Consider the following 56828-nt stretch of genomic DNA (forward strand, 5'->3'; position numbering starts at 1 on the left):
TAAACGGCTTGGCTCCATTAGAATACAGAGCTCAAGCCGTTTAAAAGATTTTTATTATTTATCCTGTCTACTTGACGGGGAGCAGTTCAATGCTATCCGGATTCCTCTTTTTCTTGTTGCCGTTTAATCTTCCACCATCTTTAGAAACAGCAATAGCTTTTCAGCAAACCGCGTATTCAAACGTTCAAAACTGAAGTGCGGGAAACCGTGCAGACGTTGCAGATAAATCTGGTCTCCGCCCATCTTCCGGCACACTTCAAGCGTCAACTTGACGTCGGCGAACTGATCATCCGGTGCATAAAAACAAGCGAGATGGACCCGCGGCAGTTTCTTACGTTCTTCGTCATGGATGACGATTTCTTCTTCAATCTCGCGATATTCCGCATACGTCAATTCACCGAGACGTGCAGCATCCTCATTGTTCTGTCCGAACGGCAATGTGCCGAGCGGAGCATCCGGACGGAACCGGTCGAAAGCACTTGCAAACACTTGTTTGACGCCGCCTAGTTGCTTCGAGTTGTGCCAATCAAATAACGGCGAGATGAATGTCAGGCTCGCCATCGGCAACTCATATTCTTGAAGCAGCCGATTGACGACAAGTGCCCCCATACTGCAGGCAATGATGTGAATCGGTAATTTTCGTTTACCGGCTTCGCGTAATGCTTCTTTTAACAGCTGTTGATGTTCTTCAAACGATACACGACGGGGTGCGTCAACCAGGAGAACTTCGTATTCGCGTTCTAATACGCGAATCAGCGCCTCACTCGGCCGAGCACGTAATTGGAGTGGATATACAAGAACGATCACTCCGGTTGGTTGTTCTACCACAAACTCACCTCTTCATTCGATATCTGTTTAGTATGCAACAAATCCGACTCCAGCCAAACCGCCTTAAGTCGGATTCCATTTCTTTAATATATACGTTGCAGACGCGTCACAGGTTCCACTTGTCCGAAGACTTCCTCTGTCGTCTCGCTGATTTCCTTGAATCCGTACGACGTTAAAAAGTGGCGGGCTTTATAGTTCCGGGATTCGACATACACTTCGATCGGAGAGGCTCCCTGCAATTCCAGTTCTCGGATCAACCGGCGTCCGATCCCGTTTTGTTGGTATTTCGGCAAGACATACAATCGGACGATTTCCCACGTTCCATCAACATCAATCGCGTGAATGAAGCCGACGATTTCCCCGTCAATCAGTCCGACGTTGAAATATTCTCCACGTGCTTCCTCCGCTGTCCGAATCGCCCGGACCACTTCTTCCTGCGGGTACGCTTCTTGAACGAAATGGGCTTTCGAGCGTTCTGAATAGATTTCCTCATATGTGTCCATCCAAGACGTGAGCGCAATATCATGAATGCGTGCTGCATCAGCCGGAACCGCTTCGCGTATCTCCATACCGAAATCCCCCTTTTCCTTTTACAGAATACAGACTCATGTTCTTTTACCCTTTTCTAGAAATTTCAGTCGTATCCCTGCAAAGTTCAGGAGAAACAAAAAAAGTTCAGAAACACCCTTTAGAAGGATGTTTCTGAACAATGAATTATGCGAAACGTTTTGCCTGCTCTTCAAGAGTAGCGGCTTTATCTGTCTGCTCCCATGGTAACTCGATGTCTGTACGACCGAAGTGACCATAAGCTGCTGTCTGACGATAGATCGGACGACGGAGATCAAGCATGTTGATGATTCCAGCCGGACGAAGATCGAAGTTTTCAGCAACCAGTTCAACCAGTTGTGCTTCAGGAAGTTTTCCTGTACCGAATGTATCCACCGCGATTGATACCGGATGTGCGACACCGATTGCGTACGCGAGTTGAACTTCCGCTTTGTCTGCAAGACCTGCAGCTACGAGGTTCTTCGCGACGTAACGCGCTGCGTAAGCAGCTGAACGGTCGACTTTCGTTGGATCTTTACCAGAGAAAGCTCCACCGCCGTGACGTGCATATCCGCCATACGTATCAACGATGATTTTACGGCCTGTTAATCCAGCATCACCTTGTGGTCCGCCGATGACGAAACGACCAGTTGGGTTGATGAAGAATTTTGTATCGGCATCGATGTACTCAGTCGGAATGACCGGTGCGATGACATGTTCTTTCAGATCAGCTTGGATTTGCTCAAGCGTCACTTCTTCTGCATGTTGTGTTGAGATGACGATTGTATCAACGCGAACAGGTTCATTGTTCTCATTGTATTCAACCGTGACTTGCGTCTTACCATCCGGACGGAGGTAATCGAGTTGTCCGTTTTTACGAACTTCTGCAAGACGACGAGCCAGTTTGTGTGAAAGTGAGATCGGAAGTGGCATGAGTTCAGGTGTTTCTTTCGTTGCATAACCGAACATCAGACCTTGGTCTCCTGCTCCGATTGCATCGATTTCTTCATCTGACATGTTTCCTTCGCGTGCTTCAAGCGCTTGGTCAACACCGAGAGCGATGTCTGCTGACTGCTCATCGATTGATGTCAATACAGCACAAGTGTCTGCATCGAAACCGTATTTAGCGCGTGTATAGCCAATTTCGCGAATCGTTTCACGAACGACTTTCGGGATATCCACGTAAGTTGATGTCGTGATTTCTCCTGCTACTAATACGAGTCCTGTCGTGACAGAAGTTTCTGCCGCAACACGTGCGTTTGGATCGGCTGCAAGAATTGCATCCAAAATTGAATCCGAAATCTGGTCACAGATTTTATCCGGGTGACCTTCTGTTACTGATTCCGACGTAAACAGTCGGCGATTAAGGTTTGTCATGTTTGACCCTCCCAAAAAAGAATTTGACGGTGTACTCATTTCCCCTAGTTGAGTGGGACGGTAAAATGAAAAAAACCTTTCCATGTCCAAAAATGGTCAGGGAAAGGTTGTGCGTTCTTCCTTTACCCTCTTATCGTTCGAAGTGTTTACTTCGCTTCAGGAGAGCACCTTTTCCTACATTAATGATGAAATTAATATAAGACGGTTGCCGGGTTTCTTCGGGCCTTGTTCCCTCCACCTGCTCAGAATAAGAGTATCCGTTACGAATTACATGATATAAACTTGTGCTCACTCTGTCAAGCAACGTTTTAATTTCTAGTCGAAAAATTTCGGGAGAGATGTTAAACTGTTAATGCTGAAAGCGTTTCCAGATAAATAGAAATCAGCGCATGAAAATGATTGCTCTATCATTAGTATGTCATATATAATAAATGTGTCATACTAATAGTAGAGCCAAAACCAACGTAGGGGAAAGGTGGGGTCAGGATGCCGATGACGGTCCTGAATATCGAAGAACTACTCAAGAAGGAGCATGTGTTCAAACAACTGTCTGTTGCTGAACTAGTCGAACATGCAATTCGCAACAAAGAAGGAGTTCTTGCAGAAAATGGTGCTTTGTCTGTAGAAACGGGGAAATTTACAGGTCGTTCACCGAAAGACAAGTTCATCGTCCGTGATGACTCATGTGAGATGCATATCGATTGGGGTCATGTCAATCAACCGATGGAGTCGGACAAATTCGAGCAACTGTTACAAAAAGTTCTTCGTTATATGAACGAAGCAGATCAACTCTACTACACAGAAGCTGCTGCTGGTGCCGATACGCATTTCACCCTTCCAGTGCGCGTCGTAACCGAATATGCTTGGCATAATTTGTTTGCGAAACAGCTGTTTTTACGTGAATATCCTACGGTTGCAGCCTTTGAACCGTTTACGGTCGTCTACGCACCACATTTTAAAGCGGATCCGGCGGTTGACGGCACAAACTCCGAGACCTTCATCGCGATGTCATTCGAACACCGGATCGTCTTGATTGGCGGAACGGAGTATGCCGGAGAAATCAAAAAATCAATTTTCTCTGTCATGAACTATCTTTTACCCCAACAAGAAGTCTTGTCGATGCACTGTTCAGCAAACGTCGGACACGACGGCGATGTCGCCTTATTCTTCGGACTCTCAGGAACTGGTAAGACCACGCTGTCTGCTGATGACAGTCGCCAATTAATCGGTGACGATGAACACGGTTGGTCTCATGACGGTGTCTTCAACATCGAAGGTGGCTGCTATGCGAAAACAGTTAATCTGTCACGCGAAAAAGAACCACAAATCTTTGATGCGATCCGCTTCGGAACCGTTCTTGAAAATGTCGTCCTCGATGATGCGCGGATTCCGGATTATGATGATACTTCATTGACTGAAAATACACGTGCCGCTTACCCGATTACAGCAATCGACAACATCGCCATTCCGTCACGCGCCGGTCACCCGAAAACGATTGTCTTTCTGACGGCGGATGCCTATGGTGTCTTGCCTCCAATCAGTAAACTGACGAAAGAACAAGCGATGTATCACTTCTTATCCGGCTACACATCAAAACTGGCTGGAACGGAGCGCGGCGTTACAGAACCGGAAGCCACATTCTCGACGTGCTTCGGTTCACCATTCCTGCCGTTGATTCCGGAAAAATATGCGACGATGCTCGGGGAACTGATTGATCGTCACGGTGTCACAGTCTATCTCGTCAACACAGGCTGGACCGGCGGCGCTTACGGTACAGGAAGCCGGATGAAACTCTCCTATACACGAACGATGGTCAATGCGGCCGTCAACGGTCTGCTTGCAGACATCCCGACAGAAGAACATCCGATTTTCGGTCTGCATATGCCGATTGAAGTACCTGGTGTTCCGACTGACCTGCTCAATCCGGTAAAAGTTTGGGCAAATCCATCCGATTACGAACAACAAGCGACTGCACTCGCACAAAAGTTCACACAGAACTTCGCGCGTTTCGAAAGTGCGACCGATGCCATCAAATCAGCCGGTCCTCGTGTCTAACATCATACTGATACAAAAAAGGTTGAGCTCCGTAACGGATGCTCAACCTTTTTCTGTTAGACGATTGAATCGGTTTTGTCTTTTAAATGGAGTTCCTTTTGCGCAAGCCAAACTTGACTCTCTTTCAGTAACTCATAAGCCCGGTGCTTCATAATCCCGAACCGATTACTGAGCATCTCAAACCGTTCAAACTCGCCCCGGTCTGCGCTGATCGCAAGCAACAGGCAATCGCGAAACGGGTGATCTTCCCCTTGCAAGACATTTTTCAAAGCCGGTTCAATCGGAAGCTGATCGATGATTTCACCGATATCCACGGAAAGCAAGGCATCGATGTGTGACAGTAAGCCGATCATGTAGGCACTTTCTGCTTTCAGTGTCTTCGTTTCCGTCGCAAACAGTTCGCATAGTTTTGCGCAATGCAAGGATGAACGCAATAATTCGTCCGACCATTGATACGGACTCGCTAGTTTCATCTCACGCAAGACGATCAACGAAATCCAGCTCTTCAGTTGGGAAAAGCCCAGCAAGGAAATTGCTTGACGGACGGAACTGACCATGTTCCGAAGACCGATGCCCGGAGAGTTGATCAATTGCAGTACTTGCACACTGATGTAAGGATTGCCCTCGATTTCATCCACGACGTCATCATAATGGTCATCCGTATCAAGCCACTTCAACATTTTCAACAGGACAGGCACTTGCGGAGGAACGGCCTTTCCTTTCATCAGCATCGGTTTGGCGTAAAAGTATCCTTGGAACCAGTCATACCCCATCGCAAGGCTTCGCGTGTGGTCCTCGTGTGTTTCAACCCGTTCAGCCAAAAAGCGGATATGCGGATAGTTCCGTTTTAAAATATGTAAGATTGCACTTTGTTCGCGTGGATTGATGGCTTCGATATCAATTTTTATCAAATCAATCAAATCAAACAGCTCCGGACCGTGGTGACGCAACAAATCCGTTACGAAATCATCAAGCGCCAGGACGAAGCCGGCTTCTTTCCATTTTTGCAGCGTCTGGAGCATCATCTCATCGATCTGAACCGTCTCCAATACTTCAATCACGAATTGAGTCGGATCCAGATGATCAATCAGTTCAGACTGCAACAGATCGCCTGTGAAATTAATGAATAATCGTTTTCCTTCTGCTACACGGTCTACTCCGAGATGAATCAGTGTATTCGTCAACACATCCATCGTCGCCAAGTCACCATCAAACACTGCAGGTGTTTCAACGGAACGATAGAGCAGCTCAAAAGCGTCAATCGAACCAAACCGGTCTACAATCGGTTGTCGCGCAAGTAAGATTTCCATCTCATATATCCCTTCTAAATCCGTTAATCTGGCTTATTTTATATGTTCTAGTATACCAAATATCGTTTTCCCTTAAAAAATCTCTTTTTTAAAACATATCAATGTTCCTATCATTTGGAGAAAAAAACATCTCAATGCAAGGCATCAAGATGTTTTGTAAGTCTTTTCTATTCAGATAACATCCAATCAATGACTTGTTTCGTCACAAGCATTTTTTGATGGATTGGAAATTGATGCGCGTACTGATAGATGATCAAGCGGGTCTGTTCCGGATAACGGGCCGCATAGTTCGTCGCATGACGCAGTCGGACATTTTGATCATATAATCCGTGAATCAGCAAGATTTCCCCTTGAGGCGGAAAATACAATGGCGACCGGACACGGTATGCCTGCAACTGTTGTTGCGGAACTCCTCCCGTAAACCGTCTGAGCATTTTTCGCATCGTCTGTTGTTCTTCATACGTCCAAGTCAGATTCGTTACACCGGCCCATGAAACCGTCCGGGCGACTTCACGATGGTGCGCAAGTAAAAGCGCCATCTGTCCGCCACGGGAAAAACCGAAGACCGATGTCCGCTCGACATATTGATCGAGCCAATCAAACGCACTGATGGCGTCGAGGATATCCCGGTGTCCGAAGTCTTCTTTCCCCGTCCCTCCTAGATTACCGCGGTAAAAAGGAGCCATGACGAGATAACCGGCTTGCGCGAACTGCATTAAGCGGGTCGGCCGAACCATGCCGATATTACGTGTCCCACCACGTAAATACAAAAGACCTTGCCCGTTCGCATGAACCGGCAGGATCACATACGCTCCGACCCGTTCCCCGTCGGATGTTTCATAAAAGACCCGAAAGGTGCGGAACGGTCCCTGCCGCGGGAGCTCAAACCAATCGGCGTTCGGCGAGTACACGAAGAGTCTCCGGAAGGACACGGTCCTTCATCATGAAGCTGTATTGGCGGTTCGTATCTAAACGTTTCGGGATATCGTCTAGTAAATAGGCTCCGTCCGTCTCATCGACAGCCAGGTGTGGAACCAGTGATTCGATTTGAGCGAAGTAGATATTCTTGATGATCGTGTCCCCTCGCCCCTCGACCCGGTATTGTCCGATGTACTGGAGACGTTCGATACGTCCCCCTGTCTCTTCCATGACTTCCCGGTATGCGGCTTCCTCCGCCGTCTCCCCCGGCTCGACTTTTCCACCCGGAAACTCATATCCCCGTTGCTTGTGATGCGTCAGTAACCATTTCCCTTCGTACACGGCAATGACCCAGACATGAAGCGGATGGACTGAAAACGGATGGTCTTCAAAACTCAGTTCAACCCGATTTTGATAATAATCTAAAAACGTAATCACGTGCGTGCACCTCATTTCTTCTTCTCTCTTCACTTTACCTGTTTCGAAAGCATTCTAAAAGTGAAAGTGCGTAGGAATTTGCCAGAATGACAAAAAAAGACATCCCTCTGAATCGAGAGATGTCCGGATGCTTATTTCAAGCGAGCTTCAAGCTCTGCTTTTTCTGCTTCAAATCCAGGTTTACCGAGTAAGGCAAACATGTTTTTCTTGTACGCTTCAACTCCCGGCTGATCGAACGGGTTCACACCAAGCAGGTATCCACTCATGGCACATGCTTTTTCGAAGAAGTAGAACAAGAATCCGAGATGATACGGTGTCATCTCAGGCAATTCGACCGTCAAGTTCGGAACTTGTCCATCTGTGTGGGCAAGCAACGTTCCTTCCGCTGCCTTGTCGTTGACGAATTGAATCGATTTTCCTTCCAGGAAGTTTAAACCGTCGAGATCCTGGGCGTCTTTTTCAATCGTTAATGCATGACGCGCTTGTCCGACTTTAATAACTGTTTCGAACAAATCACGACGTCCTTCCTGGACATATTGTCCCATCGAGTGAAGATCCGTTGAGAAGTCGACGGCAGCCGGGAAGATTCCTTTGAAGTCTTTTCCTTCTGACTCTCCGTACAACTGTTTCCACCACTCGGACACATAGTGTAAGGCCGGTTCGTAGTTGACGAGCAACTCGATCGTTTTCCCTTTAGCGTATAATGCGTTCCGGACGACTGCGTACTGGTACGCTTCGTTTTCCGCCAAGTTCTCGTTTGAGAACTGAACCTGGGCATCACGTGCACCTGCCATCAACTCTTCGATCGAAATGCCGGCTGCTGCGATCGGCAACAGACCAACCGGTGTCAAGACAGAGAAACGACCTCCGACGTCATCCGGGATCACAAATGTCTGGTATCCTTCCGAGTCCGCAAGTGTTTTCAAAGCGCCGCGTGCTTTATCCGTCGTTGCGTAAATCCGGTCTTTCGCACCCGCTTTACCGTACTTGTCTTCCATGAACGTTTTTAACAGACGGAACGAAATCGCCGGTTCTGTCGTCGTGCCTGATTTCGAGATGATGTTGACCGACACATCTTTTCCTTCAAGTACTTGGAACAAATCGTGTAAGTACGTCGAAGAAATGTTATGTCCAGCATAAATGATTTGCGGAGCTTTCCGCTCTTCTTTTGACAATAAGTTGTGGAACGAATGACCCAGCATCTCGATTGCAGCACGTGCACCAAGATACGATCCGCCGATTCCGACGACCAACAAGACGTCTGAATCCGACTTGATTTTTTCAGCTGCTGCCTGAATTTTTTCAAATTCCGCTTTGTCATAGTTTGTCGGTAAATCGACCCATCCTAAGAAATCACTGCCGGCACCTGTGCCGTTATGGATTGCTCCGTGTAATGTTTTTACCGTATCCGCCATATAGTCTACTTCATGTTGTCCTACGAATTGTAGGGCCTTCGAATAATCAAAACGTACCGTTGTCATTCACTCGTCCTCCTTATTCATTCGCAAACAAATGCGACCTTCCTTTTCATTAAAACGCAAGAAGGAAGGTCGTTCAAGTCTTTTGTGAAAAGATTAGCAAATGTTATGGCGCTTACAAAGCCGCTGTTACGATTTGGCGGACATCTTCGTTGCCAAGTGATTTGAAGTTACCGAAGTCTCCGCGTGTCATTGCTGATTTTACGATTGAGTCGACTGTATCTTCTTTGATGTCGTAATCTGCAAGACGGTTTGGAGCACCGAGTGACGTCCAGAACGCACTGATGGCATCGATTGTAGCGTGTGCTGCTTCCATTTCTGATTTACCAGTCGTATCAACGTCAAAGACATTTTCACCGAGCGTGACGAAACGGTGTGCGTTTGACTCGTCGAGGACATGACGCATCCAGTTCGGGAAGAGAATCGCCAGACCACCTGCGTGCGGGATATCATGAACAGCTGAAACCGCATGCTCAATGTTGTGTGACGCCCAGTCACCGCGTGCGCCCATTTGCAGGACACCATTGAGTGCCATCGTACCGGCAAACAGGATGGTACCGCGGAGTTCAACGTTCTCAAGATCGTTGACGAGTTTCGGTGCTACTTCGACGACCGCTTTCATGACGCCTTCCGTCATCCGTTCTTGAACAGGTGCATGTGCCGTATGGAAGTATTGCTCAAGGCAATGACTCATCATATCGACGATTCCGTAAATCGTTTGGTCTTTCGGTACACTGACTGTGTACTTCGGATCAAGGACTGAGAACGTCGGGAATGTTAACGGGCTGCCCCAACCGTATTTTTCTTGTGTCTTCCAGTTCGTGATGACCGAGCCTGAATTCATTTCTGAACCTGTTGCAGCAAGCGTCAAGACTGTTCCGAACGGGATGACCGTTTTTGGTGTTGCTTTCCCGATGACGAGATCCCATGCTTCGCCTTCGTACGGGATACCGGCAGCAATCAGTTTCGTACAGTCGATGACTGAACCGCCACCTAGTGCAAGCAATGCGTCAACGCCAGCTTCACGTGCGATTTTAATACCGCGTTCCGCTGTTTCAATACGCGGGTTTGGTTCGACGCCGTCGCATTCAACGTATTCGATCCCTGCCGCACTCAGTTCGCGTGTCACGTCATCATAAACACCGTTGCGTTTAATACTGCCGCCGCCAAATACGAGCATGACTTTTTTAGCATCTAAAGCTTTCAATTCGTCTGTAATTTTGCTGACTTGACCGTCACCAAAAATAAGTTTCGTTGGATTACGATATTCGAAGTTTTCCATTGTGTGTTGCCCCCTTGATAAGTAATGAACACCTTACATTATCCACACATTCCCCTTTTCCATCTATTTTAATGCTTATAACGCAAAAAAAGAGAACCGACCGATGTCGATTCCCTTTCAAAATCTTATTTTTGGAAGTTTGATTTTTCAATCCATTCTTCCAATTTGCCTTTTAACACGTTGAAGCCAGGAGCTTCTTCTTGTTTGAAAGCAGGACCCGCATCGCGACGGCCAGCGTTTTTGCGTGGGCCTTTAGCGCGTGCTTCGCGTTTTGGAGCTTCTTGTGTTGCTTTGATCGAAAGCTTCATTTTTTTGTTAGCTTCGTCGATGTCGAGAACTTTAACAGTTACTTCATCGCCAACTTTTACGTAATCGTTGATATCTTTTACGTAATCGTGTGAGATTTCTGAGATGTGGACGAGACCTTGTGTTTGCTCGTCAAGTGCTACGAAAGCACCAAAATTTTGAATACCAGTTACTTTACCAGTAACGATTTGGTCTTTTTCAAAGTTTGCCATAGTTTATACACTCCCTAACTAAATTCATCAACTTATAATAACATACTTTTTACGGATGGTAAAAAATATTTTTCAAATTGTTTATTTTTTATTTTACGAGGGAACAAATTAGTAGCAAGACTTCAAGTATTCCCCCTGATTCTGCCGGACTTTTTGAGTCCGGCCCTTTTTTTGTTTCTTCTTACTTTTCAACTCAAAAAGGACCGATTCGGTCTGCTCGCTTTCCGCTGACAAGTCATCCTGCCGCTTCAGATGCAGTGCATCTTCCAGGGTCAGATCGGCTTGTTTTCCGCAGGAGTCGAGCATGACCTCACCTGTCCTAGCGTAAAGGAAATTGCATGGTGAAGCAATCAAAATTTCTGTCCGTTTACAGACTTACAAATCATCAAATCCGTTTGCATCCGTTACTTTTGCATACGAGCGCGATTTTTGCTCGAAGAAATCGGATTTCGTCGCATTCATCGAGTCGTCGGAATAGGCGCGGATCCATGGCATGACGTCTTCATCATGTCCTTCATACAAATCGTCAAGTCCGATGACACGGAGACGCTTGTTGGCGAGGTATTTGACATAGTCACGCATTTCGCTGACATCAAGTCCGTCCAAGTCACGTAACACGTATTCGCTCCACTCGATTTCAAGATCAACGGCACGCTCGAATGTCGCGTAGACAAATTTCGTGAATGAACCGTCGGCGTCGATATCCGGATGTTCTGTCAAGACGGCACGCAACAGCTGACTGATGAAGTATGAGTGTTGCAGTTCGTCACGCTGGATATAACTGATCATCGTCGACGTTCCGACCATTTTCTGATGGCGCGCCAAGTTATAGAAGAAAGCAAATCCGGAATAGAAGTTGATTCCTTCAAGAACGATCGAGGCCACCAGTGACTTCGCAAAGTTTTCCGGTGTCCGGTCGTTTTGGAAATCTTCATACAGATCCAAAATGAAGGCATTTCGTTTCATGACCATATCGTCGTCTTTCGCGATGTCGAAAATCCTGTTCTGCTCCGACAGTGGGACAAGACTCGACAGCACATAGCTGTAAGATTGGTTATGAACGACTTCCTGTTGGGCGACAATCGCGAGAATCGCATGAATTGACGCGTCCGATGTGAACATCGCCGACTCCAAAATATAACGGGTCTGGACGGAGTCGAGAATCGACAATAAGCCGATGATGCGTTTGAAGGCATCCTGTTCCCGCTCGCTTAATTGATTCCATTGTTGCATGTCTTTTGACATTGAAATCTCATCCGGAATCCAGAAGTTCGATAACAGCTGTTTATAGATGGAATAGAACTGCGGATACGCAATGTCGTTCCAATTGACGATTGAGCTTGTTTCCCCGCCGATGATCGCGGTCGCGCGATTCGGGTGTCGGGCATCAAGCAGTTTGATTTTTTGTAGTTGTTCCATGTTGTTCGGCTCCCTCTTGCTGTAATTGCAGTAGTGTTCGACGTGTCCACTCTTTGACCGCATGCGGTCGGTTACGCGGCGATTGTTCGATTTTGAGTAATTCACCTGCGAGCGGAACCCCGAACTTCGCGAGATGGTACGCCATCTCATCGACGGCACGGCAATATTTGACGAACATCTTATCGCCCGTCCCGAAGACAGCCGCCTGCGGAATCGCGTGCGGGCTTTCTTTTAAGACGACCTTCAGACAATCCCGCATCTCATCCGGCAGTTGTCCGTCTCCCCATGTGTAAGAACCAAAATAGACGATATCATAAGGGACCAGCTGATACGTCGTCACATCATCGGCAAAGATCATCGTCGGTTCGACCTGCATTTCGGAACATGCTTTTGCAATCAGTTCCGCAACCTCCTCTGTATTTCCGCTCATTGACGCATATACGATTGCTGCCTTCATGATATCGTCCTCCTTCTCTTATGATGAACACGACTCACATTCATCGATTTCGACAGTCGTCGAACGTGTGTAGTAAATCGTCTTCATCCCGAGTTGCCATGCTTCCATGTGCATCTCGAGTAACTCTTTTGCTTTGACGCTGTTTTTAACGTAGAGATTAAAACTGATCGCTTGGTCAATATGACGTTGACGTGAGGCATTTTGACGAATGCTCCAGAGTTGATCAATCTCAAACGCTGATTTATAGAACCAGTTCGTTTCCGGTGTTAAATCGGGCACTGTGACCGGAATCTTGTAGTTTTTCTTTTCTTCCGCGTAAACTTTCTTGTAAATCGGATCAATCGACGCTGTACTGCCGGCGATGATCGCCGTCGACGAGTTCGGTGCGACCGCCATCAGATAGGCATTCCGCATACCATGTGCTGTGATATCTGCCTGTAGACGATCCCAGTTCAGTTCAGGCGTTGTTTTGTAGTGACGGCGGGCAATGTATTCCCCGGTCTGCCACTCCGATCCTTCAAAGAGACGGTAAGCCCCTTTTTCTTTCGCCAGTTGCATCGACGCGTCAATCGTCAAATAGGCGATTTTTTCATAAAGACGGTCGGCGTACTGGACGGCCTCGACCGACTCCCAGCGGATGCCTTCGAGAGCGAGCAGATGGTGCCAGCCGAATGTCCCGAGACCGACGGCACGGTATTTTTGGTTCGTGATCTGTGCTTGCGGTACGTCGATCGTATTGAGATCGATGACGTTATCGAGCATCCGCATCTGAATCGGAATCAACCGTTCGAGCACATTTTCACGGACTGCACGTGCGAGTGCGATCGAAGACAAGTTACAGACAACAAAATCGCCCGGTGTTTTCGTGATGATGATTTTGCCGTCTTCCGTGTACTCTTCCGTCACCGTCGTCGGACTCATGTTTTGCATGATTTCCGAACAGAGGTTGGACGAGTAAATCATTCCCGCATGTTTATTTGGGTTGGCACGGTTCACCGCATCGCGGAAGAACATGTACGGTGTACCCGTTTCAAGCTGCGAACGCATATAACGTTTGACGAGATCGATCGCCGGTACTTTCGTCCGGCTCAGACGCGGTTCGTTGACACAGGCTGTATATTTTTCCGTGAAACTGCCACCTTGTTCCGTTTCGTCAAACGAATCTTCAAGGCTGAAGCCCATGACGGTCCGAATTTCGTGCGGGTCAAACAAGTACCAGTCGCCGCGTGCTTCGACCGTCCGCATGAAATGGTCCGGTAAGCTGACGCCTGTGAACAAATCGTGTGTCCGTAACCGCTCGTCCCCGTTATTTAATTTCGCATCAAGGAACTCAAGGATGTCTTTATGCCAGATATCGAGGTAAACAGCAATCGAACCTTGGCGCATACCAAGCTGATCGACACTGACTGCTGTATTGTTTAATTGTTTCATCCACGGAATGACACCGCTCGATACGCCTTTAAAGCCTTTGATATCCGATCCGCGTGACCGGATTTTCCCCATGTAGACGCCGATTCCGCCGCCGCCTTTTGAGAGCGTCGCGACATCGGTGTTGGAATCATAGATGCCCCGAAGCGAATCATCGACCGTGTCGATGAAGCATGAAGACAGTTGGCCGTATGATTTACCGGCGTTTGATAAAGTCGGTGTCGCAACCGTCATGTAGAGGTTCGACAGTGCCCAGTAAGACTCTTTGACGAGCTCGATCCGGCGCTCTTTCGGTTCTGTCTGCATGAGTGTCATGGCGATGATCATGAAACGTTCCTGCGGCAATTCGTATAATTTTTTGACGTGGTCGCGCGCTAAGTAACGGTCGGATAATGTCCGGAGTCCGATATACGTGAACAGATGATCACGTGACGGATCAATCGATGCCGCAAGTTCTTCGACTTCTTCTTTCGTATATGTTTCTAAGAGGTGTGGCGTAAAAATACCAATCTCCGTTAATTTTTCAATCAAGTGATAAAGTGAACCGTATCGTTCGTCCGCTGCGTAGCCGCGATTTTCACTTGCTTCCAGATACAACCGGTTCAAGTACGTTGCTGTCGCAACGAATGTCCAATTCGGTTCCTCTGCCTTTAACATGTCAAGTGCATGCATTGTTAAGAGTTCATAGACTTGATCCGCCTGTAACGTCTTCCCTTCGAGTGCCCGAATCGCCCGTTCTGTATAACGTTCGACGTCGAGCTCTGAGTACGCTGCCGTAATCTGACGGATCACCGTATATACATCTTCTATTGTCATTGCACCTTGATAGATGCGTGCTGTATTCAGTGGAGATGCCACTATGAACCACTCCCATTCTCTAACTTTAAAATAGGTTCCGTTACCGTAAAAAATGCGCTAAACTAAAAAAAGACGCCCTACATATAGAAAGAACATTTTAATCCTCACTCTATATATAGACGTTTCAGGCATTTTTAAACCTATTTATCTACAAGATATAGGTTATCACTGAATGACTAAAAAATAACCCCTTGCATTGAAAATCAGGTCAAACAAATTTGAAAAGGCGGATTACCGCCTTTTGAGATATATTGAGATAAGGAGTTTTATTGATTATGAGTTCAGAAGAACTTTTAAAAAAATATGATCCATTTCACCTAGGAGAAGGAAATTATCCGACGGAAATGTCTGCTATACTAAGCTTACTGACGGTTCATGATCAAATAAGCCCGCTTGCGGAAGCAATCGGGATCGTTTTTGAAGAATCTTTTGATGAAAGACCGGATCAGCAGGAATTGATTTTACTCGCAACGAACTTACTTTTATGTGAAGATTCGTGTGAACTTTGAAAGGAGACTGATTATGCAAGTTGATTACACGCCTAACCCGAACTCAGTAAAAATCACCCTCGACGGAGACCGCTTCGGTGCCAAGAGCACCAGCGTCAAAAAAGGGGATACACCGGAAGACGCTTTGCTCGCATCACTCATCACGATTGACGGCATCGATAATCTATTTGCATACGGTGATTTCGTCACCGTCACAAAAGAAGCTGACGCTGAATGGAATGACTTACTTCCGACAATCGAAGAAAAAATGTAAATATCTCACAAGGACACCTGAATTTCAAGGGTGTCTTTGTTCTAAGGAGACGACTTAAATGCCGATGGTCTCAGTCATCATCCCCACATATAACCGGTTGCGTGAGTTGCGCGAAGCACTGACCGCACTGACCAAACAAATCTATCAGGATTTTGAAGTCATCATCTTGAACAATAATGGAGAGCCGATGACTTCCGTCGTTGCCGATTTTCAGGACAAGCTGACGATTACGGCAATTGATTTGCCGGAAAATCACCATGTCCGGGCACGAAACCACGGTGTCTCGTTAGCAAACGGAAGGTATATTCTTCTCCACGACGATGATGATTTATTGTTACCTTCACATATCGAAGAAGCCGTCGGCGATCTCGAAGTCGGAGCGGACTTAACGTACGTCGATGCGGAACTGTTCACCTACGAATGGCAACAGGATCATCGTGTCGTCAAAACAACGGAACCGTTCGCTTATCCGTATGACCGGGAAGCGATGAAAGAGGATTCGACTTATATCCCGTCCGGTTCACTTTACCGGAAGTCGCTTCACGAAGAGCTTGGTTTATTTGACGAAGACGTCTTCAACTATTGGGACTGGGACTGGATTTTACGTGTCGGGCAGGATCATCTCGTTCTGCACCCGGCCCGGGCGACCGTCCTGTATGCGTTTAATCCTTCGGGTAACCACCAATCGGCGAAGCAGGATGCATCGCGCCGCGTCTATTTCGACCGTCTCGTCGAGAAGCATCATCTTCCGACAACTGATATGAAAAATTTCCACATCGTGCAAGAGGAACGCCGCTCGCGCCTGCGCGAGACACGCCGGACGTTCAATGGTTGCCTGACAGAAAGCGAGTGATGATTATGTATACAGACAAACAACTGGAACTACTTGAATTATTGACACAGAACGGACCGGTCGATCCTGTCCTGGCCGCTCAAATGCTTAATTTGACAGAGGATGAGGTGTTATCCTCACTCGAAACATTTAAACAAGACGGTGTCCTGCTCGGTTATACAGCCGTCATCGACTGGCAAAAAATCCACGCCCACCACGGTGTGACCGCCTTTATCGATGTTAAAGTGACGCCGAAACGGGGACGCGGTTTTGATGAGGTCGCAGAACGGATTCACCGTTTCCCGGAAGTAACGTCACTCTACCTGATGTCGGGAGCCTACGATTTACAAGTCGTCCTCGATGGAAAATCACTGCAGGAAGTCTCACAGTTCGTCTCGGAAAAATTATCGACACTCGATTCCGTGATTTCGACGACAACACACTTCCGTCTGAAAACGTATAAACATGACGGTGTTTTATTCAGCCAGGATGATGAGGACAAACGATTGAAGGTGTCTCCATGAAACATTTATCTGAACGTGTCGAACGGTTGGCGCCCTCCGGCATCCGGCGATTTTTCGATTTGGCCGGTTCGATGGAAGATGTTATCTCGCTTGGTGTCGGTGAACCCGATTTCGTTACGCCTTGGAACGTTCGGGAAGCCAGCTTCGCCGCGCTCGAACAAGGGTATACGGCGTACAGTGCCAATGCCGGATTAGTCGAATTACGCCAAGAGATCAAGTTGTACATGCAAGAAAAATTTTCAATCGATTACCGGGTCTCAGACGAAATCATCGTCACGACCGGTGCGTCGGAAGGACTGGATTTGGCCTTTCGGACCTTGATTAATCCGGGAGATGAAGTCATCGTCGTTGAACCTGCCTTCGTCTCCTATGCTCCGTTGATTGAACTGGCGGGCGGTATTCCGGTCGCGGCAGCCTGTCGCGCAGAGGACGGGTTTACGATTCAGCCGGAAACGATTGAAGCCGTCATGACAGAGCGGACAAAAGCCATCATCTTTTGTTTCCCGTCGAATCCAACCGGTTCCGTCATGACACGCGATCAATTGGCCGATCTTGCGTTACTCGCGAAGAAACATGATCTTTATGTCATCAGCGATGAAATCTACGCCGAACTTTCGTATGAAGACGAGCCGACCTGTTTTGCGACTCTCCCTGACATGCGGGAGCGGACGATTGTCATCAACGGATTCTCTAAAGCCTTTGCAATGACCGGTTGGCGGCTCGGTTTCACCTGTGCCCCTCCCGCGATCAGCCAGGCGATGCTTAAAGTCCATCAGTACGGGATGATGTGTGCCCCGACGCTCGTTCAGTTTGCCGGAATCGAAGCGTTACGCTCGCGTCACAAGACCGTTCCGGATATGGTCCGCAGTTACCGCCAACGCCGGAACTACTTCGTCAAGGCGCTCAACGATGCCGGATTGCCGACGCATTCGCCGGGCGGAGCATTTTATGCCTTCCCGTATATCGGCGGGACGGGTTTGACGAGCGAAGAGTTCGCAGAACAACTGTTACTCGCGGAACGCGTTGCGGTCGTCCCCGGTTCTGTCTTCGGCGCAAGCGGTGAAGGTTATGTCCGGGCTAGTTATGCCAGTTCGATTGAACAGCTCCAGCAGGCGATTCACCGAATCAACCGTTTCATGCAACACTTGAACCAAAAGCAAGTCGAATTATCTAATCCTTCAAGATAATCCACGCAAAAAAACGTCCGTTCCGACTGGAATGGACGTTTTTTGATTTACTCATCGACATGCAGCACAAGGAACATCCGGTGATCATCTTCCGCATGATACGGTGACACCGGCCCCAGTTGCGGTGCGTAGACATCAATCCGGTACGGCGCCTCTTTAAACGACAACGGTGTCTGCTCTTTAACGATCCGGCCGATTTCATCCGCTTGATCTTTGACGCTCCGTAAACTGTCCGTCCGCTCCATCGGAGCTTCGATGACGAATCCGGCAATGTCTTCGATCCGGGCGCAGCGGAGGAACCGGCGGAGCGACGGTAAAGCTGCTTGAATGTGCGCCTCAAGTGCGAGATCACTTTCATAAGCCGGTGCTCCCCAGAGACGTTCCGTATTACCGGTCGCACTCCGGAAATGATCAATCGTCGCTTCCGTCACCGGATCACGTGTTAACGCAAACCGTTTGCGGTCACGATTTAAATTTTTTTCGTTTGTGCGATCGATTTCCTGCAGAAGATTGATTCCGAGTGGACGGGCCAATCGGAACAGTTCACGCTGGAGACGGGCAAGCGACATCCCGATCGGAATGATATCTTCCGTCTGTTTCGGCGGCTTGTCACCTTCATATCCGTTCATGACACGGGCGACCTGCCCTGCTTCATGAACAAGGCGGTAAAAAGAACCTTGCCCCTCGTCTTCCATCGTCTTGAGCTGTTGATGCTGATGTGCCAAATCCGTCACGTATTGATTCGCAAGACAAGTCGAGATCATCAGGACATCCACCAGTTCCGCCTGAAACGCCGACTCATCTCTGGTTTCGAGCGCTTCCCCCACTTCACCGACTTCCTCAATCAAACGGGCTAGTCCAGACAAGGGACGAAAGTATCCGCCAAGCGCCCGAATCGTTTCATCAACCTTTTGCTGAAGAAGAATCATCTCCTGCATCGTCCTGCACCTCCGCCATTCCCTTCACGATCCGGTCTTCCGATTGTTCCTTAAATCGTTTGGCAAACTGTTGATTCTTACGCCATTCCCGGACAGCAAGCCCGCTTGCAACGGCGAGTGAGACGAGTACTCCCATTTCTTTTCGTTTCATCTGAATTCCTCCTTTTGAATGATACGTTCGTCTGACAAACATGATATGATGATGACATTACATACATAGTAAGAGGTGTTGCTTATGTCGACTGAACGTTTATGGCAAATAGCCCGTTTCATTGGCGTCATCCTTGCCATCTTTTTCACCGGTTGGCTGATCGTTCGCTTGTCTTCTTTCATGTACCCGTTCGTCTTTGCTTTTTTACTGGCTTTATTCAGTCGGCCGCTCGTCGACTTTTTTCAAAAGCGGCTTCGAATCAACCGCGGTTGGGGCGCTCTGCTGTCGATCATTTTAATGAGCGGTTTGTTAATCGGCTCACTCGTCCTGATCATCATGCAGTTGATTCGTGGACTTGTATTTGTCGCCAATCAGTTGCCGGCACAAATCCAGGAGCTGAGTCTTTATTTCCAAAAACTCTACAATGAAAAGCTGGCCCCGATTTGGAACGACGCGTCGGAAGCCCTCCGGTCGCTTGAACCGTCACAACAAAACACGGTCCAAAACAGTATCCAGTCACTCGGCAGTTCACTCGCCAGTGCCATCGGTGAAGGCTCGAAAAACGTCGCCGGGATGTTGCAGACAGTTTTAGCCACACTGCCGTCCATCGCGTTGATTTTAGTCATCGTCTTGCTCGCCTGGTTCTTCATTTCCAAAGACTGGCACCGGTATGAGCTACGATTGAAAAAATACGAGATGTTGCCGTGGTTCGCCCGGGCCGAATCGGTCGTCACGAGTCTCCGATCTGCTTTATTCGGTTATATTAAAGCGCAACTGACATTGATTACGATCACCTTTTTCATCGTCCTGATTGGACTGTTGATCATCGGAGTCGAGCATCCGTTTGCCATCGCCTTTATCGCGGCATTTTTTGATATCCTGCCCTATCTTGGAACCGGCTCCGTCTTCTTGCCTTGGATTGCCTATTCCATCATTACGGGAGATACGGGTCTCGCCATCGGTCTCGCTATCCTTTATGCAATCGTCATCTTACAACGCAATATCATGGAACCTAAAATCGTCGGCGATAATATCGGTATCCAACCGATCACCGCTTTGATCGCCTTGTTTGTCGGCATTCAGGTATTCGGTGTCTTCGGATTAATTTTAGGCCCCTTGATTGCGGTCATCATTAAAGCACTGCACAACGCTCAAATCTTTCATTATCTTTGGGACTTTATCAAAGGATCACCTACACCGTTTCGGTGAAGGTGATCTTTTTTGGTAAAGCTGCATATAAGGGAAATCCGGTTATATCAACGGGGCAATCAGCCGGCAAATAAACCGCCGGTAACGTTGCCGCAATCGCAAGCAGACAAGCATCGATCCAATCGTCCGTCGCGACACCACGCACGTTGAGTTCCCAGTAAGCCGGACAAGCATACCGTTGCAACAGTGCAATCCGTTCCGCCACTCCCTCGACCGTCCGTTTACTGTGACGTGCCGGATGACCTGTCAAACGGGCAAAACAGACTTCCGGATGGGATTCGACCCAACCCGGTTGGTAATGGGTCCGGACCTGCTCGATTTTCGGCAACAGGTACCAGGCTTGTTTCGATAAACCGAAACCTGCGTGCTGCTTCGAATAGTCGTTTGCTGTGTGATAGTCCGGTTGTTCAAGTGCAGTGCGTAATGGGGCGTTAAAGACGCTGCTCGTCCGGCCGGGCTTCAATTCTTCCCGTAGTAACCGGTCGACCGCCCGCCGTGTGTTTTCTTCCAGTCCGACCGGCATGTCGATATAGGTCCGGGTCCCGCATTCGATTTCGTCGAGCGATGAAGCGACGGTCCAGGAAAACTGACCGTCTTTAATCGAAACGGCGACCCATCCGGCTTTTGCCGCATCAATTCCGGTGACGTCCATTGGACTTCTCCCGCAGACTCTTGAGCAGCGATAATATCGTAAAGACGCCGAAGAAAGTCGCTGCTGCTAAAGGAATCTGTTCCCGTGAATCCAGGTACCAAACAATACTGATGATCGTTACCAACACGAGGACACTGTTTAGGCGCATCATTTTTCGCGTTCGACGAAATGATAGAGACTGCGGACCATGACACCGGTCGCCCCTTTTGGACCGAGCTCCGTCGCGGCTTTCTGTTCGGACGTCCCCGCGATATCAAGGTGGAGCCATGGTGTGTCGCCCACAAATTCACCAACGAACGCACCACCGAAAATCATATGTCCCATTCGTCCCGGTGAATTGTTTAAGTCGGCGACATCCGAGCGGCGGACTTGCTTGATGAACTGATCGACGTACGGCATCTGCCAGACCATCTCATTCGTCTCTTTTGTTACGGCTTCGAATCGTTCGTACAGACCGGCATCATTCGTCAAGGCGCCGGTAATTTCTGTCCCGAGTGCCACTAACACTCCGCCTGTCAGCGTAGCAAGATCAATGATCATCTTCGGTTTATATTCTTTCGCATAGGTGACAGCGTCTGCGAGGACAAGTCGTCCTTCTGCATCCGTATTCAGAATTTCAATTGTTTTCCCTGCCATCGACGTGATGACATCATCCGGTTTGAAGGCGTCACCGGAAATCATGTTATCCGTCGCCGGAATGACACCGAGGACATTGACGTTCGGTTTTAGGTGACCGAGCGCTTCGAATAATCCGAGGACGGCTGCCGCTCCCCCCATATCCCCTTTCATCCCGACAATCCCGTCTTTTGGTTTAATCGAGTAACCGCCGGTATCGAACGTCACTCCTTTTCCGACGACTGCAATCGGAGCGTCGTCGCCTGCTCCTTTGTATTCAAGGACAATCAGCTTCGGTGGAATTGTTGATCCTTGATTGACCGCAAGCAATGCGCCCATTCCGAGTGCTTCCATGTCGGCTTTTTCAAGAATCTTCAACTCATGCCCGTGACGCTCGGCAATAAAGCGGGCTTCATCTGCCAAAGCCGGTGCCGTCAATAAGTTTCCGGGCATCGTGACAAGGCGACGCGCGAGATTCGTCGCTTGTGCGAGTGCCGCTCCACGTTCGACCGCCTGTTCGCCGGCGTCTGACCAGATTGTTACATCCAGATCATATGTCGCACGGGTGTTGGTTTTGTAATGTTTGACTTCATATGTAGATAAGCCAAACGTCTCGGCAATCAGTTCGACCGGTTGATCCGGGAAGGTCGTCGCGTCAATCGTTACTTTGGACAGCTGGCGTGCCTTCAGGAACTGAGCCGCTTTTCCGAATAACCGGCGCAGACCGTCCGTCGTAAGTCCTTCCGCCTTGCCAAGACCGACGAACAACACTCGTTCCACCGTTCCCGTCAGTGTCGGCAGCAAACGGAGTTCTCCTTGTTTCGTTGAGATATCCCCGCGGCGTACCCATTCATCCAAACGATCCGGATATAGTGACCGGATCCGTTCCTCAACCGGCTGGTTTCCTGAAATACCGACAACGAGTACTTCGACATGAGCTTGTGGATCTACTTGATTCCATCGCATATTCAAATCCCCCTTTAGTGATAGGTATAAGTATGAAGCGTTTGATCTGATTTTCCAACTGATAGCCTTCGAGACGAATGAAACCGCTCTCAAAAAAGACGTTCTTTAATTTGTCGATTTGGAACGTTTCAAACAATTGTTGCCCGTTTCACAATATGATAGGATTAAACAGGTGAAAAGGAAAGGCACTTCTATTTAACGGTCATTTGGCAACGACAGAAATGTCTACGTTTTCATTCAAAGGGAGAGTCCGCAAGCGATCCGTTAAGAGAGATGCGTTTATGGGTATCTATAGATAGCAAAGAAATGACGTCGCTGCGGCGAAAAAACTTACTGAAAAGAGGGTAATGCACATGGCACAGCACATCAAAGGAATTGGCGCTTCTGCAGGGATTGCGATTGCAAAGGCATTCGTAATGGAAACACCTGTCTTTGACATTCCGACGCATAAAATCGAGGACTCGGCAGCAGAAAAGGAACGTTTCCAAGCCGCCATCGTTAAGTCGAAGGGTGAACTTGAAATCATCCGCGAAAACACATTAAAAGAACTCGGTGCAGACAAAGCGGAAATCTTCTCAGCTCACTTGTTGATCCTGGAAGACCCGGAAATCGTCAGCCAAGTCAACGCAAAAATTGACGATGAAAAAACCAATGCAGCACAAGCACTTGATGAAGTGTCACAGATGATGGTCATGATTTTTGAATCGATGGATAACGAATACATGCGCGAGCGTGCAGCCGATGTCCGTGACGTTACAAAACGGACAATGGCCCACTTGCTCGGTATCACATTCGTTACACCGGCTCAAATCAATGAAGAAGTCATCATCATTGCCGAAGATTTAACACCTTCAGATACAGCACAACTCAACCGGAAGTATGCAAAAGGATTTGCTACGAACATCGGTGGACGGACTTCGCACTCGGCGATCATGTCCCGTTCTCTTGAAATCCCGGCTGTCGTCGGAACAAAAGTCGTCTTGACGGAAGTCAAACACGGTGATTTCTTGATCCTTGACGGAACAGAGGGTGACGTCATCGTCAATCCTTCAAGCGAACAAATCGCAGAATACGAAGAAAAACGTTCAGCGTACATCGCGCAAAAAGAAGAGTGGAAAAAACTCAAAAACGAAAAAACAGTCACTGCTGACGGACATCATGTCGAGCTTGCAGCAAACATCGGAACACCAAACGATGTTAAAGGTGTCCTTGAGAACGGCGCGGAAGCAGTCGGACTCTACCGGACAGAGTTCCTTTACATGGATGCGGAAACGTTCCCGACGGAAGACGAGCAGTTCACAGCATACAAAACGGTTCTCGAATCGATGGGCGATAAAAAAGTTGTCATCCGGACACTTGATATCGGCGGCGACAAAGAGTTGTCTTACCTCGATCTCCCGCATGAGATGAACCCGTTCCTCGGATACCGCGCGATTCGTCTTTGCCTCGATCAAACGGATCTCTTCCGGACGCAACTCCGTGCCCTTCTCCGGGCGAGCGCGTATGGAAAACTTGCTGTCATGTTCCCAATGATCGCGACACTCGAAGAATTCCGTGCAGCAAAAGCACTTCTTCTCGAAGAAAAAGCAAACCTTCAAGCAGAAGGTGTGACAGTTTCAGAAGACGTTGAAGTCGGTATGATGGTCGAGATTCCTTCAACAGCTGTCATGGCGAAACAATTCGCAAAAGAAGTCGACTTCTTCTCAGTCGGAACAAACGACTTGATTCAATACACGATGGCGGCTGACCGGATGAATGAGAAAGTTTCATACCTCTATCAACCGTTTAACCCGGCTATCTTGAATCTCTTGAACAACGTCATCACAGAAGCACACAAAGCAGGCAAATGGGTCGGCATGTGTGGTGAGATGGCAGGAGAAGAACTCGCACTTCCAATCCTTCTCGGACTCGGACTCGACGAATTCTCAATGTCTGCTTCTTCAGTCCTTCGCGCACGTAGCTTGATGACTCGCTTGAACAAAGCAGAGTGTGAAGCGATCGTCGAAGAAGTACTCGATATGGATACAGCGGAAGATGTCGTTAACTTCCTCAGCACGACGTTCGATATCAAAAAATAATCTTTTCTGACACGTCCCGTTTTCGGGGCGTGTTTTTTTGTCGTGTTAACAAAGTACTCTCTTTTCCTTATACTTTGTGCGGGAACTCGGATTAGCCTACGTCGAAATCATCCCTCCCTGCACTCGCTTTCCTCAGGCGAGACACAAGCCAGTTTCCCTGCCCAGTGTGGGCAGAAAAGCGGGTCTTGTTTGTCTCTGACAGCGCAGTTTGCACGTGCGCTTTTTCCTGTAGGAGTCTCATGCATCGAATGATTTCAAACAACAAAAAAAGGAAAGCGGATTCGACACCCCCTTTCCTTTTTTGTTGATGCTTGACTAAACAGATTTACCTACATATTATGCTTGCTTTGTTTTCGGTCGTTCGCCTTGTCCTTCTTTTAACGTCGGGCGTTCATTGCCCATCAGGCAGACAAAGACGACACCGAGTACGGCTGGAATCAATGCCCACAGATAGACCGACGAAATCGATTCGGCAAGTGACGATTTGATTGCATTTGCTACTTCCGGCGGCATTTTCGAAAGGGCTGAAGCCGTCGGGAATTGTCCGCCGTCCGGTGCGTTTCCACCCGGTAACTGTTCACTGATCGTCGATGAGAAGGTCCGCGATTGGACAATTCCAAGGACCGTTACACCGAGCGTCATGCCGATCGTCCGGAACGTCGATCCCATTGATGTGGCTGCACCCCGTCGTTGCATCTCAATCCCGTTGATACTTGCCAGGTTGAGTAACGAGAAGCTGAAGCCGACACCAAATCCTAAAATGATCATATAGATTGTGATGGCGGTGCGCGATGTTTCAAGCGACATCGTACTTAAGAGATACACTCCTAACAAGAAGAAGACCGCTGAGACAAGCATGACATTCCGGAATCCGTATTTATTCGGTAATCGTCCGCCGAGCTGGGCAGAGACAACGGATGCAATCAGCATCGGCATCAAGATCAGACCCGAGTTGGTCGCACTGCCCCCGAAGACACCTTGGACAAAAATCGGAATGAAGACACTGGCAGAGATGAAGACAAAACCGTAAAAGAAGGCTACGCCTTGTGTCGCGGCAAACAGTTGCCGTCTAAATAAACTGAACGTGATGACCGGATCCGCTGCCCGGCGTTCGATGAACCCGAAGACGATGAAGGCAACAAGCGCCCCGCCAAATAAACCGAGAATTTGCGGTGAGTTCCACGCATAATCTTTTCCGCCCATTTCAAGGGCCAGCAAGAACAAAACAAGTCCTGCCACCAACGTCACAGCACCGGCATAATCGATTCTTTGTGTCCGGTGAATCGGTGACTCCTTGTAAAACAGAGAAACAAGGGCAAGCGCCAATAATCCAAGGGGAATATTGATGTAAAAGACCCAACGCCAGTTGATGGCATCTGTTAAGACGGCACCCAGCAACGGACCAAAAATACTTGAAATTCCGAAGACGGCCCCGAACAAACCACTGACTTTCCCACGTTTTTCAGGCGGGAAAATATCAAAGATGATGGTAAAGGCAATCGGCATTAACGCTCCGCCACCCAAACCTTGAATCGCACGATACACGGAAAGTTCAACAATCGAGTCTGCCATTCCACACAGGATACTCCCTGTGATGAACAGCAACATGCCGAATAAGAAGAATCGCTTCCGCCCGTACATATCACTTAACTTACCAAAGATCGGCATCCCCGCTACAGTCGCAATCATGTAGGCCGATGTGACCCACGCATATTGGTCGAAGCCGTTTAATTCGCTGACAATCGTCGGCATCGCTGTCGCAACAATCGTATTATCCATTGCTGCCACTAAAATCCCGATCAGTAATCCTAACACGACATAACGTGTTTTTGTCGAAGTCGTAGCCATCGACTCACCTCTTCCTTATCAAAAAATAGCTAATCTTCATAATAGCTTATTCATTGTATCATCATATGTGCAAAATCTCATCGTTGAATGTTCACGGAATACAAAAAAACACGATTCCAAAATCGGAGTCGTGTTCAGCATCCACTTCTTATTTAATGTCATACGAAATCTTTTCACCCGCTTCAACGGTTTTACCAACATCCACGGAGACTTTCCGGTCGCCGCTGTTCGTGACGATGATTGGTGTGAGCAATGATGGGACAAGTGGTCGGATTTGTTCCAGATCGACGTTCAATAACGGTGAACCTGGTTCGACCCGGTCGCCGGCTTTCGCGAGCGCTTCAAATCCTTTTCCTTCGAGCGATACTGTATCAATACCGATATGAATCAAAATTTCATCCCCGTTATCGGCCAAAATACCAATCGCATGTTTGGTCGGGAAGAAGGTCGTAATTTCACCGGAAACAGGTGACACGACATATCCTTCCGTCGGTTCGATGGCATAACCGTCACCCATCATCCGTCCGGAGAAGACTTGATCCGGTACATCATCGAGAGAACGAATCACACCGCTGAGTGGCGAGACGTATCCTTCGCTCGGGACATAGGCACCATCTGTTCCGGCTAATCCGGATCGGTCATCTGTCCGGTTTTCCGTCCGTGCTTCCGCGCCTGTCGGAACCTGCGGAATCGGATCGGCTTCCGGTTTGGCTGGTGGTTGGTAATTCGGATCGTTCATGATTTCTGCCATCTCAGTCTTGATACCGTCCGACTTCGGACCGAAGATAGCCTGAACGTTGTCCCCGACTTCGAGGACACCGGCAGCACCCAACTGTTTCAAGCGCTCTTTATTGACACCGGATTTATCATTGACGGTAATCCGGAGCCGTGTGATACAGGCATCTAAATGTTTGATATTGGAAGGTCCGCCAAATGCCTGGAGAATTTCATATGGCAATTCACCAGCTGTCGCACCGGCTGTCGCTGCCCCTTCCTGAATCGCTTCACGTCCAGGAATCTTCAGATCAAATTTCTGGATGACGAAACGGAAGCCGAAGTAATAAATGACCGCGAAGACAAGACCGACCGGAATGACGAGCCACCAGGAGGTTCGGTTTGGTAAAATACCGAACAACGTATAGTCAATCAATCCTCCGGAGAAGGTCATCCCGATCTTGACGTTTAAGATGTCCATGATCATGAATGACAATCCGGCAAACACAGCGTGAACTGCAAACAATAACGGGGCAACGAATACGAATGAAAACTCGACAGGTTCAGTAATCCCTGTCAGGAAAGAAGTCAGGGCAGCCGAGAAGTATAACCCTTCAACCGCTTTCCGGCGATCCTTCGCAACTGTATGATACATCGCAAGACACGCAGCAGGAAGTCCAAACATCATGAACGGGTATTTCCCGGTCATATACGTTCCGGCTGTAAATGGAACACCATCTTTTAACTGGGCGAAGAAGATCCGCTGATCCCCGTTAACGAGATTACCGGCTTTATCGGTATATTCACCGAACTGGAACCAAAAACTTGAATACCAAATATGGTGGAGACCAAACGGAATGAGAGAACGTTCGACTAATCCAAAGATGAAGGCAGATAACGTTTCGTTTGATTCGATGATGGTTTTCGAGAACGTGTTGATTCCCGTCCCGATTGGTGGCCAAATATAAGACAGGGCAAAACCAGCGACTAAACTGAATAGCGCTGTAGCAATCGGTACAAATCGTTTACCGGCAAAGAATCCAAGGAAATCCGGAAGTTTAATCTTAAAGAATTTATTATAGCTGTACGCCGCAATCAACCCGGCGATAATCCCTCCGAACACCCCCATTTGCAGGGTCGGAATTCCTAAAACGGTCGCATACGATAAATCACTCGATTTTTGTGCTTCTGTAATCTTTTCAGGCGTAATCTGTAAAAATGAACTGATAACTTTGTTCATGATCAGGAATCCGACGATTGCGGCCAATCCTGCGACCCCTTCACCGTTCGCAAGACCAATCGCAACCCCGACGGCAAACAGTAATCCTAAGTTGGCAAAGATGATATCCCCTGCATCCTGCATGACCCGCCAAATGACGACCAGTGCGTCATTTTCGAGAAACGGAAGATACTGCGTCAGATTCGGGTTTTGAAACGCCGTACCAAACGCCAGGAGCAACCCCGCTGCCGGTAGGATTGCGACCGGTAACATCAAAGCTTTACCGATCCGTTGCAATACACCGAACACATTTTTCCACATCAGTGATTTCCCTCCTTTTTTTGACCAAACTACTTACTTCATACCCTTAATGTTTCTTGCGCAAAACTATTTGTCTGATGTTTCTTTCCACAAAAAAAGAGCCTTCCCAAATTGGGAAAGCTCTTTTAAATATTAGACTGACTTTTCTTGTTTACGTGAGTTGATGACGGCTTGAATCTCAGATTTAATGTTATCTGATTTTGGTCCGTAGATGGCTTGAACGTTGTTACCAACTTCAAGTACTCCAGCCGCACCTAATTTTTTCAATTCGTTTTTATCAACTTTTGATTTATCAAGAACTTCAACACGAAGACGTGTGATACATGCGTCAAGGTGTTTGATGTTTGATTCAGAACCGAGTGCATCAAGGATACCAGCTGCGAGTTCAGAACCTTGTGCCATTGATGTCTCTTGTACTTCGTCTTCACGACCTGGTGTTTTCAAGTTGAACTTGCGGATTGCGAAACGGAATCCGACGTAGTAAACAACTGCAAGCACAAGACCGACGACGATGACGAGCCACCATTGCGTGCGTCCTGGAAGGACACCGAAGAGAAGGAAGTCAATCAATCCACCTGAGAATGTCATACCGATTTTAACGTTCAACAGTTGCATTGTCATGAACGAAAGACCTGCGAAGACTGCGTGAACTGCGAACAGGATCGGAGCAACGAACAAGAATGCGAATTCGATTGGCTCTGTGATACCTGTCAAGAAAGCTGTAAGTGCTGCTGATCCAAGAAGACCACCAACGACTGCGCGACGCTCTGGGCGTGCTTCATGGTACATAGCAAGTGCTGCTGCAGGAAGACCGAACATCATGAACGGGAATTTACCAGTCATGAATGTACCAGCTGTCAATGCAACGTTATCTTTTAACTGAGCGAAGAAGATCGCTTGGTCACCGTGAACGACTGTACCGGCTTTGTTCGTGTACGAACCGAACTCGAACCAGAATGGTGCGTAGAAGATATGGTGAAGACCAAATGGAATCAATGAACGTTCAATGAGACCAAAGACGAAAGCTGCAAGTGTCGGGTTTTTCTCCATCATGAAGTGGGAGAATGTGTTCAATCCGTCTTGAGCGAACGGCCAAACGAAAACAAGTACAAGACCTGCGAATAATGAAACAACTGCTGTAACGATTGGAACAAAACGTTTTCCTGCGAAGAATCCGAGGAACTGCGGCAATTCGAGATTATGATACTTCCCGTAGGCCCAGGCTGCGATTAAACCGATGATGATACCACCGAACACACCTGTTTGAAGTGTCGGGATACCGAGTACGTTAGCGTAACCTTGTCCGTTAGCGACCATTTCTGGTGTAACGCCGAGCCAAACGCTCATTGTTTTGTTCATGATCAGGAATCCGACGATGGCTGCAAGTCCGGCTGCGCCGTCCCCTGCTAATCCGATCGCGACACCGACCGCGAATAAGAGTGCTAAGTTACCGAAGATGATGTCCCCGGCTGCTTCCATCAATTTTGCAACCTTGATGATTGCATCATTTTTTAAGAACTCGAGTTTTGACGTCAAGTTCGGATTTTGCATCGCGTTACCGAATCCAAGTAAGATCCCGGCAGCAGGCAAAATCGCAACAGGAAGCATCAACGCTTTACCGACACGTTGAAGAACAGCGAAAATCTGTTTGAACATGTGTGTTTCCTCCTTTTGATGTACGAGCTAAGAATAAGGAATAATACCAATGACAGGTCGAAAAAAGTCAGACATCTGACCGATTTTTACAGAAAAAAATCAGGCACGAGCGGATTGTAGACAAAATACACTTATCCCGTAAAAATAACGGAAATAAATCATCTTGCCCGACATCCCACTCATGCCTGATCGTATCAGTAACACGTAGTCCGTGCGGTCATTTACCTAAATCGTACTGCACTAAGCGTTGCAGATGCATCGTAAGATACGTCGCTTCACCGCGCGGTACCGCTTTCTTCAACTGACGTTCCATGATGGACATCAGCTCCCAAGCAGTATCATAGCACAGCGGATATTCTTCGCGCAATAGCTTTTCTACTTTTTCTGGCGCCTCTAGGTACTCCCCATTGGAAACCCTTTCAATCGCTGAACGCAAGTGCCGAATTAAACGCTTGTAATCCAGTGATTTCCGGTCGATTTTAATCTGTAATCGTTGTTCAATATGACTGGCAATCAATCCGACCAATTGATGATGCCGGTTCACTTCGAGGACATCTTTGAAGTTCGTCGCCGAGTGAATATGAAGGGCGATAAATCCTGTTTCGGCCGGAGGTAAATAAAAGTTCATCTCGGCACTGATGAATTCGACGATTTCTTCAGCGAGCGCATACTCTTCCGGATATAACGCTTCCGTTTCCGCAAGAAACGGATTTGTGACTTCCATTCCCTGTTCGAGCCGCTTGAACGTAAACGTCAAATGGTCCGTCAGTCCGATATGAATGTGCTCATCGACCCGTTTTCCGAATCGCGTTTCGATCATTGAAACGATCTCATTCATCAAAGCGATGAAGTTTTCATCCAGATGTCCGACAAGCGCCTTGTACTGCGCTTGCTCGTCTTTATCTTTTAACGTATACACTTTTTCCAATTTATCAAGATCCGTTAGTTGATCGCCTGGCTTCCGACCGAAGCCAATCCCTTTTGCGAGGATAATGACTTCCTGGTTGGCACCAGTCGAACAAATGACGACATTATTATTTAAGACTTTGATAACGTGGTACATTTGTTTATCCATTCGCTCTCAACCCTATCTGCTCTTACACATTTTTTTAAAGACACTGATTTTATTATAACGTGTTTTCACATACTAAAAAAGCCTACTCACTCAAGTAGACTTTAAAACATTTGGTAACCGCTCTTACGCAGGAAGCGAATTGACATTCCGGCGATGATGATTCCGGCAAGACCGGCAACGAACATCGTGATATCCGCCGTCTGCAGACCCATGATGCGTTCCCCGAGTTTCGGGATTGCTTCACGCGCATTCGTGAAATAATCCAGTGAAGACTGATTATCAATCATCATGATGATGATAATCGGATACAGGACAAGCATGATCCACGTACTGCGTAACAACATGTTTAAGATAAAACCGATACTAAAGAACATGACGAGATATAGAACACTCCCGATCACGGCTTGAATGATATGCATAATGTTCCCCCTTTGAATCTCTTTTAGTATAACCGACAAAAAAGGCAAATGCACGAGTGTACATTTGCCTAAAACGTGAACTTAGAATTTACCTTTTTTGATGGCAAGACCAATCTTTTTAAGCTCAAGGAAATGTTTGTTGTCGATGACTTTTTTCATGAACGATGCGTTACGGCCGTAAATCTTCTTACCGAAGACCATTCCGATTCCATCTTTATGACCAAGTGAAGCGACAGTTCCTTTGTTCTCGTATGTGAATGTCGATGTTTGACGTCCACCGATGAGTGCAGCAATGTTTTCAGCCACTTTATGTGCCTGTTGTGTTGCGATTTGTGCTGTCGGCGGGTATGGGCGGTTTGAAGCCGGATCCATAACAGCTGAACAGTCACCGATCATGAAGACATTTTCATGCCCAGGAACGCGGAGGTCTTCTTGAACGACAACACGGTTACGCATTGCTTCAAAACCAGACGCTGCAACAACAGGGTTACCGCTGACGCCACCAGTCCAGATGATTGTGTTCGCTTCGATTGTTTCTGTTGTATCCCCTTGGAGCGGTCCGAATGTAACGCTGCCCGGTCCACATTCCTTGATGCCGTTACCGAGTTTAAACTCGATGCCTTGGCGCTCAAGCCATTTATGTGCGTAGTTTACGAGATCTGCATCGAATCCTGGAAGAACAGTCGGTGCAGCTTCGATGTTGACGACACGAACGAGTTCGCGCGGGATGTCATATTGTTTGCACAGTTCAGGAATCCGGTTGACGAGCTCACCCATGAACTCGATACCCGTGAACCCAGCGCCACCGACGACGATCGTCAAGAGTGAACGGTTTGTTGAACCTGTCGTTTTGTACTCTGCGAATGAGTAGTCGATGTGCTCTTTGATTTTACGGACACTGTTCAATGAACTGATTGTTAGAGCGTTCTCTTTCAATCCTTTGATTCCGAATGTTTCAGGAACTCCGCCGAGTGCCACGACGACATAATCGTAAGGGACTGTTCCACCGTCGACGAGTTTCACTGTGTTGCTTGCTGTATCGACTTTTTCGACGATTCCTTTTACAAGCTTGACGCGTGAAGGGTTGATGACATCGTTGATATAGATACGCGCTTGTTCAGCAGACATCGTACCTGCTGCTGGTTCATGTAGCCACGTTGTTTGGTAATGGTAATCGTGTTTGTTGATTAATGTGATGTTGGCTTGGTCGACGCCAAGTTTCTTTTGAAGGTTGACTGCTGTGATCAATCCACCGTAGCCGGCTCCAAGAATAACAATGTTTGGTGTGTTCATGTTCTGATACCCCTTACGCATAATAGTTTTGTTGTGATTTTCTTCACATTCAATTGCAGATAAATGCTCAAAAACTTTGTTCAAATAATGTTCACACGTCTATACGTTTATTGAACCATTTTCTATCATAGATTGCAAAGGGAAATTATGCAAACCCAAAAAAATGTGAGATGTCCCGTACTTGCAACATCGAACCCTACTTCCTATATAATAGAGGTATCCAATTTTAGGAGGGACTCAGATGCACCAACCATATGATGTCACGATTATCGGGGGCGGTCCGGTCGGGCTGTTCACCGCGTTTTACTCAGGGATGCGTCAAATGAAGACGAAAGTCATCGAAAGTCTGCCGCAACTCGGCGGACAGCTAGCGACGCTCTACCCTGAAAAATATATATACGATATTGCCGGCTTCCCGAAAGTCAAAGCCCAGGACCTGGTCGATCGGCTGCTGGAACAGGCAAATGAATTTGATCCGACGTATGTGCTCGGCGAAACCGTCCTTGCATACGAACGTCTCGATGATGGACTGATCCGTCTTGTCACGAACAAGGGGGAACATTATACGAAAACCGTCATCCTGACAGCCGGGAACGGTTCATTTGCTGCTCGTCCCCTCGGTGTCGCGGACGCAGAACGATTTGAAGGCAGTAACTTACACTACTTCGTCAACGAGATGGACCGCTTCAAAGATCGCCAGGTCGTCCTGCTCGGCGGTGGTGATTCCGCAGTCGACTGGTCGCTGATGCTCGAGCCAATCGCGAAATCCGTCACACTCGTTCACCGACGCGATAAATTCCGCGCCCATGAGCATACGGTCGAATTGTTGCATAACTCGTCCGTCAATGTCATGACACCTTATACCCTTGAATCCGTCACCGGAGAAGACAGTATCGAGACGCTGACATTCAAACATGCCGAAACGGATGAAGTGATTGTCGTCGGTGCTGATGATGTCGTCTGTAACTTTGGTTTCGTCTCATCACTCGGACCGCTTAAAGAGTGGGAGGTCGAATTCGAACGGAATTCCATCCGTGTCAACTCGAAGATGGAAACTGCGATTCCCGGCGTATTTGCCTGCGGCGACATCGCGACGTATGATGGTCGTGTCAAATTGATCGCGACCGGTTTCGGAGAAGCACCGATTGCCGTTAACCAGGCGAAGTTGCTTGTTGATCCATCAGCCCGCCATCCGCAACACTCAACAAGTCTGTTCGAAAAAGTGAAAAATCATTAAGTGATCACGAACAACAGCGTCCCCTCGATTTCGGAAATCGAAGGGACGCTGTTTTTTGGGCTTATGCGTTGGATACGGGATCGAGTGTAATTCGGTACGTCCACTCACTCAGCTGTTTCCCACCCCGCTCGATGGTTTTTTCGGAAACGAGTCGTCCGCTGAAACGTTCGTAAAAATGACGGGACGGGTTATCTGCCAGCACACTTACCATGCAAGACGAGAAGCCTTTCCGCCTGAGATCTTCCAACACGTGATCAAACAACCGTTTACCGGTTCGTTGCCCCTGATGGCTTTTCAACAGATAGAGCGCGTACAGCTCTCCCTCCGTCGTATCATTTTCCCTATTTGGTCCACCATTCGCAAAACCGACGATTTCGTTTGTCTGATCAAGTGCCACGAAAACCGGACCTTCGGCAAGACTGTTCCGCCAACCCGGTTCCCGCTTCTCCGCAGATAACTGATCGAGATATGCATCCGGAATAATCGTCCGATATGTTTCCCGCCAAGATGCGACATGAATCCGGGAAATCGCAGCAGCGTCTTCCATGTCGGCTCGTCGAATCGTTAAAAATCCGGTATTCATAGTGGAATGATAAATCGCCGGACCCGTGTTCCATCTTCTTTGATGTAAGATTCGATTTCTTGACCACCGTTTGTCAAAATGACACGACCGGATGCGGTGTTATCCGCACTACAGGTGATCAAGACGAAGGCAAGTCCCCGCTTTCGCGCAAATTCAAGCGCTTGCCGTAATCCTTCCGTCGCATACCCCTTATTGCGCGCACTCGGTCGAATGCCATAACCGATATGCCCTCCGACTTGTTGCAATTGATCGTTTAGATCATGCCGGAAATTGACTGCACCGACAATCGTTTCCCCGTCATACAACCAATACGTCGAGTGGGTCACCCAGTTCGTCGGGGCCACCCGTTCCTCTTGTTCCTGTTCTTCCAAAAAATCCTCCAACGGCAGAAACGTTTTACTGACGACACTCGGAACGATGCTTTCACCGGACTCTTGCCACTCTGATACATAATCAAGGTATTCCGGTTCCAAGTGCAGCGATGGTTTAATTAAGGTAATCATTTGTGGTTCCGGACCTCCTCTTCAATCAAACGATCAAGCCAGTCATCAACATGTTGGAAGAGATATCCCGCTTGTTTGGCTGCCGTCGTATCCATATAGAAATCGTGATCCGGTGCAAGCGGTGACGGCTCTTCGCCTGTCGTCTCAAACCGTGATGTCGTTCCTGCCACGTGATCAATCTTATCCATTAAGTCCTGAATCGATAATACGCCGTCACTCGCGGCATTAATCGGTCCTGTCATCGTCGAACGGCCGCACCACTCGAGGAAAGCTGCCGCTTCGTAACTCGAGATATATCCCATCTTCGCATACAGATTTTCAGCGATGACCGGTTGATCGGCTAGTGCCCGTTTGACATGAAAGATCAGCCGTTCCGTGTAATCATCCGGTCCGAGGACAACCGGGAAACGGACGGCAATGACCGGGAAAGTCGCACGTTGGAAGAAATAACTTTCCGCCTGACGTTTTCCTTCGCCGTAATCATGTTCTTTTTCAAGATCATATTTCCCGGGAAACGGATTATAGGACCGCTCGGAAATGTTTGTCCCGCCCTGCTCATAGACCGACATCGTCGACGTCAGAATGTAACGCCCGACTTTTCCTTCGAAGGCATCGACCGCAAGCTTCGCCTGATACGGATTAAAACAGATATTGTCATAGATGATATCCCAGTTTTGACTTCCAAGATCCTTCATCGTACTGCTTGATGTCCGGTCCCCTTTAAAAAATGTCAAGCCCTTCGCGACCGGCGGCGTATGTTCCCCACGCGTGACAATCGTCACATCGTCCCCCGATTCCACGAGCCGTAATGCCAACCGTCGACCAAAGTAGCGTGTTCCACCGAAAATCAGTACCTTTCGCATCGATAGTCCTCCCTCATCATAGCGTGCTAACGTTCCTGTTTAGTCCTTCTCCATCTCCATTGAAAAGTCCTGTCAATCGCTCGTGAAAACAAAAAAATCGCAGACGGCAATCGTCTGCGATACAAGTCATTTCATTAACAGCCGCCCGGTGTGCCGGCATTCGTCGCCGTTCGGAACGACGTCCCGCAACCGCATGTCGCGATTGCATTTGGATTCGTAATCGTGAATCCGCCTCCGAGCATGGATTGTTTATAATCTACTTCCAGTCCTTTAACGACCGGATAATCTTTTTGATCAACGATGACTTTGACTCCGTGTTGCTCAAAGGTCAAGTCCGTCTCTTTTTCACTGTCAAACCCCATGCCGTAGGAGAGACCACTGCATCCGCCGCCTTGGACGAGCATGCGCAGATTTTGTTCATCGTCCGGCGCCTGCAACATCATTTCTTTGACTTGCAGTGCGGCCGCTTCTGTTAAATGAATCATGTCATCACCTTCCCTTTTTTATTAGTATACGCAATTTTAAGGGGAATCGAAACCTAGTTGCTTGAAACAATCTTGAATTCGTTGTATAAATAAGTTGTATTAAAAAAAATTAAATCGTTCCATCTTCAGGGCAGGGTGAAATTCCCGACCGGCGGTAAACAGGCGATTCGCCTGAAGCCCGCGAGCGAATAGGGCGCTATTTGCTGATTCTGTGTAACTCAGGAGCCGACAGTATAGTCTGGATGGGAGAAGATGGCGGCATGTTTCTTTCTTGAACCGATTTTGCAAAAATCGGTCAGGCTTAGTTTACTGCGGACTTCTCCCCCATCGAACACTTCGATGGGGGTTTATTTTGAACGCAGACATGCCAATACTTCATCGAGAGGAACGAGCAAAAGGAGATTATACTCGTATGAAACGCACACAAAAAATGGTCACATTATCGATGTTAGGTTCAATTTCATTTGTTCTTATGCTACTGAATTTCCCGCTTCCGTTTTTACCGAACTATTTGAAGATCGACTTCAGTGATGTTCCTGCTTTGATCGCCGCAATCATGTTCTCACCTGTTGCCGGCGTCATCGTCGAAGCACTCAAAAACGTCCTGTACTACATCTTCCGTGGAAGTGGTGTTCCGGTCGGTGAGCTTGCCAACTTCGCAGCTGGCGTTGCCTTCATTCTTCCGGTCAGTTGGTTCTATCATAAAAAGAAATCGACAAAAGGTCTCGCAACCGGTCTTGTCGCAGGTACGATCACGATGGCACTCGGTCTTGCCATCCTCAACTATATCTTGATTCTTCCAGCGTACGCTTGGTTCTTCGGTATGGACTACATGCTTGACCCTGCCGTCAAGTGGACGACGATTACAGCCGGTATCTTACCGTTTAACATCATCAAGGCGATGTTCATCTCAGCACTCTTCATCCCGCTGTTCCTGAAACTAAAACCTTGGATGACACGTCGTCAACAAACTGTCTAAGTCCGAAGCCGCGCCCGCTGACAGACACAAATCCCCGGTCTCTTGTGAGACACGGGGATTTTTTTAGAGCTCGTTTTCTTCGATTTTCTGATAAATCTTTTCAAGCAGTTCTTCCGGTGTCTCCCCGACAACGGTTTCTCCATCGACGAGACAAAAATGGTCAAGCGAACAAATCCCGCAATAACCGAGGCAACCATATTCGACGACATCGACATTCGGGTCCCGTTCGAGCTGTTGCATGACGACCTGAGTCCCTGTCGCTAAGTTACTGATACAAAATTCAATAATCGGATTCACTTTTTTTCCTCCTTCAGGCAGGAATTATCTTTCCTCATGTCGTATTATACAAGGTCAGACTGATTTAGGGGAACTAAGGGGGATTTTAAGTTATGAAGCAACTGGTTGTTTTAGGTGGCGGATATGGTGGCATGCGGATTTGTGAACGATTCAAGGATGAAGATGTCGCTGTGACGCTCGTCGATCGTTTACCGTACCACGCGTTAAAAACAGAGTACTATGCACTTGCTGCCGGAACATTGTCGGACCGGGATGTCCGGATCGCGTTTCCGGAAGGGGAACATCTCTCATATAAGTATGGACATGTCGTAAAGATTTCACCAGAGACGAACTCCGTTCATCTGCAAGACGGAACGGAATTGTTTTATGATGATTTGATCATCGCCTTAGGTTGTGAAGATAAATACCATAACATACCGGGGGCACAAGAGTTTACTTACAGCATCCAGACACTCGAAGAGTCACGGAAAACACAACAGGCGATTTGCGGACTTTCACCCGGTGCGATCGTTTCCATCGTCGGAGCCGGATTATCCGGAGTCGAGCTCGCGAGTGAACTGCACGAAAGCCGGAAAGATTTGAAAATTCGCCTATTCGACCGGGGACCGTCCGTTCTGTCCTTCCTCTCGGATAAAGTGTCGACCTACGTCCAGGAATGGTTCGAGGAGCATGACGTCGAAGTCATCAATAACTCGAACGTCACCTTCGTCACGGCGGATGATGTTCAAAACGGGGATGACGCCTATCCATCGAACTTAACGATTTGGACAGCGGGTACGCAACCGGTTAAAGTCGTCCGTGATCTTGGTTTTGAAGCTGACAGCGGCGGACGGATCAAGCTGACGGAACACCACCATGTGCCGGAACATGAAAATGTGTTCGTCATCGGGGATTGTGCCAGTCTCCCGTATGCGCCAAGCGGTCAGCTTGCGGAGCATCAAGCGGATCAGGTCGTCGATGTCCTGCAGGCAAAATGGGCCGGCAAGAAATTACCGAAACTGCCGGAAATCAAATTGCGCGGTATGCTCGGATCACTCGGAAAGTCAGACGGCTTCGGCATCGTCATGGGGAAACAGGCGTTGACAGGGAAAGTTCCACGCCTTCTGAAATCCGGTGTGCTCTGGAAACATAAAAAGATTAAATAAGAAAAACGGCGCCGGTCATTCCGGGGCCGTTTTTTCAAGTCTTCTGTCAATTGCCTGCGTAATTTTTTTCAACTGGACGTATCCTTCATCGACCATCTCACCGTCAAGCAGGACAAGCGGATAAAAATAAACATCGTCCTGAAGAGCCGTAATCCATTCATCCTCGACCGGTGCCGCTTCGAAATCCACATATTCAAAAGTCAATGCCGTCTCGTACTTCCGTCCAAGAACGGCTTGCAGCCAGCTGTAGGTCTCTTCTGAACTCGGTGCCCCGACGCAACTCGGACACGTCTGTGCCGCCCCATATACCTTGATTTCCATCTGTGGTCCCCCCTATTTGTTACACTTCTTTTTTAGTATACAAGTTTTCCAGATTGAGAACATTTTTCAACCCTGTTACAATGATTCTATAAGAAAGGATGTGTTTACGCATGGAAATGTTTGATCAAGTAAACGAAGTACTCGAAAAATTGCGTCCGTTCCTTCTTCGTGACGGAGGAGACGTTGAACTCGTAGATGTAGAAGATGGTATCGTCAAACTCCGTTTGATGGGAGCTTGCGGCAGCTGCCCAAGTTCAACAATCACACTGAAAGCTGGTATCGAACGTGCCCTGCTTGAAGAAGTAGCCGGCGTCGTTGAAGTCGAACAAGTTTTCTAATGAAGTAAAATCCCCACTGACATCCGTCAATGGGGATTTTTTTGTTTAAAGAATCCATTCTGCCAACGTATCGACCATGTAGGTCGGTTGGGCATCCTGTCCTTGAATGAAGACCGGTGTATGAACGCCGGAGTTGACATGCATCGTCCGGATACCGCCGTTGACCCCGAATAAAATGTCGGTATGGTAATTATCTCCGACCATGATGAGATCTTCTTTCGCAAGACCGATCATCTCAGCCGCAATATTGACCATGACCGGTTCCGGTTTCCCGATATAAAACGGTTCTTTTTCCGTCGTCACGCGTAACACCGATGTCAACGCCCCGTTCCCCGGTAAGAAGCCGCGCTCTGTCGGAATCGCGATATCTCCATTCGTCGAGATAAAACGGGCGCCGGCCCGAATCGCGAGGGCTCCGATCGCTAACTTCTCATACGTGATCTGACGGTCAAGACCAATCACGACATAATCGGCATGCTCATCCGCAACGACTTGTAAGCCTTGACGCTCAAGAGCATCAACCAATCCGCCTTCTCCGATGGCATAGACTTTCGCACCCGGATCGAGTTCTGCGATGTAGCGACCTGTCGCCATCGCACTGGTTAAGACATGTTCCGCATTCGAGTGAACACCCATGCCGCGTAATTTCTCAGCGACGGCTTCTGCCGTCATCGAAGCATTATTCGTAACGAACAGATACGGTACATCTTCTTCCTGCAACCGGTTGACGAAATCAACCGCTTCTTTGACGGGTTCTGTCCCGTTATACATCGTACCGTCTAAATCAAATAAATAGCCTTTTGCCTTCATGCTGACTCACTCCTCATTTGGTAAAAATGCCGAAACGGGTCCGAGTTCTGTCTCTAGATAATGTCGGACCGCGTCCGGGAAACGACGTAATTGTGTTTCTTCCTCAAACAAAACGTTGCGGATTTCCGCTGTACTTGATGTCGTAAATTCACGGACGATTTGTGTCCGGAGGGCCACGATGCGCTTCAAACTCGTCGCAAGTGACGCGTCGATGACCCGCTCATCTTCTAAAATCATGACGATATCTTCATAACTTCCCGGATCACGCATGATGAAACCATCAATCATACTGTTTCCGATGTCGATGATGCTTTCAATCACTAAAAATCCAATCCGTTCCCACGCCAGTGAAACCGTCAAAGCATCCCCCGTTAACTCTTTACTTTGACGCAATGCCGTTTCCAAACAAACCACGGTTTGTTCAATCTTTTCACGATTCACAAAATACATCTTCCATTCCCCCTCACACCCTTCATTTTAGCTCTATCGGCGAAACATGAAAAGCAGAAAGGCTGTTTGCATCACATTGCGCAATGTGTTATCCTCAATTTAGATTTTTACGAAAATAGTATGTCACATTAGGTGACTTGGAGGTTATTCATAGATGGAACGCGAATTAGCACTAGAAATCGTCCGAGCAACAGAAGCAGCTGCACTGGCATCCGCCAAATGGATTGGCCGGGGGAAGAAAAACGAAGCCGATGATGCGGCAACAACAGCCATGCGCGAAGTCTTGAACACCGTCAACATGGCAGGAACGGTCGTCATCGGTGAAGGGGAACTCGACGAAGCACCGATGTTATTCATCGGCGAAAAAGTTGGTACGACAAGCGGTCCTATCGTCGATATCGCCGTCGATCCGCTCGAAGGAACGAACATCGTGGCAAAAGGTCTCGGTAACGCCATGGTCGTCATCGCGGTCGCTGACCAGGGAGCATTGTTACACGCACCGGATATGTATATGGATAAACTGACAGTCGGACCAAACTTAAAAGGACATGTCTCACTTGACGATCCGCTTGAAGTCATCATTCAAAAAGCAGCAGAACTAAATCAGAAAAGGATTGAAGATGTCACGGTCATCATGCAGGATCGTCCGCGCCATGATCACTTCCGGGAAGCGGCAATGCGTGTCGGCGCACGTGTCCGTCTGTTTGAAGACGGCGATGTATCAGCCGGAATCGCTCCGCTCTCACCATCAACGGGCATCGATATCTTCATTGGAACCGGTGGGGCACCGGAAGGCGTCATCACAGCAGCTGCCGTCAAAGCAATGGGCGGCGATATGCAGGCACGTCTGCACCCGATGAACGAGGAAGAAACAGCACGCGTCATCCGGATGGGGCTTGCGGATCCGTTGCAATTGTTGACGCTTGATGATCTGATCAAAAGTGACGACTGCATCTTCGCAGCAACAGGCGTGACGACAGGTGAAATGCTCGACGGCGTCCGCTTCTTGACGGATGATATCGTCGAGACGACATCACTCGTCATGCGTTCAAAAACACGGACGATCCGGAAAGTCATCGCCGAACACAGCCTGTCACGTAAACCGTACTTGCAAAAGGTTCCTCAAACCCTTTAATCTAAGCAGAGATGAAGGAAATGAGGGAACTGACAGATGATGCAAGAACGTGATTTTTTATATGATGACGTCGAACAGACAAAAACCCGATTCGTTTGCTGGATTGGTGAGACGAGCCGGTTTGATTTAGCGATCACCCATTCCGAACATTTTTTCGGAAAGATTTTAGTGTTGAATCTCTTATCCAACCGGTTTGCCATCATCGGTCCGGATGACTTTGATGAACCCGGCTATATCGCTCATGCCTTTGATCTTGAGGATGAAGCGGCGGATGAACTTGAAGGATACTTACGCGACTATATCGGATTATAAGCAGAAAAAACAGCCAATTCCCGAAGGGAGTTGGCTGTTTTACTGTTACAGTAACCGGTCGTTACGCTCGTTGAGTGTGTTGGGACCGCTGAAGACATTCGTATTGTCGGATTCATCATGGGCTTTACGTTCCGAATGTTGATCCGCTTCATCGCCGACGAGTAAGACGAATTGTCCCTCTTCCGCTGCTTTATTGGCACGGTTGACATCATCTTTCGTTAATCCACTCGCTTCGAGGACATCGCTGTGTGAAGAAGGTCCGTTGCTGTCTTTTTTAAAGATTCCTTTGATCTCCTGCCACAGATTCATATGTTCTTCCTGCGACAGACGTGTTGATGTTTGATGATTGTTCAAATCGGCCAATTCCTCGATCTGTTCCAGATCATATCGATCATGGGCAACGACTTTCAAATCTGTTGATACAACACCTGCGACACGTAAATCATGAACAGCACTGACAACTTCTGGTACAGACTTGTAAATCCCGACGATTCTCATGGATAGTTCCCCCTATAGGTGCGTGATACTATACTATTAGCCGAAATCACCCAATCAGAAACGTCTTTTCAGATGTCATTTTGATTACTGTTCTTCTTTCATCTCTTCTTTCGCTGCCGAAAACTTCCGTTTCAGTTTTAACGTATTCGCCGAAGATCCGTCGAAGCGAGGTGGTGCTTCTTCTCCTTCTACGAATTCCATCCGTTTGACGATAAAATAGGCACAGCCGAAATTGCAATACTCGTACAAATAATCCGCCACGTGGGAGATTTTTGTATCGAAGGTTGCTTTTTCGTGATTGTCCTCATAAAAACCGCGGAGCCGCAACTGTCCGTGCCCCCAGTCTCCGACGATATAATCATATTTCTCGAGAACATCACTGAAACGTCCGATGAATGCTTCTTCGTTGAATCCTTCTCTTTTTTCTTCCACGATTTCATATCTTTCACGATTGACTTGTATCATTTTTCCACCCCCTGCTTCCTTTATCTTACCATAATCATACTTGAAAACGAATCGTCAGACAGCAGAAAACCGTCCTCGCACGTGGCGTGGACGGTCTGTCGGTATCAATCAATCGGTAAAGCGGCTTTATTTTTTTTCGCAGCGTTGACCTGTTCGTCGGCATGATACGACGAACGGACAAGCGGACCGGCTTCACAATGTGAAAAGCCTTTTCCGAGCGCAATCTGCTTGAGTTCGGCAAACTCTTGTGGTGTGTAGTACTTGATGACATCCAAATGTTTTTTCGTTGGTTGCAGGTATTGACCGATCGTCATGATATCGACGTCATTGGCACGAAGATCGTCCATCGTTTGCAGGATTTCTTCCCATGTCTCCCCAAGACCCAACATCAGACTTGATTTCGTCGGAATTTCAGGAGCCAGTTCTTTTGAACGGCGCAGGAATTCGAGTGTTCGGTCGTATGTCGCTTTCGCCCGGACAGTTGGTGTCAGACGGCGAACCGTCTCGATGTTATGGTTCATGATGTCCGGTTTGGCTTCAATCAGCGTCTGCAACGCCTCGAAGTTCCCACCCATGTCGGACGGTAAAACTTCAATCGATGTTTCCGGGTTCATGCGACGGACTTCCCGTACCGTCTCCGCATATACCCCTGCCCCGAAATCATTTAAATCATCACGTGCAACCGCTGTAATGACGGCATGCTTCAGATTCATCAGACGAACGGATTCCGCTACGCGTTTCGGTTCTTCTAAGTCAAGTTCATTTGGACGTCCTGTCGTCACGGCACAAAAACGGCAGGCCCGTGTACAAATGCTTCCAAGAATCATGAATGTCGCCGTCCGGCGAACCGCCCAACACTCGTGAATGTTCGGACATTTTGCTTCCTCACATACCGTGTGAAGCTTTTTTTCACGCATCATACTTTTGAGTTCTGTGTAAGTCTCATTCGTGTTCAGCTTGATCTTCAGCCATTCTGGTTTACGTTGTATCTCTCTGCGTCCCATGAATCGGTTTCCCCCTTTATCCGTAAAAAAACTGACCTGATTTCTGTTACAGTATAACAAATATTCAGTGTTTGCGGATGGGTAATTCACCAAATTCTGACTTCTCCGATAGGCGATCAAAGAGCAGATCCCGTAACAATTCCGGCATGAAATATTCTTTCGGCATTTCTTTGATTTCCGGAAATAAAGGACCAAATGTAAACATATCCGGAAGGACCACGGTGTAATGTTTCGCATCGTCCAGATGTTGCCGGTTTCCGGCATAATGCATCTTGCCCATCAGCTTTCCCCGGAAGCCGAGTCCGCGGACTTTTAACTGTTCAAAGCGGTTCGTATCGACTTCGGCGATGAATTGTTTTAATTCTTTTCCGGTCATCGTCACCTTACACGGATTGATCGGATGCGGACAAAGCCGGTGTAAATCGTAAGATGAGACCGGTCCCGGGGACAATGAACCGAGGAGCATGCCGGCCGGCACACAGGCGAGGTCCGCCTGACACCAATCGCGCATCGTATCAGCGAGCAGCTGCGTGAACGGCGATGGATTAAACCAGTCATTCGCTAGACCTGATGTCCGGCCAATCGGTTGTTTCATCTGACGTTCCGCCAGATATTGCTCTTTATCAAGCAGAACGGCTGTCGCTTCGTCCGCCGAATAAGACTCGAGCGGATGGAGAACCGCTTCTTTTTCGCCCGTATCCGTATTCAGATAAATCTCACCTGCATACTGTCCGTGTTTTCCTGCCTGGGCAATCAGTACACCGTTCCGGACGACGCCGTCATCGAGAACATGATGCGTATGCGATCCGATGATCAAGTCCAGTTCTGGGAACCGTTCCGCCAAGTCTTCATCCTGATAAAAACCAAGATGACTCAGACAGATCAGCACATCAACCTGATCCCGCAATGCTTCGATTTCGCGGGCCGCTGCTTCGAACGGATTTTCAATCGACCAGCCGAGTAAATCATATAATTCATAATACGGCGCCGTCAGTCCAAAAATACCGACTTTCCCCGTCGGTAATTCCTGAATCATACCGGCTTTGGCGAATGGGGCCGACAAGTTCGAGACAAGCACCGGGAACGTCGCATCGCTGTATAGTTCCGCCAGCCAGTCATGTGGAAACGTAATGCCCTCGTTGTTTCCGATCGTGACAGCCGTCGGCGATAATTCGTTTAAGAGATGGGTGTTAATTTTTCCTTGCGTCGCTTCCGTTGCCGGAGCAACCCGGTCGGCATGATCTCCCAAGTCAAAGACGAGGGAGTCATATGTCCGGTGTTCTTTCATAAACGACATATAGCGAGGCCACATATCAAAGTGTGAATGCAGATCGTTATAATGAATGACGTGTAACTTCACGCTTAAGCCTCCTCCAGGTATTAAAACAGTGAAATTTGCCGTGGCGCGAGCGATTCATAATCGAGACCTAAAATCTCGATGAGACGTTTCGCATTCGGTACGGCATCCCCTGCCGAGTTGTTATTAAAGAAAACATACACGTCTTTGGCCTGTTCGGCAAGTGAACGGATATGTAGGGCCAACTCTTGTAATTCTTCTTCTGAATAGCGGTATAGACACCGGACTTTCCGCCAGTCCTCGCTGCTTTGTCCAGGCTTTTTCAGCCATCCGGCGACGTTCCGGCCGTGCAGACGTACAAATGCCGTCTCCTGTGTGACGACCGGGACGAAGGGCACCGATCCGTCTTCCGTCTGCGGCTCGTCACAAATCGTATGAATGAACTGATGCTCGGCCAAGAACCGGAGCGTTCGTTCCTGATAGGCGTCCGAATACCAGGACGGATTCCGAAATTCGATTGCGACGGGGAGGCCGGCAAGCGACTTCCGAATCGTCTGAAGATATTCAAGATGTACTTTGCTGACGTCAAACCACGGTGGCAGTTGGACGAGAATCGCGGCAATCTTGCCGCTTTGCCGCATCGGCTCGATCGAGGCGAGATACTGTTCAAAGATCGGACCAAGTGGATCCTTGTTTTCCCGGTCATGACCGCTCATCGCCCGGTGGACCTTGACGATGAACCGGAAATCATCCGGTGTTTCCGAAACCCACTTCTGATAGTTGCGTTCCGGCTGAATCGCATAATACGTTGAATCGACTTCGACTGCCGGAAAGTGTCCCGCATAAGCGGCGAGCTTCTCTTTCCGATCCTGTGGTGTCGGGTAGAGGCTGTCATGATCGCCCCAACCGGTCACGCCGACATAAATCATCCTGCTCCCTCCGTTCCGTTTTCTCTGCTTATTGTTCATCATAGCATAGCGGAATCGGGAATTTCTTCTTCAAGACTCTTCTCGGAAAACACGTGTGTTTTTCATATAAAAAACAAGCAATTCCTTCCTACTCCTTGAAAAATAAGGAGGAAAAATTGCTTGTTTCATGATTCCACTGAGGGTTATAAGAAGTCGGTTCGCATCCGTTTATACGTCAAAGCGATGCAACCGGAAGCAAAGGTCTGTTGATCTACAAGCTGTAAGGACAACGGTTGCTCAAACAGCGGAAACATTCGTTTCCCTCCACCGAGTAAGACGGGATAGATGACGACATGATAACAGTCCACCAAATCCAAACGGATGGCTTCCGCGGTAAGGGTCGCCCCGCCGATCGCAATCTGTTTACCCGGTGCCTGCTTTAATGCCGCGAGTTCCTCGGCAAGCGGCCGGGTCGCAAGACGGGCATTGCCCTCGACGGCCGTCAACGTTTGCGAGAAGACGACTTTTTCAAGGGCCTGCCATGTTTTCGCATACTCGATGATGATCGGTTCATCTTCCTGATCGGCTGTTTCCCAGTAGTGCATCATCTCATACAGACGACGGCCGTACACATGGGTATCAAATGCTTTTTCATAATCATTGAAGTACTGATGCAGTTCCGCATCCGGTGACGCAAAGGCGATGCTGCCCGACGCATCCTCGATGTAGCCGTCGAGCGAGACTTGAAAGGAATAGACGATATCACGCATGATGACTCCCTCCTTTTTCAATCCTTTACCCGTTTCATCCGGTCATAAAAAAACTCTCTCATCCAGAGATGAGAGAGCAGAAACATTATCCGATTGAACCTTCCATCTCAAACTTGATGAGACGGTTCATTTCGACCGCATATTCCATCGGCAATTCTTTTGTGAACGGCTCGATGAAGCCCATGACGATCATTTCAGTTGCTTCTTCTTGTGAAATCCCGCGGCTCATCAGGTAGAACAATTGCTCTTCCGAGACCTTCGATACTTTCGCTTCGTGTTCAAGCGAAATGTTGTCGTTGAGAATTTCGTTGTACGGAATCGTATCTGATGTCGACTGGTTGTCCATAATCAACGTGTCACATTCGATATTCGAACGTGCGCCGGTTGCTTTACGGCCAAAGTGGACAATCCCACGGTACGTGACTTTCCCACCGTGTTTCGAAATCGATTTCGAGACGATCGTGGACGACGTGTTTGGTGCGAGGTGAATCATTTTCGCGCCTGCGTCCTGGTGTTGTCCTTTACCAGCGATGGCGATTGATAATGTCATACCGCGTGAGCCTTCCCCTTTAAGGATGACGGCAGGGTATTTCATCGTCAATTTCGAACCGATGTTACCATCGACCCATTCCATCGTTGCGCCGGCTTCACAGATTGCACGTTTCGTAACGAGGTTGTAGACGTTGTTTGCCCAGTTTTGGATTGTCGTGTAACGGCAATACGCATTTTTGTTGATGAAGATCTCAACGACCGCCGAGTGAAGCGAGTTCGTTGTGTAGACCGGTGCTGTACATCCTTCGACGTAGTGAACCGATGCTTCTTCGTCAACGATGATCAACGTCCGCTCGAATTGACCCATGTTTTCCGAGTTGATCCGGAAGTAGGCTTGAAGCGGCGTATCCATCTTGACGCCTTTTGGTACATAGATGAACGATCCACCTGACCAAACCGCTGTATTGAGGGCAGCGAATTTGTTGTCTGTCGGCGGGATCAATTTACCGAAGTACTCACGGAATAAATCTTCGTTTTCTTTCAGTGCTGTATCTGTATCTTTGAAGACGATCCCTTGATCTTCCAGCTCGCTCTTCATGTTGTGATAAACGACTTCTGATTCGTACTGTGCCGAAACACCTGCAAGGTATTTTTGCTCAGCTTCCGGGATTCCGAGTTTATCAAACGTACGTTTGATTTCTTCCGGTACTTCATCCCAAGATTTTTCAGCACGTTCTGACGGCTTAACGTAGTACGTGATGTCATCAAAACGAAGATCTGATAGATCGCCGCCCCATGCTGGCATCGATTGTTCGTTGAAAATCTTAAGTGATTTCAGACGGAAATCAAGCATCCATTGCGGTTCTTCCTTCATTTTCGAAATCGTCTCGACAACTTCTGTCGTCAAGCCGCGTCCTGAACGGAAGATCGAGATATCGCGATCGTGGAAACCATATTTATAATCGCCAATTTCAGGCATGTTCTTAGCCATGTTCGTTTCCTCCTCTTACTTACTGACCGAAGTTACTTCCCTTCTTCGACGCCGCGTTCGAGCGCCTTCCAGGCAAGTGTCGCACACTTGATTCGTGCCGGGAATTTTGTCACACCAGACAGTGCTTCGGCATCCCCGAGATCAAATTTCTCATCGTCGTAGTCTTTTCCTTGAACCATCTCGGAAAAGACGTTGGCGAGTTGTAATGCTTCTTCGACTGTTTTTCCTTTGACGGCCTGTGTCATCATCGACGCAGACGCCATACTGATCGAACATCCTTCACCGTCGAACTTCGCATCTTTGACGATATCGTCTTCGATTGCGAGCTGCAGACGGATTGTGTCGCCACATGTCGGATTGTTCATATCGATTGTCACACCACCGTCAATCGCACCACGATTGCGGGGCGTTTTATAGTGGTCCATGATCACTTGACGGTACAAGTGATCGAGATTGTTAAAATCCATGACTGAAATACTCCTTCGTTTGGCGAAGTCCTGTCACTAATGCGTCTACTTCTTCCTTTGTATTATACAGGTAGAAGCTGGCTCGTGCCGTAGAACTGGCTCCAAGCCAGCGCATCAGCGGTTGCGCGCAATGGTGACCGGCACGGACTGCGATTCCTTGCATATCGAGAACCGTCGCGACATCATGCGCGTGGACATCACCGAGATTAAAGGTGACGAGACCAACACGTTCTTCCGGACCGTAAATCGTCAGTCCTTCGATGTCACGCATTTGTGCCATCGCATACTGAGCGAGCTCACGTTCGTGGGCTTCGATGTTACCGAGTCCGACTTGTTCCAAGAAATCAATCGCTGCCGATAAGCCGACTGCGCCTGCAATAATCGGTGTTCCTGCTTCGAACCGGTACGGAGAAGGTTTGAACGTCGACTCTTCCAGCCCGACGTAATCAATCATCTCACCGCCGAATTCAACCGGCTCCATCGCATTGAGCAATGCTTTTTTACCGTACAGGACACCGATGCCGGTCGGTCCGCACATTTTGTGAGCGGAAAACGCGAGGAAATCACAATCGAGATCCGTAACATCAATCTGCTGATGCGGTGCGCTTTGCGCTGCATCGACCACCATGACGGCACCGGCAGCATGGGCGAGTTGCGTGACTTCTTTAATCGGGTTGATCGTTCCAAGGACGTTCGAAACGTGGGCCATTGCCACAATCTTCGTCCGATCCGAAATCTGTTCTTTGACCGCTTCGATCGTTACACGACCGTCTGCCGTCAAATCCACATATTTCAGTTTCGCTTTTTTCTTTTTCGCGACCTGTTGCCACGGAATGAGATTCGCATGGTGTTCCAGGTACGTGACGACAATCTCGTCCCCTTCTTCCACATGCTCCATTCCGTAACTTGAGGCGACGATATTGATCGCTGTCGTCGTCCCGCGGGTAAAGATAATCTCTTCATGGTGTTGCGCCTTGATGAAACGACGTACGTTCTCACGCGCACCTTCGTACGCATCCGTCGCTCGTGTTCCGAGCGTATGGACGCCACGGTGCACATTCGAATGAACCGTCTTGTAGTAGTTCTCAATCGCCTCAATGACGACGAGCGGCTTTTGTGACGAAGCCGCACTATCTAAATAGACGAGTTTCCGGTCATTAACCTGTTGGTCAAGAATCGGAAACTGATTGCGGATGGATGCATCGATTCCCATATTAGTTTACTTTCCCTTCGATCACTTGGACGAGGCGTTCTTTGACAGAGTCAATCGCGAGTTCCGAAACAACCGGTTGTAAGAAACCGTGAACGACGAGGCGTTCTGCTTCTTTGCGTGAAAGACCACGGCTCATCAAGTAGTAGAGTTGAAGTTCATCGACACGACCGACAGATGCCGCGTGTCCTGCCATGACATCATCTTCGTCAATCAAGAGGATCGGGTTTGCGTCTCCCCGTGCCTTTTCAGACAACATGAGGACACGTTCCGTTTGGACACCGTTTGATTTTGAAGCGCCATGGTGAATCATTGATGTTCCGTTAAAGATCGATGTCGCTGAATCTTTCTGAACACCGTGAATCAAGATGAAACCTTCCGAACCTTTACCAAAATGGTCTGTCCGGACGTTGAAGTTTTGTTTTTGCTCGCCACGACCAACCGTTACGGCTTTCGTGTCCGAGAACGAATCATTACCGACGAGGTGTGTTTTCGTTTCCGTGATCGTGTGTCCGTCATTCATGTGACCGAGTGCCCATTCGAGCTTCGCGCCTTGTTTGACGACACCGCGACGGTTCATATACGTCACAGCACCTTTCGCAAGCGTATCGACGCCTCCGAAAAGAACTTTCGCATTGTCTTCGACGAAGACTTCTGTCACGACGTTGACGTTATGGGCTTCTTCGCCGTAAGAGACGAAGTTTTCGATATACGTCAGTTCACTGTCGACATCTGCGATGATGATCGCATGGTGGTACAACGCACCGCCTGTTTGTTCCAGCGTATAGATGGCCTGCATCGGAACAGTCAACTTCAAGCCTTTTGGTACATACAGGAATGTACCGCCGTTCATGAGTGCTGCGTTGAGTGCTGCGAGACGATCTTCGTTGACATTGACGCCTTCTGTCATGAAGTATTTCTCGACGAGCTCCGGATGGTGCTTCATTGCGTCTTCAAGCGTCGTGAAGATGACGCCGTTCGTCGCTTCGCTGTTTTGCGCGTGGACGAGTTGTCCGTTACGCGTGATCAGCATATGGTCACGGTTTTCACCGATCAACGATTCGATATCCGGTGTCAAACCAGTTACCGTTTCGAGATCTGCTGTACCTTCTGTGAAGTTCCAGCCACCGATTTTAATTTTTTCTACTTTTGGCAATGCGAGCGTCGGGGCAAGATCAAGTGCATCTTGACGCTTGGTAATCATCCAAGCCGGTTCCCCTAAGCGAGTCGCACGTTCTGCCACTGCCTCGCGATTTACGGCAAGATTCAGTTCTACAGTCATCATGCTTCCTCCCTCGTCTTACGCTTTTGTTTCGATTTCGACTTCTTCGATGCCGAGTTCTTTTTTAACCCAGTCATAACCTTCTGCTTCGAGACGGTGAGCAAGTTCTTTACCACCAGACATGACGATTTTTCCGCCCATCATGATGTGGATGAAATCAGGCTCGATATAGTTCAAGAGACGTTGATAGTGCGTGATGATCAAGCAGCCGAATTCAGGTGAACGCATTTCGTTCACACCTTTTGCGACAACTTTAAGCGCATCGATATCAAGACCTGAATCGATTTCGTCAAGGATGGCGATCGCTGGTTTCAGCATCGTCATTTGGAGAATTTCATTCCGTTTCTTCTCTCCGCCCGAGAAACCTTCGTTGAGGTAACGGTGTGCCATTTCGCCCGGCATTTCGAGAAGACCCATTTGCGCGTCGAGTTGACGGATGAATTTCATGAGTGAGATTTCATCGCCTTCTTCGCGGCGTGAGTTGATTGCTGAACGCAGGAAGTCTGAGTTCGTCACACCACTGATTTCGCTTGGGTATTGCATTGCAAGGAACATACCTGCTTGCGCACGTTCGTTGACTTCCATTTCGAGGACGTCTTCGCCGTCGAGTGTGACTGATCCTGATGTCACTTCATACGTCGGGTGACCCATCAATGCAGATGCGAGTGTTGATTTACCAGTCCCGTTTGGTCCCATGACCGCGTGGATTTCGCCGCCTTTGATTTCTAAGTTGACGCCTTTCAAGATTTCTTTGCCGTCGATTGCAACGTGTAAATCTTCAATCTTTAAGTGTGAAGCCTTCATGTAGAATCCCTCCATCTATTCATTTCGTGTCTGACGATTCAGTTCACGAGAGTTACTAATTTAGTATCATTCTAATCTTAATGAATCATACCACATTATTCAAGCGTCATCGCTCATGGTTTTTTCTCAAAACCGAGCCTTTTAGTGAGAATGACTTTAAAGTGAGACGACTTCCTTCTCTTCTTCCGGTTTCGTTTGACGATGAACCCGCTGTGACAGTAAGAGCAGTGGTATTCCGAGAACTGTCAAGAGGGCTAAAATACCGAAAATCGGCAGCGGACGTTCCGGTCCAAAATAAAGTAACAATTGTCCGCCGATGACCGGTCCGACCGATTGACCAATCGATGTCAAGCCCATCGCCCCGAAGTAACTTCCCCGTAATTCCGGTGTCGCAAAGCTGTCCGTTAAAATGTCCGTCATCGTAAACATCATCACTTCCCCGCATGTGAAGATGAACATCGCGCCGATCATCAGCCAGACCGTACCGGCCGTTCCCATGACGAATAATCCGACGGCAACGGTCGCAATACCGACCGTGATCGAGACGAGCGGTGATGTCTTGACACCGAACTTCATGATCGGGTACTGAACGACGAGCACGGTGATCGCGTTAATCGTAATCAACAAGGCAAACAGACTCGTTCCCCCGGACAATAAGGTCGTCGTCGTTAAAAACTGCGGCAACGTCGAGTTGAACTGACTGTATCCGAAGACACCGAAGATGATTCCGGCGAGTGCGAACGTAAAGGCGACGTCGGTCTTCAGCAGACGGACCGTTGCCCCGAACGACACCTTTTTCCCGCCGTGACTTTCCGTGATCGGATGACGCCGGAACAGGATGAAAATCGCGACGCCGTAGCCGAAGTAAACGAACGCCGTAATATAGAAGGTAACCGCCGTATTGCCGGCACTGAGCAACAAGGCGATCCCCGGTCCGATCGCAGCTGCAATATTGATGCAGGTGTAACGGATGTTAAAGACGAACAGCCGGTTCTTTTCATCGGTCGTATCACTGATCAACGCCCGGGCGGACGGTTCGAAGATGGACCGGAAAATACCGTTTAAGGCACTCAGGATGAAGAATGCCCAAAAGGTCTCGACCTGGGCCAGTCCGATAAAGACAAGCACAAAACCAAACGTTCCGCTGAGCATCATCGTCCGGCGGCCGTAGCGGTCGGATAATGTCCCGCCGACGAAACTCATGACCAGACTGGCGATGGCCGAGATACTGAGGATCCAGCCGACATCAACCGGACTGAATTTCAGGACGACCGATAAGTAAATCGCAAAAAATGGCATCGTGATGAAGGTTCCGAGCCGGGCGAAAAACGTCCCGAGTAACACGCCGACTGTCAGTGGATGAAGCTGTTTCAAACGTTGCATGGAAATCCCCCTTTCGCACAAAAAAATAATGCATTCTTCCATTATATAGGAAGAATGCATTCATCGAGCAGATTATTTACTGACCGGTACGACCGCACCTTTGTATTCTTTTGTGATCCAGTCCTGGTTCTTTTTCTCGTGGAGAATATCGAGCAATGTTGTGACGCGTTTGTCTTTTTCATCGCCGTCACGCGTGACGATGATGTTGACGTACGGTGAAGACTCATCTTCCAGTGCAATCGTATCTTTCAACGGGTTCAACCCGTTGTCAATCGCATAGTTCGTGTTGATGAGGACCGCGTCGCCTTCGTTGTTTTTGTAAGCTTGCGGTAAGAGTGACGCTTCGATGTTTGTTTTGAACTTGATGTTTTTCGGGTTTTCCGCGATGTCTTTGAGCTGTGCATCGGTTGTTTTACCGTCTTTCAACTTGATCAGTCCTTCGTTTTGAAGGAACGTCAAGACACGTCCGCGTTCAGCGACGTTTGAGCTCGTTAAGATCGTTGCACCTTTTGGCAATTCATCCAAAGACTTGTATTTTTTAGAGTAAACACCAAGCGGTTCGACGTGAACGCCGCCGGCACTCGCGAATTTATAGTCTTTGTTTTCTTTTTCCTGTTGCTCCAGGTACGGCACGTGTTGGAAATAGTTCGCATCGATTTCTTTTTCAGCGAGTGCTTTGTTCGGCAGGACGTAATCCTGGAACTTTTTGATTTCGAGTTTATAGCCTTTTGCTTCATATTCTTTTTGGACGTGCTCGAGAATTTCAGCGTGGGGAACGTTTGACGCTCCGATGACGAGTGTTTTTGAATCGCCACCGCCTGATGAAGATTCTTCTCCACATGCTGCAAGACTGACTGCTAAGACCGATACGGCTGCTGTGCCGACGAATTTTTTCCAAAGTTTCATGAATGATTCCTCCCAAGGTTAAATAAGATAGGTGTTACCGTTTATCGATGGCTTTGACGAGCAGGTCACCGATAATTTGAATGATGAAGACGATGACAAGAATCAACAGTGTCGCGATGACCGTGATGTTATTTTGTGAACGCTGGAATCCTTCGATGAAGGCCATGTCCCCTAGTCCACCACCACCGGCTAACCCGGCCATTGCCGTGTAACCGACGAGTGCGACAAGCGTAACGGTGATTCCTGAGACGATTGCCGGCAAGGCTTCCGGAATCAGGACTTTATAGATGATTTGAAACTTCGTTGCTCCCATCGATTCAGCCGCCTCAATGACACCCTTATCGACTTCACGAAGCGCCAGTTCGACCATCCGGCCGTAAAACGGTGCTGCACCTAGAATTAACGCAGGTAGCGCAGCCGTTGGTCCTAAGAATGATCCAACGATGATTTTCGTGATCGGGATCAACAGGATCAATAGAATGATAAACGGGATCGAACGGAAGATATTGACTAAAAAGCTGAGCACGGAATACAGTGTCCGGTTTTTAAACAATAATTCTTCGTTCGTCGCATATAACAACAGACCGATTGCCAGTCCAAGGACAAACGTTGCAAGTCCCGCAACGGCCGTCATATAGATCGTACTGCCTGTTGCTTCCCAGACCATATCCCAATCTACATCTGCAAAAAATGTACTCATCGGTGATCCACCTCCACTTCAACGTCACTCGCTTGAAGTTTGGCGATGACCACTTGTGCTTCCTCTTCCGAACCGAGCAACTGAATGAACAGCGTTCCGAGTGCCCCGTCCTGCATCTGTCCGACGTTTCCGCCGATGATATTGAATAATAAGTTCGAGTCTTTCATGACTTCGGCCAGGATCGGACTTTCCGCCGTCGAACCGACGAACGTCAGCTGGACGATTTTTCCGGTCGGATAGCGCTCGCGTAATTTCGCAAACGTCAATTCGTTTTCAGATGGTGACGTCAATTGTTTGACGAATTCTTTTGTCATCGCCTGTTTCGGGTGACGGAACACTTCTGCGACCGGTCCCTGTTCGACGATTTTCCCGGCTTCCATGACGGCGACCCGGTGACAGATTTTCTGAATGACATGCATCTCGTGTGTGATCAAGACGATGGTCAGTTTTAATTTTTTGTTGATGTCGACCAACAACTCGAGGATCGAGTCGGTCGTTTTTGGATCCAGCGCACTTGTCGCTTCGTCACAGAGTAAGACGTCCGGATTGGATGCCAGTGCCCGGGCAATCCCGACCCGTTGTTTTTGTCCACCTGACAGTTGCGACGGATAAGCGCCTTCACGTCCGTCGAGTCCGACGAGCTGAATCAGTTCGGCAACCCGTTCTTTACGACGGGCTTTCGGATAACCGCCGAGCTCAAGCGGGAACATGATGTTTTCTTCGACTGTCCGTGACCAAAGCAGATTAAAGTGTTGGAACACCATTGAGACGTTTTTACGGACGCCCCGTAATTCTTTTGGTTTGAGCGCCGTCATTTCGACA

General features: G+C 48.3%; 60 protein-coding genes and 2 riboswitches (1 of these 62 running past the window's edge). Of the genes, 14 read left to right on the top strand and 46 right to left on the bottom strand.

Features of this window, described 5'->3' with window-relative positions; all coding sequences use genetic code 11:
• Window positions 1-123 precede the first annotated feature (123 nt).
• From KNQ07_RS08660 to metK, 3 genes are all read right to left on the bottom strand, one after another.
• Entirely contained in the window at window positions 124-828 is a 705-nt protein-coding gene (locus tag KNQ07_RS08660; RefSeq protein ID WP_012371150.1) for an alpha/beta fold hydrolase, read from the bottom strand.
• A gap of 83 nt (window positions 829-911) precedes the next feature.
• The gene (locus KNQ07_RS08665) at window positions 912-1397 is read right to left on the bottom strand and encodes a GNAT family N-acetyltransferase (protein ID WP_114595197.1); all 486 of its coding nucleotides are present in this window, start codon (window positions 1395-1397) and stop codon (window positions 912-914) included.
• 145 nt (window positions 1398-1542) lie between these two features.
• A complete protein-coding gene (gene metK, locus KNQ07_RS08670; protein ID WP_012371152.1) occupies window positions 1543-2751 on the bottom strand; it encodes a methionine adenosyltransferase in 1209 nt (402 codons plus the stop codon).
• Window positions 2752-2878: 127 nt separating this feature from the next.
• Window positions 2879-3005, bottom strand: a riboswitch (SAM riboswitch).
• 232 nt (window positions 3006-3237) lie between these two features.
• Here metK and pckA point away from each other — a divergent pair.
• Entirely contained in the window at window positions 3238-4806 is a 1569-nt protein-coding gene (pckA, locus tag KNQ07_RS08675) for a phosphoenolpyruvate carboxykinase (ATP) (RefSeq protein WP_214766114.1), read from the top strand.
• Window positions 4807-4862: 56 nt separating this feature from the next.
• Here the strand turns inward: pckA and KNQ07_RS08680 are convergent, their stop codons facing one another.
• The 9 genes from KNQ07_RS08680 to KNQ07_RS08720 form a co-directional block, all read right to left on the bottom strand.
• A complete protein-coding gene (locus KNQ07_RS08680; protein ID WP_214766116.1) occupies window positions 4863-6116 on the bottom strand; it encodes an EAL and HDOD domain-containing protein in 1254 nt (417 codons plus the stop codon).
• A 167-nt stretch (window positions 6117-6283) separates the two neighbouring features.
• Entirely contained in the window at window positions 6284-7027 is a 744-nt protein-coding gene (locus KNQ07_RS08685; protein ID WP_012371155.1) for an alpha/beta hydrolase family protein, read from the bottom strand.
• Entirely contained in the window at window positions 6999-7472 is a 474-nt protein-coding gene (ytkD, locus tag KNQ07_RS08690) for an RNA deprotection pyrophosphohydrolase (protein WP_012371156.1), read from the bottom strand. Before ytkD ends, KNQ07_RS08685 begins: the two co-directional genes overlap by 29 nt.
• A 131-nt stretch (window positions 7473-7603) precedes the next feature.
• Window positions 7604-8953 carry a glucose-6-phosphate isomerase gene (locus KNQ07_RS08695; protein ID WP_012371157.1) on the bottom strand — a complete coding sequence of 450 codons (1350 nt, stop codon included), beginning with the start codon at window positions 8951-8953 and terminating at the stop codon, window positions 7604-7606.
• A gap of 112 nt (window positions 8954-9065) precedes the next feature.
• A complete protein-coding gene (locus tag KNQ07_RS08700; RefSeq protein WP_214766118.1) occupies window positions 9066-10232 on the bottom strand; it encodes an iron-containing alcohol dehydrogenase in 1167 nt (388 codons plus the stop codon).
• 125 nt (window positions 10233-10357) lie between these two features.
• On the bottom strand, window positions 10358-10750 hold the full coding sequence (gene yugI, locus KNQ07_RS08705; RefSeq protein WP_214766120.1) for a S1 domain-containing post-transcriptional regulator GSP13: 393 nt from the start codon (window positions 10748-10750) through the stop codon (window positions 10358-10360).
• A gap of 375 nt (window positions 10751-11125) precedes the next feature.
• A complete protein-coding gene (locus KNQ07_RS08710) occupies window positions 11126-12169 on the bottom strand; it encodes a ribonucleotide-diphosphate reductase subunit beta (RefSeq protein WP_012371161.1) in 1044 nt (347 codons plus the stop codon).
• Window positions 12138-12626, bottom strand: coding sequence for a flavodoxin domain-containing protein (locus KNQ07_RS08715; RefSeq protein WP_012371162.1), 489 nt, complete (start codon window positions 12624-12626; stop codon window positions 12138-12140). The genes KNQ07_RS08710 and KNQ07_RS08715 overlap by 32 nt, the downstream gene beginning before the upstream one ends.
• An 18-nt stretch (window positions 12627-12644) precedes the next feature.
• A complete protein-coding gene (locus KNQ07_RS08720) occupies window positions 12645-14870 on the bottom strand; it encodes a ribonucleoside-diphosphate reductase subunit alpha (protein WP_251135978.1) in 2226 nt (741 codons plus the stop codon).
• 317 nt (window positions 14871-15187) lie between these two features.
• Between KNQ07_RS08720 and KNQ07_RS08725 the strand changes: the two genes are divergently transcribed.
• Genes KNQ07_RS08725 through KNQ07_RS08745 form a run of 5 tightly spaced genes read left to right on the top strand, consistent with a single transcriptional unit; the run spans window position 15188 to window position 18217 of the window.
• Window positions 15188-15421 carry a DUF1871 family protein gene (locus KNQ07_RS08725; protein ID WP_214766124.1) on the top strand — a complete coding sequence of 78 codons (234 nt, stop codon included), beginning with the start codon at window positions 15188-15190 and terminating at the stop codon, window positions 15419-15421.
• 13 nt (window positions 15422-15434) lie between these two features.
• Window positions 15435-15674 carry a NifU N-terminal domain-containing protein gene (locus tag KNQ07_RS08730; protein ID WP_026827667.1) on the top strand — a complete coding sequence of 80 codons (240 nt, stop codon included), beginning with the start codon at window positions 15435-15437 and terminating at the stop codon, window positions 15672-15674.
• 58 nt (window positions 15675-15732) lie between these two features.
• Window positions 15733-16527 carry a glycosyltransferase family 2 protein gene (locus KNQ07_RS08735; protein ID WP_214766126.1) on the top strand — a complete coding sequence of 265 codons (795 nt, stop codon included), beginning with the start codon at window positions 15733-15735 and terminating at the stop codon, window positions 16525-16527.
• A complete protein-coding gene (locus KNQ07_RS08740; RefSeq protein ID WP_214766128.1) occupies window positions 16527-17030 on the top strand; it encodes an Lrp/AsnC family transcriptional regulator in 504 nt (167 codons plus the stop codon). The genes KNQ07_RS08735 and KNQ07_RS08740 overlap by 1 nt, the downstream gene beginning before the upstream one ends.
• The gene (locus tag KNQ07_RS08745; protein ID WP_214766130.1) at window positions 17027-18217 is read left to right on the top strand and encodes an aminotransferase; all 1191 of its coding nucleotides are present in this window, start codon (window positions 17027-17029) and stop codon (window positions 18215-18217) included. Before KNQ07_RS08740 ends, KNQ07_RS08745 begins: the two co-directional genes overlap by 4 nt.
• 47 nt (window positions 18218-18264) lie before the next feature.
• Here the strand turns inward: KNQ07_RS08745 and KNQ07_RS08750 are convergent, their stop codons facing one another.
• Both KNQ07_RS08750 and KNQ07_RS08755 read right to left on the bottom strand, forming a co-directional pair.
• Window positions 18265-19155 (bottom strand): MazG nucleotide pyrophosphohydrolase domain-containing protein, encoded by an 891-nt coding sequence (locus KNQ07_RS08750; RefSeq protein WP_251139511.1) that lies wholly within the window; start codon window positions 19153-19155, stop codon window positions 18265-18267.
• Window positions 19121-19306, bottom strand: a complete 186-nt coding sequence (locus KNQ07_RS08755; protein ID WP_214766132.1) for a hypothetical protein — start codon at window positions 19304-19306, stop codon at window positions 19121-19123. The genes KNQ07_RS08750 and KNQ07_RS08755 overlap by 35 nt, the downstream gene beginning before the upstream one ends.
• Before the next feature lie 84 nt (window positions 19307-19390).
• Here KNQ07_RS08755 and ytvI point away from each other — a divergent pair, with 84 nt between their 5' ends.
• On the top strand, window positions 19391-20515 hold the full coding sequence (ytvI, locus tag KNQ07_RS08760; protein ID WP_214766134.1) for a sporulation integral membrane protein YtvI: 1125 nt from the start codon (window positions 19391-19393) through the stop codon (window positions 20513-20515).
• Here the strand turns inward: ytvI and KNQ07_RS08765 are convergent.
• Genes KNQ07_RS08765 through KNQ07_RS08775 form a run of 3 tightly spaced genes read right to left on the bottom strand, consistent with a single transcriptional unit; the run spans window position 20499 to window position 22748 of the window.
• A complete protein-coding gene (locus KNQ07_RS08765; protein ID WP_214766136.1) occupies window positions 20499-21167 on the bottom strand; it encodes a DUF429 domain-containing protein in 669 nt (222 codons plus the stop codon). The genes ytvI and KNQ07_RS08765 overlap by 17 nt on opposite strands.
• Window positions 21148-21318 (bottom strand): hypothetical protein, encoded by a 171-nt coding sequence (locus KNQ07_RS08770; protein WP_214766138.1) that lies wholly within the window; start codon window positions 21316-21318, stop codon window positions 21148-21150. The genes KNQ07_RS08765 and KNQ07_RS08770 overlap by 20 nt, the downstream gene beginning before the upstream one ends.
• Window positions 21315-22748: a leucyl aminopeptidase gene (locus tag KNQ07_RS08775; protein ID WP_012371173.1), complete on the bottom strand. Its 1434-nt coding sequence runs from the start codon at window positions 22746-22748 to the stop codon at window positions 21315-21317. The genes KNQ07_RS08770 and KNQ07_RS08775 overlap by 4 nt, the downstream gene beginning before the upstream one ends.
• 353 nt (window positions 22749-23101) lie before the next feature.
• Here KNQ07_RS08775 and ptsP point away from each other — a divergent pair, with 353 nt between their 5' ends.
• On the top strand, window positions 23102-24826 hold the full coding sequence (ptsP, locus tag KNQ07_RS08780) for a phosphoenolpyruvate--protein phosphotransferase (protein WP_214766140.1): 1725 nt from the start codon (window positions 23102-23104) through the stop codon (window positions 24824-24826).
• Window positions 24827-25162: 336 nt separating this feature from the next.
• On the opposite strand, the gene KNQ07_RS08785 is transcribed toward ptsP, so the two are convergent.
• From KNQ07_RS08785 to KNQ07_RS08810, 6 genes are all read right to left on the bottom strand, one after another.
• Window positions 25163-26674: an MDR family MFS transporter gene (locus KNQ07_RS08785; protein ID WP_214766141.1), complete on the bottom strand. Its 1512-nt coding sequence runs from the start codon at window positions 26672-26674 to the stop codon at window positions 25163-25165.
• Between the two features lie 148 nt (window positions 26675-26822).
• Window positions 26823-28928 carry a glucose-specific PTS transporter subunit IIBC gene (gene ptsG, locus KNQ07_RS08790; RefSeq protein ID WP_214766143.1) on the bottom strand — a complete coding sequence of 702 codons (2106 nt, stop codon included), beginning with the start codon at window positions 28926-28928 and terminating at the stop codon, window positions 26823-26825.
• A 132-nt stretch (window positions 28929-29060) separates the two neighbouring features.
• Complete coding sequence (gene ptsG, locus KNQ07_RS08795; protein ID WP_214766145.1) at window positions 29061-30584, bottom strand: glucose-specific PTS transporter subunit IIBC; 1524 nt, start codon at window positions 30582-30584, stop codon at window positions 29061-29063.
• A 217-nt stretch (window positions 30585-30801) separates the two neighbouring features.
• On the bottom strand, window positions 30802-31659 hold the full coding sequence (glcT, locus tag KNQ07_RS08800; RefSeq protein WP_012371178.1) for a glucose PTS transporter transcription antiterminator GlcT: 858 nt from the start codon (window positions 31657-31659) through the stop codon (window positions 30802-30804).
• A gap of 101 nt (window positions 31660-31760) precedes the next feature.
• Entirely contained in the window at window positions 31761-32078 is a 318-nt protein-coding gene (locus KNQ07_RS08805) for a YuiB family protein (RefSeq protein ID WP_214766147.1), read from the bottom strand.
• A gap of 81 nt (window positions 32079-32159) precedes the next feature.
• Complete coding sequence (locus tag KNQ07_RS08810; RefSeq protein ID WP_012371180.1) at window positions 32160-33371, bottom strand: NAD(P)/FAD-dependent oxidoreductase; 1212 nt, start codon at window positions 33369-33371, stop codon at window positions 32160-32162.
• Window positions 33372-33612: 241 nt separating this feature from the next.
• Between KNQ07_RS08810 and KNQ07_RS08815 the strand changes: the two genes are divergently transcribed.
• Window positions 33613-34608, top strand: a complete 996-nt coding sequence (locus KNQ07_RS08815; protein WP_012371181.1) for an NAD(P)/FAD-dependent oxidoreductase — start codon at window positions 33613-33615, stop codon at window positions 34606-34608.
• A gap of 61 nt (window positions 34609-34669) precedes the next feature.
• Here the strand turns inward: KNQ07_RS08815 and KNQ07_RS08820 are convergent, their stop codons facing one another.
• The 4 genes from KNQ07_RS08820 to KNQ07_RS08835 all read right to left on the bottom strand — a co-directional run bounded on the left by KNQ07_RS08820 (window position 34670) and on the right by KNQ07_RS08835 (window position 37042).
• Entirely contained in the window at window positions 34670-35191 is a 522-nt protein-coding gene (locus KNQ07_RS08820) for a GNAT family N-acetyltransferase (protein WP_214766149.1), read from the bottom strand.
• Window positions 35188-35694, bottom strand: a complete 507-nt coding sequence (locus tag KNQ07_RS08825; protein WP_012371183.1) for a GNAT family N-acetyltransferase — start codon at window positions 35692-35694, stop codon at window positions 35188-35190. The genes KNQ07_RS08820 and KNQ07_RS08825 overlap by 4 nt, the downstream gene beginning before the upstream one ends.
• Window positions 35691-36557 (bottom strand): NAD-dependent epimerase/dehydratase family protein, encoded by an 867-nt coding sequence (locus KNQ07_RS08830; RefSeq protein WP_214766151.1) that lies wholly within the window; start codon window positions 36555-36557, stop codon window positions 35691-35693. The genes KNQ07_RS08825 and KNQ07_RS08830 overlap by 4 nt, the downstream gene beginning before the upstream one ends.
• A gap of 134 nt (window positions 36558-36691) precedes the next feature.
• Window positions 36692-37042 carry a HesB/IscA family protein gene (locus tag KNQ07_RS08835; RefSeq protein ID WP_012371185.1) on the bottom strand — a complete coding sequence of 117 codons (351 nt, stop codon included), beginning with the start codon at window positions 37040-37042 and terminating at the stop codon, window positions 36692-36694.
• A 117-nt stretch (window positions 37043-37159) separates the two neighbouring features.
• A riboswitch (FMN riboswitch) is annotated at window positions 37160-37300 on the top strand.
• Window positions 37301-37454: 154 nt separating this feature from the next.
• Here KNQ07_RS08835 and KNQ07_RS08840 point away from each other — a divergent pair.
• Window positions 37455-38021 (top strand): ECF transporter S component, encoded by a 567-nt coding sequence (locus tag KNQ07_RS08840; RefSeq protein ID WP_131502143.1) that lies wholly within the window; start codon window positions 37455-37457, stop codon window positions 38019-38021.
• A gap of 63 nt (window positions 38022-38084) precedes the next feature.
• On the opposite strand, the gene KNQ07_RS08845 is transcribed toward KNQ07_RS08840, so the two are convergent.
• Window positions 38085-38318 (bottom strand): YuzB family protein, encoded by a 234-nt coding sequence (locus KNQ07_RS08845; protein WP_012371187.1) that lies wholly within the window; start codon window positions 38316-38318, stop codon window positions 38085-38087.
• 92 nt (window positions 38319-38410) lie between these two features.
• Here KNQ07_RS08845 and KNQ07_RS08850 point away from each other — a divergent pair, with 92 nt between their 5' ends.
• Complete coding sequence (locus KNQ07_RS08850) at window positions 38411-39463, top strand: NAD(P)/FAD-dependent oxidoreductase (protein WP_012371188.1); 1053 nt, start codon at window positions 38411-38413, stop codon at window positions 39461-39463.
• Window positions 39464-39478: 15 nt separating this feature from the next.
• On the opposite strand, the gene KNQ07_RS08855 is transcribed toward KNQ07_RS08850, so the two are convergent.
• Complete coding sequence (locus KNQ07_RS08855) at window positions 39479-39784, bottom strand: DUF1462 family protein (RefSeq protein ID WP_012371189.1); 306 nt, start codon at window positions 39782-39784, stop codon at window positions 39479-39481.
• Window positions 39785-39894: 110 nt separating this feature from the next.
• On the opposite strand from KNQ07_RS08855, the gene KNQ07_RS08860 reads away from it, so the two are divergent.
• Window positions 39895-40122: a NifU family protein gene (locus KNQ07_RS08860; protein ID WP_012371190.1), complete on the top strand. Its 228-nt coding sequence runs from the start codon at window positions 39895-39897 to the stop codon at window positions 40120-40122.
• A gap of 45 nt (window positions 40123-40167) precedes the next feature.
• Here the strand turns inward: KNQ07_RS08860 and KNQ07_RS08865 are convergent, their stop codons facing one another.
• Both KNQ07_RS08865 and KNQ07_RS08870 read right to left on the bottom strand, forming a co-directional pair.
• Window positions 40168-40932: a TIGR01457 family HAD-type hydrolase gene (locus tag KNQ07_RS08865; protein ID WP_214766153.1), complete on the bottom strand. Its 765-nt coding sequence runs from the start codon at window positions 40930-40932 to the stop codon at window positions 40168-40170.
• Between the two features lie 6 nt (window positions 40933-40938).
• Window positions 40939-41382 carry a DUF86 domain-containing protein gene (locus KNQ07_RS08870; RefSeq protein WP_012371192.1) on the bottom strand — a complete coding sequence of 148 codons (444 nt, stop codon included), beginning with the start codon at window positions 41380-41382 and terminating at the stop codon, window positions 40939-40941.
• 154 nt (window positions 41383-41536) lie between these two features.
• On the opposite strand from KNQ07_RS08870, the gene glpX reads away from it, so the two are divergent.
• Together glpX and KNQ07_RS08880 are read left to right on the top strand one after the other, a co-directional pair.
• The gene (gene glpX / locus KNQ07_RS08875; RefSeq protein ID WP_012371193.1) at window positions 41537-42517 is read left to right on the top strand and encodes a class II fructose-bisphosphatase; all 981 of its coding nucleotides are present in this window, start codon (window positions 41537-41539) and stop codon (window positions 42515-42517) included.
• 36 nt (window positions 42518-42553) lie between these two features.
• Window positions 42554-42829, top strand: a complete 276-nt coding sequence (locus tag KNQ07_RS08880) for a DUF3055 domain-containing protein (RefSeq protein WP_114595168.1) — start codon at window positions 42554-42556, stop codon at window positions 42827-42829.
• A 45-nt stretch (window positions 42830-42874) separates the two neighbouring features.
• On the opposite strand, the gene KNQ07_RS08885 is transcribed toward KNQ07_RS08880, so the two are convergent.
• The 15 genes from KNQ07_RS08885 to KNQ07_RS08955 form a co-directional block, all read right to left on the bottom strand.
• Entirely contained in the window at window positions 42875-43327 is a 453-nt protein-coding gene (locus KNQ07_RS08885; protein ID WP_214766155.1) for a general stress protein, read from the bottom strand.
• An 84-nt stretch (window positions 43328-43411) separates the two neighbouring features.
• A complete protein-coding gene (locus KNQ07_RS08890; protein WP_214766157.1) occupies window positions 43412-43792 on the bottom strand; it encodes a YutD family protein in 381 nt (126 codons plus the stop codon).
• 104 nt (window positions 43793-43896) lie between these two features.
• On the bottom strand, window positions 43897-44886 hold the full coding sequence (gene lipA, locus KNQ07_RS08895; protein ID WP_353048628.1) for a lipoyl synthase: 990 nt from the start codon (window positions 44884-44886) through the stop codon (window positions 43897-43899).
• On the bottom strand, window positions 44861-46156 hold the full coding sequence (locus KNQ07_RS16315) for a bifunctional metallophosphatase/5'-nucleotidase (RefSeq protein ID WP_214766159.1): 1296 nt from the start codon (window positions 46154-46156) through the stop codon (window positions 44861-44863). Before KNQ07_RS16315 ends, lipA begins: the two co-directional genes overlap by 26 nt.
• Window positions 46157-46176: 20 nt before the next feature.
• Window positions 46177-47022, bottom strand: a complete 846-nt coding sequence (locus KNQ07_RS08905; protein ID WP_012371199.1) for a DUF72 domain-containing protein — start codon at window positions 47020-47022, stop codon at window positions 46177-46179.
• Window positions 47023-47204: 182 nt separating this feature from the next.
• Entirely contained in the window at window positions 47205-47771 is a 567-nt protein-coding gene (locus tag KNQ07_RS08910) for a dihydrofolate reductase family protein (protein WP_214766161.1), read from the bottom strand.
• 85 nt (window positions 47772-47856) lie between these two features.
• Window positions 47857-49254 carry a Fe-S cluster assembly protein SufB gene (gene sufB / locus KNQ07_RS08915; RefSeq protein WP_012371200.1) on the bottom strand — a complete coding sequence of 466 codons (1398 nt, stop codon included), beginning with the start codon at window positions 49252-49254 and terminating at the stop codon, window positions 47857-47859.
• A gap of 32 nt (window positions 49255-49286) precedes the next feature.
• Entirely contained in the window at window positions 49287-49721 is a 435-nt protein-coding gene (gene sufU, locus KNQ07_RS08920) for a Fe-S cluster assembly sulfur transfer protein SufU (RefSeq protein WP_012371201.1), read from the bottom strand.
• Complete coding sequence (locus tag KNQ07_RS08925; protein ID WP_214766163.1) at window positions 49711-50934, bottom strand: cysteine desulfurase; 1224 nt, start codon at window positions 50932-50934, stop codon at window positions 49711-49713. Before KNQ07_RS08925 ends, sufU begins: the two co-directional genes overlap by 11 nt.
• A gap of 1 nt (window position 50935) precedes the next feature.
• Entirely contained in the window at window positions 50936-52213 is a 1278-nt protein-coding gene (sufD, locus tag KNQ07_RS08930; RefSeq protein ID WP_214766165.1) for a Fe-S cluster assembly protein SufD, read from the bottom strand.
• Between the two features lie 18 nt (window positions 52214-52231).
• Window positions 52232-53017 (bottom strand): Fe-S cluster assembly ATPase SufC, encoded by a 786-nt coding sequence (sufC, locus tag KNQ07_RS08935; protein WP_012371204.1) that lies wholly within the window; start codon window positions 53015-53017, stop codon window positions 52232-52234.
• 156 nt (window positions 53018-53173) lie between these two features.
• Window positions 53174-54400 (bottom strand): MDR family MFS transporter, encoded by a 1227-nt coding sequence (locus KNQ07_RS08940; RefSeq protein ID WP_214766167.1) that lies wholly within the window; start codon window positions 54398-54400, stop codon window positions 53174-53176.
• A gap of 72 nt (window positions 54401-54472) precedes the next feature.
• On the bottom strand, window positions 54473-55306 hold the full coding sequence (locus KNQ07_RS08945; protein WP_214766169.1) for a MetQ/NlpA family ABC transporter substrate-binding protein: 834 nt from the start codon (window positions 55304-55306) through the stop codon (window positions 54473-54475).
• A gap of 34 nt (window positions 55307-55340) precedes the next feature.
• A complete protein-coding gene (locus KNQ07_RS08950; protein ID WP_012371207.1) occupies window positions 55341-56006 on the bottom strand; it encodes a methionine ABC transporter permease in 666 nt (221 codons plus the stop codon).
• On the bottom strand, window positions 56003-56828 hold the 3' portion of the coding sequence (locus KNQ07_RS08955; protein WP_214766171.1) for a methionine ABC transporter ATP-binding protein. Its footprint extends 197 nt past the window's final position; only the last 826 of its 1023 coding nucleotides appear in the window; its start codon lies off the right edge, out of view; its stop codon occupies window positions 56003-56005. Before KNQ07_RS08955 ends, KNQ07_RS08950 begins: the two co-directional genes overlap by 4 nt.

It is taken from the genome of Exiguobacterium sp. s145, assembly GCF_018618835.1.
Classification (GTDB): domain Bacteria; phylum Bacillota; class Bacilli; order Exiguobacteriales; family Exiguobacteriaceae; genus Exiguobacterium_A; species Exiguobacterium_A artemiae.

Coding starts and splice junctions, on each gene's coding strand:
- KNQ07_RS08830 (WP_214766151.1), bottom strand. CDS start 36,557: ATGCGAAAGGTACTGATTTTCGGTGGAACACGCTACTTTGGTCGACGG.
- KNQ07_RS08870 (WP_012371192.1), bottom strand. CDS start 41,382: ATGTATTTTGTGAATCGTGAAAAGATTGAACAAACCGTGGTTTGTTTG.
- KNQ07_RS08885 (WP_214766155.1), bottom strand. CDS start 43,327: ATGAGAATCGTCGGGATTTACAAGTCTGTACCAGAAGTTGTCAGTGCT.
- KNQ07_RS08910 (WP_214766161.1), bottom strand. CDS start 47,771: ATGCGTGATATCGTCTATTCCTTTCAAGTCTCGCTCGACGGCTACATC.
- KNQ07_RS08750 (WP_251139511.1), bottom strand. CDS start 19,155: ATGCAGGAGATGATTCTTCTTCAGCAAAAGGTTGATGAAACGATTCGG.
- KNQ07_RS08925 (WP_214766163.1), bottom strand. CDS start 50,934: ATGGGAATCGATGCATCCATCCGCAATCAGTTTCCGATTCTTGACCAA.
- metK (WP_012371152.1), bottom strand. CDS start 2,751: ATGACAAACCTTAATCGCCGACTGTTTACGTCGGAATCAGTAACAGAA.
- ptsG (WP_214766145.1), bottom strand. CDS start 30,584: ATGTTCAAACAGATTTTCGCTGTTCTTCAACGTGTCGGTAAAGCGTTG.
- KNQ07_RS08945 (WP_214766169.1), bottom strand. CDS start 55,306: ATGAAACTTTGGAAAAAATTCGTCGGCACAGCAGCCGTATCGGTCTTA.
- KNQ07_RS08730 (WP_026827667.1), top strand. CDS start 15,435: ATGCAAGTTGATTACACGCCTAACCCGAACTCAGTAAAAATCACCCTC.
- KNQ07_RS08810 (WP_012371180.1), bottom strand. CDS start 33,371: ATGAACACACCAAACATTGTTATTCTTGGAGCCGGCTACGGTGGATTG.
- KNQ07_RS08880 (WP_114595168.1), top strand. CDS start 42,554: ATGATGCAAGAACGTGATTTTTTATATGATGACGTCGAACAGACAAAA.
- KNQ07_RS08785 (WP_214766141.1), bottom strand. CDS start 26,674: ATGGCTACGACTTCGACAAAAACACGTTATGTCGTGTTAGGATTACTG.
- KNQ07_RS08715 (WP_012371162.1), bottom strand. CDS start 12,626: ATGAAGGCAGCAATCGTATATGCGTCAATGAGCGGAAATACAGAGGAG.
- sufD (WP_214766165.1), bottom strand. CDS start 52,213: ATGACTGTAGAACTGAATCTTGCCGTAAATCGCGAGGCAGTGGCAGAA.
- KNQ07_RS08805 (WP_214766147.1), bottom strand. CDS start 32,078: ATGCATATCATTCAAGCCGTGATCGGGAGTGTTCTATATCTCGTCATG.
- KNQ07_RS08770 (WP_214766138.1), bottom strand. CDS start 21,318: ATGATGCGCCTAAACAGTGTCCTCGTGTTGGTAACGATCATCAGTATT.
- KNQ07_RS08740 (WP_214766128.1), top strand. CDS start 16,527: ATGATTATGTATACAGACAAACAACTGGAACTACTTGAATTATTGACA.
- KNQ07_RS08825 (WP_012371183.1), bottom strand. CDS start 35,694: ATGATTACCTTAATTAAACCATCGCTGCACTTGGAACCGGAATACCTT.
- KNQ07_RS08850 (WP_012371188.1), top strand. CDS start 38,411: ATGAAGCAACTGGTTGTTTTAGGTGGCGGATATGGTGGCATGCGGATT.
- KNQ07_RS08765 (WP_214766136.1), bottom strand. CDS start 21,167: ATGGACGTCACCGGAATTGATGCGGCAAAAGCCGGATGGGTCGCCGTT.
- KNQ07_RS08835 (WP_012371185.1), bottom strand. CDS start 37,042: ATGATTCATTTAACAGAAGCGGCCGCACTGCAAGTCAAAGAAATGATG.
- sufU (WP_012371201.1), bottom strand. CDS start 49,721: ATGGATTTTAACAATCTCGATCACTTGTACCGTCAAGTGATCATGGAC.
- KNQ07_RS08695 (WP_012371157.1), bottom strand. CDS start 8,953: ATGACAACGGTACGTTTTGATTATTCGAAGGCCCTACAATTCGTAGGA.
- KNQ07_RS08865 (WP_214766153.1), bottom strand. CDS start 40,932: ATGAAGGCAAAAGGCTATTTATTTGATTTAGACGGTACGATGTATAAC.
- KNQ07_RS08725 (WP_214766124.1), top strand. CDS start 15,188: ATGAGTTCAGAAGAACTTTTAAAAAAATATGATCCATTTCACCTAGGA.
- KNQ07_RS08745 (WP_214766130.1), top strand. CDS start 17,027: ATGAAACATTTATCTGAACGTGTCGAACGGTTGGCGCCCTCCGGCATC.
- pckA (WP_214766114.1), top strand. CDS start 3,238: ATGCCGATGACGGTCCTGAATATCGAAGAACTACTCAAGAAGGAGCAT.
- sufC (WP_012371204.1), bottom strand. CDS start 53,017: ATGAAGGCTTCACACTTAAAGATTGAAGATTTACACGTTGCAATCGAC.
- ytvI (WP_214766134.1), top strand. CDS start 19,391: ATGTCGACTGAACGTTTATGGCAAATAGCCCGTTTCATTGGCGTCATC.
- glpX (WP_012371193.1), top strand. CDS start 41,537: ATGGAACGCGAATTAGCACTAGAAATCGTCCGAGCAACAGAAGCAGCT.
- KNQ07_RS08855 (WP_012371189.1), bottom strand. CDS start 39,784: ATGGAAATCAAGGTATATGGGGCGGCACAGACGTGTCCGAGTTGCGTC.
- sufB (WP_012371200.1), bottom strand. CDS start 49,254: ATGGCTAAGAACATGCCTGAAATTGGCGATTATAAATATGGTTTCCAC.
- KNQ07_RS08775 (WP_012371173.1), bottom strand. CDS start 22,748: ATGCGATGGAATCAAGTAGATCCACAAGCTCATGTCGAAGTACTCGTT.
- KNQ07_RS08700 (WP_214766118.1), bottom strand. CDS start 10,232: ATGGAAAACTTCGAATATCGTAATCCAACGAAACTTATTTTTGGTGAC.
- ptsP (WP_214766140.1), top strand. CDS start 23,102: ATGGCACAGCACATCAAAGGAATTGGCGCTTCTGCAGGGATTGCGATT.
- KNQ07_RS08905 (WP_012371199.1), bottom strand. CDS start 47,022: ATGATTTATGTCGGCGTGACCGGTTGGGGCGATCATGACAGCCTCTAC.
- KNQ07_RS08840 (WP_131502143.1), top strand. CDS start 37,455: ATGAAACGCACACAAAAAATGGTCACATTATCGATGTTAGGTTCAATT.
- KNQ07_RS08950 (WP_012371207.1), bottom strand. CDS start 56,006: ATGAGTACATTTTTTGCAGATGTAGATTGGGATATGGTCTGGGAAGCA.
- KNQ07_RS08710 (WP_012371161.1), bottom strand. CDS start 12,169: ATGGAACAACTACAAAAAATCAAACTGCTTGATGCCCGACACCCGAAT.
- KNQ07_RS08860 (WP_012371190.1), top strand. CDS start 39,895: ATGGAAATGTTTGATCAAGTAAACGAAGTACTCGAAAAATTGCGTCCG.
- KNQ07_RS08815 (WP_012371181.1), top strand. CDS start 33,613: ATGCACCAACCATATGATGTCACGATTATCGGGGGCGGTCCGGTCGGG.
- KNQ07_RS08890 (WP_214766157.1), bottom strand. CDS start 43,792: ATGATACAAGTCAATCGTGAAAGATATGAAATCGTGGAAGAAAAAAGA.
- KNQ07_RS08820 (WP_214766149.1), bottom strand. CDS start 35,191: ATGAATACCGGATTTTTAACGATTCGACGAGCCGACATGGAAGACGCT.
- KNQ07_RS08665 (WP_114595197.1), bottom strand. CDS start 1,397: ATGGAGATACGCGAAGCGGTTCCGGCTGATGCAGCACGCATTCATGAT.
- KNQ07_RS08735 (WP_214766126.1), top strand. CDS start 15,733: ATGCCGATGGTCTCAGTCATCATCCCCACATATAACCGGTTGCGTGAG.
- KNQ07_RS08755 (WP_214766132.1), bottom strand. CDS start 19,306: ATGAAACGAAAAGAAATGGGAGTACTCGTCTCACTCGCCGTTGCAAGC.
- yugI (WP_214766120.1), bottom strand. CDS start 10,750: ATGGCAAACTTTGAAAAAGACCAAATCGTTACTGGTAAAGTAACTGGT.
- ptsG (WP_214766143.1), bottom strand. CDS start 28,928: ATGTGGAAAAATGTGTTCGGTGTATTGCAACGGATCGGTAAAGCTTTG.
- KNQ07_RS08940 (WP_214766167.1), bottom strand. CDS start 54,400: ATGCAACGTTTGAAACAGCTTCATCCACTGACAGTCGGCGTGTTACTC.
- KNQ07_RS08720 (WP_251135978.1), bottom strand. CDS start 14,870: ATGACAATAGAAGATGTATATACGGTGATCCGTCAGATTACGGCAGCG.
- KNQ07_RS08680 (WP_214766116.1), bottom strand. CDS start 6,116: ATGGAAATCTTACTTGCGCGACAACCGATTGTAGACCGGTTTGGTTCG.
- glcT (WP_012371178.1), bottom strand. CDS start 31,659: ATGGATAAACAAATGTACCACGTTATCAAAGTCTTAAATAATAATGTC.